The following is a 57671-nucleotide window of genomic DNA, read 5'->3' as shown; positions in this document are numbered from 1 at the left end:
CGAGGTCGCGGAAGTCCTCCATCGTGCCGAACTCGGGGAGGATCGCCTTGAAGTCGGAGACGTCGTAGCCGCCGTCGCGCAGAGGCGACATGTAGAACGGCGGGAGCCAGAGGGCGTCGATCCCGAGCCACTGCAGGTAGTCGAGCTTGGAGGCGAGCCCGTTGATGTCGCCGGCGCCGTCGCCGTTGGAGTCGTAGTACGACCGGATCATCACCTCGTAGAACACCGCCCGGCGGTACCACTGGGGGTCGAGGGCGAGTCCGGGGAGTTGGATCGGCGACGTGAAGCTCACGGTGCTCCTTCTGCTGCTGCCTGAGCGGATGACCGTCTCGCGAGACGGGTGGGCGGTGCGCCGTGTTGCGAGCGCGTGATCATGCTCCCGGCTCGGATCGAGGCCACGCAAGGCGTTGCGGCCAGATCTTCGACGGGCTTTCCCTACGATAAGGAACGCGATGACCACTCCCTCCCCCTACGCCTCCGATCTCGGCCGTGTCCCCGTCCGCGAGGCCGCGGTGGACGTCGCCGGATCCCGCACCGCCTACTGGACCTACGGCGCTCCGGACGCCTCGACCGTCCTCGTGCTGGTGCACGGGTTCCGCGGCGAGCACCACGGCCTCGAGCCCGTCATCGCCCGTCTGCTCGCCGGGGGAGCGGACGTGCGGGTCGTCGCTCCCGACCTGCCCGGCTTCGGCGCCTCGACCCCGATGACGCGCCTTCCGCACGACGTGGACGGCTACGCCTCCTGGCTCGGCTCCTTCCTCGACACGCTGGGGCTCCGCGGCGAGGCGGCCGTCCTCGGCCACTCCTTCGGCTCGATCGTCGCGGCCGCGGCCGTCGCCGACGGGCTGCCCGCTCCGCTCCTGGTGCTGGTCAACCCGATCGGCGCGCCCGCCCTGCAGGGTCCCCGCGGAGTCCTGACCAGGCTCGCCGTCCTCTACTACAGGCTCGGCGCGCTCCTGCCGGGGCCCCTCGGACGCCGCCTGCTCAGCGACCCGCTGATCGTGCGGGTGATGAGCCTGGCGATGGTGAAGACGAAGGAGCCGGCGCTGCGACGCTTCGTGCACGACCAGCACGACCGCTACTTCAGCGCCTTCGCCTCCCGCGACACGGTCCTCGAGGCGTTCCGCGCCTCCGTCTCGCACGACGTAGGCGAGTACGCCTCCCGGATCGGCGTGCCGACGCAGCTGATCGCCGCGGCGCAGGACGACATCACTCCGCTCCCGGCGCAGTACCGCCTGCTCGAGAGGCTGCCGCACGCCCGCCTGCACGTCATCGACGGAGTCGGCCACCTGATCCACTACGAGACGCCGGACGAGGCCGCCGCCGTGCTGCGGACGGCCCTCGAGGAGGGGATCGACCGATGAGGATCGTCGTCGACTGCCGGTACACCCGGCTCGAGCGGCACGACGGGATCAGCCGCTACACCGCGGAGCTCGTCCGCGAGCTCGCGAAGCTGCACGACGTGACCATGCTGATCAGCGACCGCCGCCAGCTCGCGATGCTCCCGTCGCTCCCGTGGGAGCGCGTGACCGGGCCGACCAGCCCGTTCGAGCCGTTCGTCGCGCTGCTGGTGAACCGGCTGCGGCCCGACGTGGTCTTCTCGCCGATGCAGACCATGGGCTCGCTCGGCCGCCGCTACCGGCTCGTCCTGACCGTGCACGACCTCATCTACTACCGCCACCGCACTCCGCCGCGCGACCTGGCCGCTCCCGTGCGCGCGCTCTGGCGGCTCTACCACCTCGCATGGTGGCCGCAGCGGAGGCTCCTTCAGCGCGCCGACGCGGTCGTCACCGTCTCGGAGACCACCCGCGACCTGATCCGCTCCCACCGCCTCACCACCCGGCCGGTGGTCGTCGTCCCGAACGCGGCGACCGAGCCCGACGAGGCGAGCGCCGCTCTGGCGGGATCGCTGCCCGACCGGTCGGCCGGGCGCTCGCTCGTCTACATGGGCTCGTTCATGCCCTACAAGAACGTCGAGACGCTCGCGCGCGCGATGCGGCTGCTGCCCGACTACGAGCTGCACCTGATGAGCCGGGCGAGCGACGAGACCGTCGAGACGCTCCGGGCCCTGGCGCCGACCGCGAAGCTGGTGTTCCACCAGGGGGCGCCGGACGCGGAGTACCGCGCGGTGCTCGCGCGGGCGACCGCTCTCGTGACGGCGAGCAGGGACGAGGGCTTCGGGATCCCGCTGGTCGAGGCGATGGCGCTCGGGACGCCGGTCGTGGTGAGCGACATCCCGATCTTCCGCGAGATCGCCCAGGACGCCGCCGTGTACGTCGAACCGTCGAGCGCGAAGGGCATCGCGGACGGCGTGCGGTCGCTCGAGGACGGCGCCGTGTGGCGGACGCACTCGGCCCGGGCGAGGGAGCGGGCCGCGGCCTTCTCCTGGCGCGACTCCGCCCGGGTGCTCTTCGGGCTCCTGCAGGACCTCGGCCGGCGCTGACGCGGTCCGGCGATCGGACCGCCTCCGGGAGGCGGGCCGTCAGGCTCCCGGGGCCGGGCTGAGCACGTCGTCGAGGTCGACGTCCGCCACGACCACGTCGCCGGAGTCGTCGACGCCGACGATGCGCAGTGCCCCGTCGACGATCGCGAAGTCGTGCCGGGAGCCGTTGCCGACCGAGACGCCGTGCACGGGGAGGTCCTCGCTGCTGAGCGCGCGGATCAGGCTGCCGATGACCGCACCGTGCGTGGCGACGACGACGGACGCGTCGGGGAAGCGCTCGGCCACCTCGAGCAGCGCGGCGGTCGCCCGCTCGACGACCTCGGCGCGGGTCTCGCAGCCGGGGATCGGCGCGCGCTCGATGCCTCCGGGGAAGCGCTCGGCGAGCTCGGGACCGGTCATCCCCTCCGCCTCGCCGTAGGCGCGCTCGGCCAGGCCCGGCACCGCCAGCGGCTCGTCGAGTCCGAGACCGCGCGCGATGATCGCTCCGGTGTCGAAGGCGCGCTGCAGCGGACTGGCGACCACCGCGTCGAAGCGCCGGTCGGCGAGCAGCCGCGCCGCCGCCCGCGCCTGGGCGCGCCCGGTCGCATTGAGCGGGATGTCGCTCCTGCCCTGGATGCGCCGGGCGGCGTTCCAGTCGGTCTGGCCGTGGCGGACGAGGGTGAGCTGGGTCACAGGGGCCTCTCGGGAGGTCGGGTGCGGAGCGGGCGGGAGCTCAGAGGGCGGCGGTGCGGCGCGCGGGCAGGCGCTCGGCGAGCTCGCGGAGCACCTCGCTGGTGCCGCCGTCGATCTTGATGCTCGCGCGCGAGTCGCCCTTGGTGGTGCCGCGGTTGACGATCACGATCGGCATCCGGGCGCGACGGGCGATCTCGAGGAAGCGGATGCCGGAGTTGACCACGAGCGACGAGCCGGCCACGAGCAGCGCGTCGGCGCCCGCGACGATGGCGCGCGCCTCCTCGAACCGCTCGGTCGGGATGAACTCGCCGAAGAAGACGATGTCCGGCTTCAGGATCCCGCCGCAGACCGTGCACTCGGGGACGGTCATCGCCGAGACGTCGTGGACCTCGGCGTCGCCGTCGGGGTTGAGGGAGGAGACGTCGGGGTCGTCGAGCCAGGGGTTGAGCGCCTCGATCCGCTCGGCCACCGCGTCGCGCGCGAAGTACTGGCCGCAGGTCATGCAGCGCACACGGTCCGCCGAGCCGTGCAGATCCACCACGCGGCGCGAGCCGGCCCGGACGTGCAGGCCGTCGACGTTCTGGGTGACGACGCCCGTGAGCAGGCCGCGCTCCTCCAGCCGGGCCAGGGCCCGGTGGCCGTCGTTGGGGAGCGTGCTGGTGAAGCGGCGCCAGCCGAGCTGGCTGCCGGCCCAGTACCGGCGGCGGTAGTCGGGGTCGGCGACGAACTGGGAGTAGGTCATCGGGCTGCGCACCGGTGCCCCGGCTCCGCGGTAGTCGGGGATGCCCGAGTCGGTGCTCATGCCCGCGCCGGTGACGGCGGCGATGCGGCGCCCGCTGAGGAGTTCGACGGCCTGCTCGACCGCGAGCGCCTCGGGGCCCTCGGCGACCGGTGTCGGACTCGACTCCATCCGCGCCTCCTTCGAGGGCCGTTCGAGCGGCCCCTGGACGAGTTTAGTCCGCGCCGTGCCCTAGATTGCCGGGATGCCGATCGTGCACATCACCGACCTCGACCACCCGCTCCTCGCCGACTACCACCGCCTCACCGACGTGGCGCTGCGGCGGGTGCTGGAGCCGGAGGGCGGTCTGTACATCGCCGAGTCGGCCAAGGTGATCGAGCGGGCGCTCGACGCCGGGCACCGTCCCCGCTCGGTCCTGGTGCAGGAGAAGCGGCTGCCGGACGCGGCCGGGGTGCTCGAGCGTCATCCCGAGGTGCCGGTCTTCGTGGCGCCGGATCCGCTGATCGAGGAGCTGACCGGGTTCCACCTCCACCGCGGAGCGCTCGCCTCGATGCACCGTCCGCCGCTGCGGCCGATGGCCGAGCTGCTGGAGGGCGCGCGCCTCGTCGTGATCCTGGAGGACCTGGTCGACCACACCAACGTCGGCGCCGTCTTCCGCGCCGCGGCCGGCATGGGCGCGGACGCGGTGCTCGTGACGCCGCGGTGCGCGGACCCCCTGTACCGGCGCAGCGTCCGGGTGAGCATGGGCACGGTCCTGCAGGTGCCGTGGACGCGCACCCCCGAGTGGGCACCGGCTCGCCGCGCTCTGGAGGAGGCCGGGTTCTCGGTCGCCGCGCTGGCGCTCGCTCCGGACGCGGTGCCGCTCGACGAGTACGCGGCGGCTCGCCCCGAGCGCGTCGCGATCGTCCTGGGCGCCGAGGGGGACGGGCTCAGCCGCGCGGCGCTGGACGCCTCGGACACCGTCGTCACCATCCCGATGCTGCACGGCGTCGACTCGCTCAACGTGGCCTCGGCGAGCGCCGTCGCACTGTGGGCGCTGACCCGCGGGCGCTGACCGCCCGGCTCCGGCGCTCGGCGGCCCCGCGGTGACCTGCTGCTGACGCTCCCGCCGCTGGATCGGGGTCGGTGCCGCGCGTCACCCGCCGCGCCCGACGACGGGGCGGCGTCCGGGACGGGTGAGAGGCCCGCCCGTACGATGACGGGGTGACCTCCCCGACCCGATCCGACGACGCCCTCGACCTGTTCGGGGAGCCCGCCGCGCCGGAGCCGCGACCGCGTCGACGGCGCGGGGCGGTCGTCGCCGGTCTCGTCGCTGCGACCGTGCTGGTCGGCGGAGGCGGTGCCTACGCGACCAACGCGGCGACCGCGGAGCTGCCGACGGCGAGCGCCGTCGCGGTGGACCCCGTCCCGAGCACCGTCGACGCGCCCGCTCCGGCCTGGCCGGCCTACGGCTCCGGCGCCGTGGCGGCCGTGGGCATCGACGGGACGGAGGAGGACGGGCTGCTCGCCCGCTACGGCTCCACCGGAACCGTGCCGACGGGGAGCATCGCCAAGGTCGTCACCGCTCTCGTCGTCCTCGCGGCGAAGCCGATCGCAGAGGGGACGGACGGGGAGACCATCACCTTCACGAGCGCGGACGTGCAGTACTACAACGACACCCTGGCCGAGAACGGCTCGAACGCTCCGGTCACCGCGGGTCTGCAGCTGACCGAGCGGGAGGCGCTGACCGCCATGATGCTCCCGTCCGCGAACAACTACGCGAAGTCCCTCGCGATCTGGGCGTACGGCTCGGAGGACGCCTTCCTCGCCGCGGCGCGCGGCTGGCTCGACGGGCAGGGGCTCGAGCGGACCTCCCTCGCCGACACCAGCGGGCTCTCGCCGGCGACGGTCAGCACGACGGCCGAGATGGTGCGCCTGGGCGAGCTGCTGATCGCCGACCCGGTGCTCGCTCCGATCGTCGCGACGCCGACCGCGGTCATCCCGGGGGTCGGCGAGGTCGACAACACCAACTCGCTCCTCGGCCGCTCGGGAGTGGACGGTATCAAGACGGGGACGACCGACGAGGCGGGCTCGTGCCTGCTGTTCTCGCTCGACGCGACCGTCGAGGGCCGGCCGGTCACCCTCGTCGGCGTGGTGGTGGGCGCGCGCACGCACCCGCAGCTCGCCGCGGACGTGCTGACCCTCGTCCCGACCGTCGAGGCGGGCTTCCGGACCGTCCCGCTGACCGTCGAGGGCCAGGACTACGGCACCCTCACGAGCGCCTGGGGGGAGACGGCGACGGCCGAGACCGCGGAGGCGCGGTCCGTGCTGGTGTGGGGTGCGGTCTCGACGACGACCACGGTCGCCCTCGATCCGCTCGAGACCGTCGCCGACGGCGAGCGCGTGGGGACCGCGACCGTCGACGTCAACGGCACCCCGTACGAGCTTCCCCTCGTCGCCGACGGGTCGATCGAGGACCCGGGCTTCGCCTGGCGCCTCGGCCACCCGGCCGAGCTGTTCGGCTGAGCGCGGGGCGAGCCGCCGCCTCCCGGGAGCGGATCAGGCCAGGGGATCCGCGGCCCGGTCGTCGATGATCCGCACGCCCGCGGTCGCGATGTCCTCGGCGACCTCCTCCGGCGTCGCGTTGCCCGGCACGACCGAGCCCGGCTCCGAGGCCGCGGGATCGGTGCTCCAGCGCTCGGCGGAGGGCCGCTTGGCGGTGATGAAGTCGCCGGAGGACTGGTGGCGGACGCGGCGCAGCACCCACGGCACGAGGTACTCCCGCGCCCACTGGATGTCCTCCGTGCGGGCGGCACGCCAGGTGCGGGCGTGCAGCGGCTCCGGGGCCAGGGGGCGCAGGTCGTTCTCGACGTTCAGCGACTCGAGGACCATGCGCGCGACCTCGTGGTGGCCGTGCGGGTTGAGGTGCAGGCGGTCCGGCGCCCACATCCGCACGTCCTGGATCTCCTGGAGGGACCACTGGTCGGCGACGATGCAGTCGTACCGCTTGGCCAGCGCCCGCAGGTTCTCGTTGTAGATCGCGACCTTCCCGCGGATCCGCCCGAACACGGGGGAGAAGCCCACATCCACTCCGGTGAAGAGGACGACGGTCGCCCCGTCGGAGCGGAGCCGGGCGAGGCCCGACTCGAAGCGGGACGCGATGTCGTCGGGATCGGTCCCCGGGCGGATGACGTCGTTCCCGCCCGCGGAGATGGTGATGAGGTCGGGGCGCAGCTCCAGGGCGGGCTCGACCTGCTCGTCGACGATCTGCTGCAGGAGGCGGCCGCGGACCGCCAGGTTGGCGTAGGCGAAGTCCTCGTTCTGGCTGCCCAGGACCTCCGCCACGCGGTCCGCCCAGCCGCGGTGCCCGCCGGGGCTGCCGGGCTCGGGATCGCCGATCCCCTCGGTGAAGGAGTCGCCCAGGGCGACGTAGCGGGACCACGGATGACGCTGCTCGACCATCCCTCCATCATGCTCCGCACCCGGCCGCCGGTGGCACGGCGCGACACGCCGTGCGCCTCCCGGCGGGCCGCGGAGACCGAGCCGCTGTCGGAGGCGTCGGCTAGATTCGGTCCACGTGAACAGTCCCTCGAGCTTCGGTCATCAGGTCGGCACCTCCGCCGCTGAGCACCTGTCCCCGTCGTTCCCGGGCAGGGCGCCGTGGGGTACCGCGAACAAGCTCCGCGCCTGGCAGGCGGAGGCGCTCGAGGCCTACTTCCAGCACGAGCCGCGCGACTTCCTGGCCGCCGCGACCCCGGGCGCGGGCAAGACCACCTTCGCGCTGCGGCTGGCCGCCGAGCTGCTGCACAACCGCACGGTCGACCGGATCACCGTGGTCGCGCCGACGGAGCACCTCAAGCGCCAGTGGGCCGAGGCCGCGCACCGCGTCGGCATCCGCCTCGACCCGACCTTCACCAACCGCATGGGCCGCCACGCCCGCCACTACCACGGCGTCGCCGTCACCTACGCGCAGGTCGCCGTCCGCGCCGAGCTCCACCGCGAGCTCACACTGTCCGGGCGCACCCTCGTCATCCTCGACGAGGTGCACCACGCCGGCGACGCGCTCAGCTGGGGCGACGCGGTGCGCGAGGCCTTCGAGCCCGCCGTCCGCCGGCTCTCGCTGACCGGGACGCCGTTCCGCTCGGACACGGCAGCGATCCCGTTCGTCAGCTACCTGCCGGACGAGGAGGGCATCCGCACCTCGCTCACCGACTACGCCTACGGCTACGGCCGCGCGCTCGCGGACGGCGTCGTCCGGCCGGTGCTGTTCATGGTCTACGCCGGGCAGATGCGCTGGAAGTCGAAGGCCGGCGACGAGATGGAGGCGCGGCTCGGCGAGGGCAACACCAAGGACATCACCTCGCAGGCCTGGCGGACCGCGCTGGACCCGAAGGGCGACTGGATCCCCTCGGTCCTCCGCGCCGCCAACACCCGCCTCACCGAGGTGCGGCGCGCCGTGCCCGACGCCGGCGGCCTGGTCATCGCGACCGACCACTACACCGCGCGCGCCTACGCCGCGATGCTCCGCGAGATCAGCGGCGAGACCGTCACCGTCGTGCTCTCCGACGAGAAGGAGGCGAGCGACCGGATCGAGGAGTTCGCGAAGGACACCAGTCGCTGGATGGTCGCGGTCCGCATGGTCTCCGAGGGCGTCGACGTGCCGAGGCTCGCCGTCGGCGTCTACGCGACATCGGCGTCGACTCCGCTGTTCTTCGCCCAGGCGATCGGCCGCTTCGTGCGCGCGCGGCGCCGCGGCGAGACCGCCTCGGTGTTCCTCCCGAACGTGCCCGGCCTGCTCGCGCTGGCGGGCTCGATGGAGCTGCAGCGCGATCACGCCCTCGACCGCAGGACCTCCGACGACGAGGAGTACCCCGAGGCCGATCTGATGGCCGACGCCGAGCGCAGCGAGAAGGCGTCCTCGGATCTCCTGGAGGAGGGCCGCTTCGAGTCGATCGGCTCGGCCGCCACCTTCGACCGCGTCGTCTACGAGGGCGCCGAGTTCGGGATGGAGGTCGAGGTCGAGAGCGAGGAGGAGCTCGACTTCATCGGACTGCCGGGGCTCCTCGAGCCCGACCAGGTGCGGGAGCTGCTCCAGCACCGGCAGCAGCGGCAGGCCAAGCGCGCCGGCAGCCGCGCGGGGGCGGCGGCCCCGGCCGAGCCGGCGAGCGAGATCCCGGCACCGCTCTACCGCACGCTCAAGGAGCAGCGCAGCCTGCTCAACTCCCTGGTCGGCCTGTGGGCACGGGGGACGGGCGAGTCGCACGGCCAGGTGCACACCGAGCTGCGCCGGCTCTGCGGCGGACCCGCGGTGGCGCAGGCGAGCGTGACCCAGCTGCAGGCGCGGATCGATCTCCTGCGGCGCAGGCTCGGCTCGCACTGATCGCGGTGCGGCGCCCCGGTCCGTGGCGACGTGGCCCTGACGACGGGGCCGATCGCTGCTCCCGCCCAGCCCGGCCGGCCCCTCCGCGTGGGCCGGACAGCCCCTCCGGCGCGTTCTAGCCGATGCACCCGGCGCGGCGCCAGCCCTCCCCAGCGGACCGGGCGCGACCGTACTGTTCGAGCGTGACCCACCGGAACGACCTGCCCGCTCACGCGCCCGCAGGACGAACCGGACGGCGGTTCCGGCCGAGGGTCGTGACCACCGGAGGAGGACCGCGCGATGAGCGCTGACCGTCAGGGGAATGCTCGAGACACGCTCGCTAAGCTGAGCAGTCGGTCCGTCGCGGAAGTGACGGACCATCACCCCCGACGTCGGGCATCCGCAGACCGCACATCGGCGTCTCCCGGACTGCCCGAGAACAATCCCCTGAGGAGTCTCGTGGAGACCTGGCCCGGAACCGCCTACCCGTTGGGCGCGACGTTCGACGGAAGCGGCACGAACTTCGCCCTGTTCAGCGAGATCGCCGATCGCGTCGAACTGTGCCTCTTCGCGGAGGACGGCACCGAGACGCGCGTCGAGATCCAGGAGTCGGACGCCTACGTCTGGCACTGCTACCTCCCGCAGGTCCAGCCGGGCCAGCGCTACGGCTTCCGCATCCACGGACCGTACGACCCCGATGCCGGCCACCGCTGCAACCCGAACAAGCTGCTGCTGGACCCCTACGCGAAGGCGATCTCGGGGGAGATCGACTGGGACCAGTCCCTCTTCTCGTACACCTTCGGCGACCCGGACTCGACGAACGACGAGGACTCGGCGCCGCACATGATGATGGGCGTCGTCATCAACCCCTTCTTCGACTGGGCCGGTGACCGCCGCCCGCGCACCTCCTACGACAGCACCGTGATCTACGAGGCGCACGTGAAGGGGCTCACCAAGACGCACCCCGACGTGCCGGAGGAGCTCCGCGGCACCTACGCCGGAGTCGCCCACCCCGCGGTGATCGACCACCTCAAGCACCTGGGCGTCTCGGCGATCGAGCTCATGCCCGTGCACCAGTTCGTGAACGACTCCACGCTGATGGACAAGGGCCTCTCGAACTACTGGGGCTACAACACGATCGGCTTCTTCGCACCGCAGAACACCTACTCCTCCACGGGCGACCAGGGCCAGCAGGTCCAGGAGTTCAAGAGCATGGTGAAGGCGCTCCACGCGGCGGGCATCGAGGTCATCCTCGACGTGGTCTACAACCACACGGCGGAGGGCAACCACCTCGGCCCCACCCTGTCGTTCCGCGGCATCGACAACGAGGCCTACTACCGCCTCGTCGACGACGACAAGCGCTACTACATGGACTACACCGGCACCGGGAACACCCTGAACGTGCGCCACCCGCACTCGCTCCAACTCATCATGGACTCGCTGCGCTACTGGGTGACGGAGATGCGCGTCGACGGCTTCCGCTTCGACCTCGCCTCGGCGCTGGCACGCGAGTTCTACGACGTCGACCGGCTCTCCACCTTCTTCGAGCTCGTCCAGCAGGACCCGGTGGTCTCGCAGGTGAAGCTGATCGCCGAGCCGTGGGACGTCGGGCCCGGCGGCTACCAGGTGGGAAACTTCCCGCCCCAGTGGACGGAGTGGAACGGCAAGTACCGCGACACGGTCCGCGACTTCTGGCGCGGCGAGCCGTCGACGCTGGGGGAGTTCGCCTCGCGCCTCACCGGCTCGGCCGACCTCTACGCGCACTCGGGCCGCTACCCGGTCGCCTCGATCAACTTCGTCACGGCGCACGACGGCTTCACCCTCCGGGACCTGGTCTCGTACAACGAGAAGCACAACGACGCCAACGGCGAGGACGGCAACGACGGCGAGTCGCACAACCGCTCCTGGAACCACGGCGTGGAGGGGCCCACGGACGACCCGCGGGTGCTCGCGCTCCGGGCGCGCCAGCAGCGGAACTTCCTCGCGACGATGCTGATCTCCCAGGGCGTTCCGATGATCCTCCACGGCGACGAGCTGGGCCGGACCCAGAACGGCAACAACAACACCTACGCCCAGGACAGCGAGCTGACCTGGATCGACTGGGCGCACGCCGACCGGCCGCTGCTCGAGTTCACCGCGGCGCTCATCCGCCTGCGCGCCGAGCACCCGACCTTCCGCCGCATGCGCTTCTTCGACGGCCGCCCCGTCCTGCGCGGCGACGGCGAGCCCCTGCCCGACATCGTCTGGTTCACCGCCGCCGGCACCGAGATGTCCCCGTCCGACTGGGACTCCGGTCTCGGCCGATCGGTGGGCATCTACCTCAACGGCAACGGGATCCGCGAGCGCGACCAGCGCGGGCGCCCCGTCACCGACGACAGCTTCCTCCTGTACTTCAACGCCGACGACGTCGACGTCGAGTTCGCGATCCCGAGCGACGAGTACGCGCTCGAGTGGAGCGTCCTCGTCGACACCGCCGGCGCCGAGGCGGACTCGATCCCGCGTCCGGCGGGGGCGATGCTCACCGTCCAGGCGAAGTCTCTCGTCATCCTCCAGGAGCACAGCACCCCCGAGCCCGAGGTCGACCACTCGGTCGCCGCCTCGCTCGCGTCCCTGGCCGCCACCTCGGCCATCCCGATCGTCTCCTCGACGGGACCCACCAGCCCCCACGCCGAGTCGACCGACTCCGCGACCGCACCCTCGACAGGAGCCTGACGTGCGTCTGCCCGCCTCCACCTACCGCCTCCAGATCCGGTCGGCGTTCGACCTCGACGACGCCGCCCGCGTCGCCGACTACGTGCGCGCGCTCGGAGCGGACTGGCTGTACTTCTCGCCGCTGCTGAAGGCCGAGCCCGGCTCGGACCACGGCTACGACGTGGTGGACCACACCGAGGTCGATCCCGACCGCGGTGGCGCGGCCGGCCTGGCGAACGCCTCGGCCGCGGCGCGGGCGGAGGGCCTCGGCGTCCTCATCGACATCGTCCCCAACCACATGGGCGTCGCGACCCCGAGCGAGAACTCGTGGTGGTGGGACCTGCTGAGGAACGGGAAGTCCTCCCGCTACGCCACCGCCTTCGACATCGACTGGGAGGCGGGGGGCGGGAAGCTGCGCGTGCCGATCCTCGGCGACGGTGCGAGCGAGGGCGACAGCGACAGCGAGCTCGACGCGCTCGAGGTCGTCGGCGACGAGCTGCACTACTACGAGAACCGCCTGCCGATCGCGCCCGGCACCGCCGAGCGCGGCGACTCCGGCCGCACGGTGCACGAGCGCCAGAGCTACGAGCTCGTGAACTGGCGCCGCGCCGACGCCGAGCTGAACTACCGCCGCTTCTTCGCGGTGAACACCCTCGCCGCCATCACGGTCGAGCGGCCCGAGGTGTTCGACGCCTCGCACGCCGAGATCGTCCGCTGGTTCACCGAGGGGCTCGCTGACGGCCTGCGCGTCGACCACCCGGACGGCCTGGCCGACCCGGGCGGATACCTCGACGACCTGGCCCACGCGATCGGCGGCGCGCCGGTCTGGGTCGAGAAGATCCTCGAGGGCGACGAGGAGCTCCCGCCGCACTGGGCGACCGTCGGCACCACGGGCTACGACGCCCTGGCCGACGTCGACCGCATCCTGGTCGACCCCGACGCCCGCCCCGTGCTGGAGGGCCTCGACGCCGAGCTCACGGGGAAGGGCGCCCCGCTGCAGTGGGCCGACCTCATCCACGACACCAAGCGCGGCATCGCCGACGGCATCCTCCGCTCCGAGGTCCTGCGGCTGGCCCGCCTGATCCCCGGCATCGAGGGAGCGGACGACGCGCTGGCGGAGCTCCTGGCGACCTACCCGGTCTACCGCAGCTACCTCCCCTACGGAGCGGAGCACCTCGAGCACGCCCGCGTCGACGCCGTGCGCCGCCGCCCAGAGATCCGCGCGACCATCGACGAGGTCGCCGCGGCGCTCGGCGAGACCGGCACGCCGGTGTCCGTGCGCTTCCAGCAGACCTCCGGCATGGTGATGGCGAAGGGCGTCGAGGACACGGCGTTCTACCGCTTCAGCCGCCTCACCTCGCTGAACGAGGTCGGAGCGGACCCGGACGAGTTCGCGATCGACCTGGTCGAGTTCCACCGCCGCCAGGCCGTGCGCCAGGCCTCGTTCCCCGCCTCGCTCACGACGCTCTCGACCCACGACACGAAGCGCGGCGAGGACACCCGTGCCCGCATCACCGCACTGGCCGAGGACCCGGAGGCGTGGGCGGCGACGCTCCGCGAGCTCCACGCCCTCGTCGGCTTCGGCGACGGCCCGATCGAGCACCTGCTCTGGGAGGCCGTCGTGGGGACCTGGCCCGCGAGCCGCGAGCGCCTGCACGCCTACGCCGAGAAGGCGTCGCGCGAGGCCGACGACTCGACGCACTGGACCGCTCCTGACGAGCAGTTCGAGAAGCGGATGCACGCGGCGATCGACGCGGCGTTCGACGAGCCCGCCGTCCGCCGGCTGGTCGAGCAGACCGTCGAGCGGGTGTCGGCCGCCGGCTGGTCGAACGGCCTCGCCGCGAAGCTCGTGCAGATCACCGCCCCGGGCATCCCGGACGTCTACCAGGGCAGCGAGCTCTGGGAGACCTCCCTCGTCGACCCGGACAACCGCCGCGAGGTCGACTTCGGGCAGCGTCGAGCGCTGCTGGAGCGGATCGACGGCGGCTGGAAGCCCGCGATCGACGCCGAGGGAGCCGCGAAGCTCCTCGTCACCTCACGCGCCCTCCGGCTCCGCCGCGACCGCCCCGAGCTGTTCACCCGCTACGCCGCCGTCCCCGCGATCGGGCCCGCCGCCGAGCACGCGATCGCCTTCGACCGCGGCGGCGCGCTGACCGTCGCGACCCGGCTCCCCGAGGGCCTCGCCGCTTCGGGCGGGTGGAACGGCACGGTCGTGGTCCTGCCCGGGCACCCGATGGAGGACGTCCTCACCGGCCGCACCTTCGCGGGAGGAGTGACTCCGGTCGCCGAGATCCTCGCCGACTACCCCGTGGCACTGATCGCCCCGGTCTCCTGACCGGTTCCGCCACCGCACCGCAGACCGATCCGACCCCTCCTGGAGACAGCAGTGATCAGCACGACTCCCTACCGCTACGCACTCCCGACGACCGGGCCCGAGCGGTTCGACGTCTGGGCCCCCGAGGCCTCGACGGTCGAGCTCCTTCTCGGCGACGACTCGTCGCTGACGATGACCCGCCACGGAGACGACGGATGGTGGCGGGCGCCCGCGTCGGCCCCGGCCACCGGCGAGGTCGACTACGGGTACCGGGTGGACGGCAGTGGTCCGCTGCCGGACCCCCGCTCGCGCCGCCAGCCGAAGGGCGTGCACGAGCTCTCGCGCACGTTCGACCCCTCGGCGCACGAGTGGGGCGACTCCGCCTGGACCGGGCGCGAGCTCGCCGGCGCCGTCATCTACGAGCTGCACCTCGGCACGTTCACACCCGAGGGCACCCTGGACGCGGCGGCGGAGCGATTCGAGCACCTGCGCTCGATCGGCGTGGACTTCATCGAGCTGCTGCCGGTCAACGCGGTGAACGGAACGCACAACTGGGGCTACGACGGCGTCCTCTGGTACGCCGTGCACGAGCCGTACGGCGGACCCGAGGCGTACCAGCGCTTCGTGGACGCCGCCCACCGTGCCGGCCTCGGCGTGGTCCAGGACGTCGTCTACAACCACCTCGGCCCGAGCGGCAACTACCTGCCGGAGTTCGGCCCGTACCTCAAGAACGAGAAGGCCAACACCTGGGGCAGCTCGATCAACCTCGACGGCGAGGGTTCGGACACCGTCCGCGGGTACATCATCGACAACGCTCTGATGTGGCTGCGCGACTACCACGTCGACGCCCTGCGCCTGGACGCGGTGCACGCCCTCTCGGACGAGCGGGCCGTGCACGTGCTCGAGGAGATGGCGAGCGAGGTGGCCGTGCTGTCGGCCCACGTCGGGCGCCCTCTGACGCTGATCGCCGAGTCCGACCTCAACGACCCGACGCTGATCACTCCGCGGGAGGCGCACGGCTACGGGCTCGACGCGCAGTGGAGCGACGACTTCCACCACGCGGTCCACGTCGCGCTGACCGGGGAGACCACGGGCTACTACGAGGACTTCGCGCCGCTCGGCGCCCTCGCGAAGGTGCTGACCCGGGGCTTCTTCCACGACGGCACCCTCTCGACGTTCCGCGGCCGTCACCACGGCCGTCCGGTGGACACCGAGCACATGCCGACCTGGCGCCTGGTGGTCTGCAGCCAGAACCACGACCAGATCGGCAACCGGGCTGTCGGCGACCGTCTGACGGCGTCCCTCGACGAGGGCCGTCTCGCGATCGCCGCTGCTCTGACGCTGCTGGGCCCTTTCACTCCCATGCTGTTCATGGGCGAGGAGTGGGCGGCGTCGACCCCGTGGCAGTTCTTCACCTCGCACCCGGAGAAGGATCTGGGCGAGGCGACGGCGAAGGGCCGCATCGAGGAGTTCGCGAAGATGGGCTGGGATCCGGAGGTCGTGCCCGACCCGCAGGACCCGGAGACGTTCCTGCGCTCGCGGCTCGACTGGTCCGAGGTCGGGGAGGGGCGTCACGCCCGCACCCTCGAGGTGTACCGCGAGCTGGCGGCGATCCGCCGCCGCTACCCCGAGCTGACGGACCCGCGCTTCGGGTCGCTCCGCGTGGAGTTCGACGAGGATGCCCGCTGGCTGACTCTCGGCCGCGGTCGGGTGACCGTGGCGATCAACGTCGGCGAGTCCGCCGCCCGCATCGCCCTGCCGGAGGTGGCGGAGACGCTGCTCGGCGTCGGGGAGTACGCGGTGCAGCCCGGGGACACCGAGGTGGATCTCGGCGCCTCCTCGCTGCTGGTGACGCTGAGCGCCTGAGCGCCTGAGCTCCGTGGCGGCCGGCTGATCAGGTGGCCGGCCGCCGCTGTCCTGAACGGTCGCCTCGGGCCCGAGCGCTCAGAGCGTGACCGCGGCGTACTCCGTCGCGGTCACGACCCGCACTCCCTCGTCGTGAACGAGCAGGAGCGCGCGGAGGGGGATGGCCCGCTTGTGGCACGCCGCCGCCAGGTGACGGGCGAGGACCCGATCGGTCTCGCCGAGGAAGGCGCGCCCGGGACGTTCGAGGGCGAAGGCGAGCGAGCCCACGTCCTGGTGCGCCACGGCCTTGGCGAGGGTGGCGACGATCCGCTCGGTCTTCTCCTCGTCGGGGTGCACGGGGAGCCCGTCCACCGGGTAGAGGATCGGCAGCTGCACGCCGTCGCGGTCGAGGAAGATCGGCCACAGCGCCCGGCGGTAGGCCGGTCCGATCAGCGAGGAGACGCGCTCGCGCAGCTCGCGGTCGTTCAGGAGCGGCGCATCGAGGTGCGGAGCGGGAGCGGCGTGGTCGAGAGTGGTCATGGTGTCGCTTTCTCGTGGGCGAGCGGGCGGTGCCGCTGAGGGGTCATCGGAAGTTGCGGGAGGTGGTGCGAGCGCCGACCGTGAGGGTCTCGAACCTGTCGGCGAGGAGGTTCGTCACCCCCTCGTCGGAGCGCTCGAGTATCCCCCTGACCAGCAGGGCGGGTGCCTCGCGGGCCACGCGGCGGTACCGGTTCCATACTCCGACGGAGCAGATCACGTTGAGGATCCCGTGCTCGTCCTCGAGGTTGAGGAAGGTCACTCCACCGGCTGTGGAGGGACGTTGGCGGTGGATCACGACCCCGCCGACCTCGATCCGGGTCCCCGAGGGGATGCCGGGGAGATCGGCCGAGGAGCGGGCGCCGCGGCGAGCGAGTCCCTCGCGGAGGTGGCGCAGCGGATGGTCGTCGGGTGAGATGCCGGTGGCCCAGAAGTCGAAGACCACGCGCTCCTGAGGGGAGAGCATCGGCAGGAGCGGGGGCTGCACGACGACCGTGGAACCGGCGAGGAACTCCTCGCGGTCGCCTGCGGCAGTGCCGGCCTCCCAGAGCGCCTGCCGACGCTGCAGACCGAGCGAGTCGAAGGCGCCCGCGGCGCCGAGGGCCTCCAGCTGAGCGGCGGTCGTGCCGACCCGACGCGAGAGGTCGGCCATGCTCGCGTAGGGTCCGCCGCGTTCGCGCTCGGCGACGATGTGCTCGGCGAGCGCGGTGCCGATGCCCTTCACCCCGGCCAGCCCGAGCCGGATCAGGAAGCCGCTGTCGCGCCTGTGGTCGTCCGTGTGGAAGTGCTCGGTGCGGTCGAACAGTCCCGTGGGCGGCTGATCGGCGCGGAGGCAGTCGTCGCTCCCGTAGGCGGCGCCGCCCCTCCGGCGTGCGGGGGCGTCCTCCTTCGCCTCGAGCCCGGGAGGCGCCAGGGAGCGGTTGACGTCGGGCGAGACGACCTCCACTCCGTGACGCCGGGCATCGGCGACCAGGGTGTGCGGGGCGTAGAAGCCCATGGGCTGCGCCCTCAGCAGCGCGGCGGTGAACGCGGCGGGGTAGTGCAGGCGGAGCCAGGCGCTCGCGTAGACCAGCAGGGCGAAGCTGATCGCATGGCTCTCGGCGAAGCCGAAGTTCGCGAAGGCCTGGATCCGGAGGTAGATGTCGTCCGCGACCTCGCCCGTGATGCCGTTGCGGGCCATCCCCTGGTAGAGCCGCTCGCGGAGGGTCTCGATCTTCTCGGTCCCGCGCTTGGACCCCATCGCCCGGCGCAGCAGGTCGGCGTCCTCCGCGTTGCAGTCGCCGACGGCCACGGCCACCTGCATGAGCTGCTCCTGGAAGAGCGGCACGCCGAGGGTGCGCTTGAGCGGCGTCACGAGGAGGGGGTGCTGGTAAGTCACCGGCTCCTCGCCGAGCTTGCGGCGGATGTAGGGGTGGACCGCACCGCCCTGGATGGGGCCGGGGCGGATGAGCGCGACCTCGATCACCAGATCGTAGAAGCGGCGCGGCTGCAGCCGGGGGAGGGTGCCCATCTGCGCCCGGCTCTCGACCTGGAACACCCCGATCGAATCGGCGCGGCAGAGCTGGTCGTAGACGCCCTTCTCCTCCCGGGGAAGGGTGGAGAGGTCCCACTGCTCGCCGACGTGCTCGGCGACGAGGTCGAACGTGTACTGCAGGGCGGCGAGCATCCCGAGCCCGAGGAGGTCGAACTTGACCAGGCCCATCCAGGCGCAGTCGTCCTTGTCCCACTGCAGGACGGTGCGGTCCTCCATCCGGGCGGGCTCGATCGGGCAGACCTCGCCCACGGGCCGGTCGGTCAGCACCATGCCGCCGGAGTGGATGCCCAGGTGCCGGGGCGTGCCCAGCACCCGGGTGGTCAGGGCGACCACGTCCTCGGGGATGTCGTGGTCGGTGCTCTCGGTGACGGACCCCCACCGCTCGACCTGCTTCGACCAGCCGTCCTGCTGCCCGGCGCTGTATCCGAGGGCCTTGGCCATGTCGCGCACGGCGAACTTGGGCCGGTAGGTGATGACGTTGGCGACCTGGGCCGCGTTCAGACGTCCGTACTTCCGGTAGACGTACTGGATCACCTCCTCGCGTCGCTCCGAGTCGAAGTCGACGTCGATGTCGGGCTCCTCGTCGCGGATGCTGGAGAGGAACCGCTCGAACGGCAGGTCGTAGAAGATCGAGTCGACCGCCGTGATGCCCAGGACGTAGCAGACCGCCGAGTTGGCGGCCGAGCCGCGTCCCTGGCAGAGGATGCCGTTCCGCTTGGCGTAGTGGACGATGTCGTGGACGATCAGGAAGTAGCCCGGGAAGTCCTTCTGCTCGATCACCGCGAGCTCCTTCTCGAGGCGCGCGAGGACGTCGGCGTCGGCGCGGGGGTACTTGGCCGGCACGGCCTCGCGCACGAGCTCGCGCAGCCAGCTCATCGAGGTGTGCCCCTCGGGGACCTCCTGGCGCGGCAGCCGGGGCCGGACTCGGCCGAGCTCGAAGGCGATCTCGTCGGCGACTCGCACCGTGTTCTCCACGGAGCCGGGGTAGCGGCCGAAGCGCTCGGCCATCTCGGCGCCGGAGCGCAGGTGGGCGCCGCCTGCGGCGGGGAGCCAGCCGTCCATCTCGTCGAGGCTCCGGCGTGCTCTGACCGCGGCGAGGGCCGTCTGGAGGGGGCGCTCCTCCGGCCGGGCGTAGTGCACGTTCCCGGTGGCGACCGTCTGCAGCCGGAGCTTCTCGGCGATCGCCGCCAGCTGGTCGTTGGCGCGCGAGGCGAGGGGATCCCCGTGGTCGTACAGCTCCACGAGGACGTTGGCGGGACCGAAGAGCCGGACGAGCTCGCGGACCTCCCGCTCGGCCGCGGCCACTCCTGCGGCGGCGAGCGCTTGACGGACCGCTCCCTTGCGGCAGCCCGTCAGCACGATCCAGTGGCCGTCGGCGGCGCGCGCGAGCTCCTCGAGGTCGTAGCTCGGCTTGCCCTTCTCGGCTCCGGCGAGCTGGGCGGTGGTGATCGCACGGGCGAGGCGGTGGTAGCCCTCCTCGCGGCGCGCGAGGACGAGCAGGTGGGTCCCCTCCGGATCGGCGACCCCGTTCTGAGGCGAGGTGAGCCCGATCGAGAGCTCGGCTCCGAAGGCCGTGCGGACGGCGTGCCCCTGCGCGGCCTCGGCCATCCTCACGATGCCGTAGAGGCCGTCGTGGTCGGTGAGCGCGAGAGTGTCGATGCCGAGCCGGACCGCCTCCTCGACCAGCTGCTCCGGCTTGCTCGCCCCGTCGAGGAAGCTGAAGTGGGAGTGGGCGTGCAGCTCGGCGTAGGGCACCGGATGAGCCGGCGGCCGGACGTCGTCCCCTGCCACGTAGGCGGGGCGCTTGTGCGACCAGGCCGGACTGTCGCCGCCGTCGCCCTGGACGACCGTGCCGTCGGCGCGCTTGCCGCTGGAGAGGCGGCGCTCGAACTCCGACCAGGGGATCGGCGGGTTGTTCCAGCCCATCGGGGCTCCTTCGGTGCTCGTTCGCGGTGGTGGAGGGATGCTCCGGTTCAGTCGTAGCGGGCCTCTGCGGCCCAGACCCCGTCGAGGCAGAGCAGCAGCCAGGCGACACCGGCGGCGTCGACCACCTGGAAGCGGTCGTAGCGGACGGCGGTGCTCGGATCCCACCAGCGCTCGTCGATCGGCCAGGGACCCGCCCATCCGGCGAGGGGCTCCAGGCGTGCCTGAGAGGTCCCGGGGGTGAAGTAGGCGGGCACGGAGCTGAGGGCGCCGCGCTCGTCGACGGCGACGGGTTCGCCCCTCGGTCCGCGGACCAGCACGGCCGCGGGCTCCGCGAAGACCGTCGGCGGGAGGGGCGGCGGCAGGGAGCCGGGCCAGGGCAGGGTCCTCGGCCGTGCGTCGCCCGGCTCCCGGTCGCCCCAGGGGATCAGGTGCTGGCGGTCGCGGAGGGATCGACCCCCTCCGATCGACGCGGTCATCACGGCCTCGTGCCCGAGCATGCTCTGCACGCGGCTCAGCCCGTGGTGGACGCGCTCCTCCGGAGCGGTGCCCCAGAGACCCTGCTCGTGGTTGCCGATCGCGTCGACCGCCTCGGGCTCGACGCACAGCCGCGAGATCGGCGCTCCGAGACCGGTGTCGATCTCCCCGCTGCCCTGCAGCTGCCAGCGGACCCGGTCGAGCACGTCGCCCGGGGTGAACCATCTCGGGTGCAGCCAGCTCCTGGAGGAGACCTCACCGCGCTCGCTGACGACCTCGATGCGGATAGCGGTCGCGACCAGCTGTGCGCGGGTGAGCCCGGCGACGAACTCCTCCGCGGGGACGCGGAAGGCGAAGGCGGCCTGGTCGATGCGGTCCAGAGGGGGCTCGAACTCCATCGCCCGGTCGAGGCGCTCCGGCGGGAGCCGGGGCACCACCGTCTCCGACTCCGCACCGGCGGCGAGGAGGTGCGCGTGGGCGCCCTCCGGTCCGAACCGGGCGGCGACGTCCTCGCGAGGGAGGGCGGCGAAGGCGCCGAGGGTGCGGACGCCGAGTCTGCGCAGGAGCGCCACCAGGTCGTCCCCCCGGCGGGGAGCACGGGCAGGGGCTGCGACGGACTCGGTCTCGAGGGCGTCGAGCGGGAGCGGGGCGAGGAAGTCTGCCGCTGCTCCTGGGGGCACGACGGCGACGGGGCGGCCGGAGTGCTTCGCGGCGAGCTCGGAGGCGAAGAGCCCGTCGGCGATCCCGATGCGGGCGTCGGGAAGACCCAGCTCGGCCAGCCGCTGCAGGATCGCCTCGGCCGCGCTCTGCTCGCTCCCGTAGTAGCGGCGCGGACCGCGGGCACGGATCGCGCACAGACCGGGCCGGATCAGCTGGACGCCCGGGGTGATCTCCTCGAGCGCCTGGATGAGCGGCTCGAACGCCCGGTGGTCGAGCACCGGGTCGTACGGGAGGACGGCGAGACCCGTGCAACGGGACTGCGCCTCGCGCACGCGCATGCCCCGCCGGACCCCCTCCGCCCGGGCAGCGGGGGAGGAGGCGAAGACCAGGCTCTTCTCCGTGAGGGCCAGGGGGTGCTCGTCGCCGAGGCCGGCGTCGGCGGCGGCCGCGAGGAGGGGCCAGTCGGGGCACCAGACGAGGATCGTCCGCCGCAGCTCGGGTGCGCTCGCCATCTCAGACCGCCCGCTCGTGCAGGCGGCCGTGCTCGACCCGGGAGCCGAAGGCGCTCTCGACGCCGGGCATGCTCATCCGCACCGTGCGCACCCGGGTGCCGGCCCGGCCGACCACATCGACCATCGCCTCCCGGGAGCGCAGGTAGCCGTGGCCGTCGCCGAGCCCCTCCCAGCGGCTGCTGCGGATGCTGAGCCGCGCCTCGGCCTGGGGCCACTCGCCGAGGACCACGAGCGCGGCACCCCGCTGGCGCAGTCGTGCTCCCAGACGCGAGACGTCGGCCGAGGAGACGGAGTCGGGCGGACGGGTGAGCACGACGGTCAGCACATCGACCAGAGCGGCGGTGACGGTGACCCAGTGCTCGGCAGGTGCGGGCACGAGCACCAGGCGCTCGAGGTCGATCCCTATGCCTGCCGCGGCCTCGGCCCCGAACTCCGGGACGCCCACCACGCCGCACCACGAGCCCTCGGCGGACGGGCCGGCGAGCAGCCCCATCGCCAGACTCATCGAGCCCTCCACGGAGTAGGCGGCACCCTGCTTGAGCGTGCCGCCCGGGAGCACGGAGGAGAAGGCCGGCAGGGTGGCGAGGCTCCTGGTCTCGAGGGTGGTCGCCTGCATGTCCCGGATGCGGGACTGCAGCTCCTTCACCGACGCGAGCTGCCGCAGAAGGGGCTCTGCGGCCTCGGCCGTCTCCGCGGAGACGAGGGATGAAGGGGGACTCATCTGCCCATGTTCGAACATGTGTTCGAGTATGTCAATCGCCACCGACATCCACCGGCGAGCCGCTCGGACCCTTCCGCGACCGCCCGGCAAGGCGCACTGAGGAGGAGGTAACAGACGTCCCGGGCAGTCTCGCATCCGCCCCCGACATTCCCGTCCGGGGGCGTTCTCCACCGGGTCTCGGCGAGGAAGGGCCTCCTGCCGCGCCTCTACCATGGGAGCCATGTCCGACGCCCTGCCCGACCCCGCCGACTCCGACGCCACCGCCCCGGCCGCGCCGCGCAGAAGGACCCTCGTGGTCAAGATGGGGTCCAGCTCGGTCACCAAGCAGTCGGGTCCGGATCCCGTTCTCCTGGCCAGCGCGCTCGAGAGCGCCTTCGCCGCCCGCGCGCTGGGCTGGGACGTCGTGCTGGTCTCCTCCGGCGCCGTCTCCTCGGGCCGGGCGCTCTTCGCCCGCTCGCAGGAGGAGCCGATCAGCGCCCGCCTGGCGGCAGCGGTGGGCCAGACCGTCCTGATGGGCTTCTACCGCTCGGTGGCCGAGCTCTCGGGCGCCCTGGTCGCGCAGATCCTCATCGGCGAGTCCGACCTCGCCTCTCCCCGGCAGATGGCACACGTCGCCGAGGCGATCCGCCACGCCCTCGACGCCGGAGTCGTGCCCGTGGTCAACGGCAACGACACGATCGACTCCGCCGGCTCGGACAACGACGGCGTCGCCGGCGGATTGGCGATGCTCCTCGGCGCGGACCTGCTGCTGCTGCTCACCGACGTCCCCGGCGTCTTCGCCGGCAGCATCGCCGAGGGCGTGCACCTCGAGGAGCTGGGCATCTCGGAGCTGCGCCGCATCGGCGTGCAGAAGGGCGGCACCGGCCGAGGGGGCATCCGCTCCAAGCTGCGGGCCGCCGAGCTCGCCGCGCACAACGGCGTCTCGACCAGGATCGCCGGGGCGCGCACCCCCGAGGTCATCCTGGGCGCCCTGGGAGGGCCGGGCCCGGGCACCCTCGTCCGCGCCGTGCACGCGCATCCGCCCGTGGAGCAGCGCTGGATCTCCGGAGTGGCCACCGGCCGCGGCCGCGTCGAGATCAACCTCGAGGCCGAGCGGAGCATCGGAGCCGGCTCGAGCCTGTTCGCCTCGGGCATCAAGCGCGTCTCCGGCGAGTTCGGCGGCGGCGACGTGATCGAGGTGCGCGCCCTCAGCGGAGAGCTCCTCGCGCGCGGCGTCTCCCGCGTCTCCTCGCGTCTGCTGACCCTGGTCCGCGCACTCCGGGTCGACGAGATCGCCCGCGTCTTCGTGGCGGTCCTCGGCCATGCCGCCACGACGGCGCCGTCGGCGAGTCCGGAGGGGGAGGAGAGGCCGCAGCTGACCCGCGCTCTGGAGTACGCGCGCACTCTCTCCTCCGAGCACGCTCGGGCCGTCGCGATGGAGATCGTCTCCCTCTTCCCCGCCGAGAGCATCTCGGCCCTGCTGGGGCAGGGCGCGGGGGAGGGCGAGCTCGTCGAGCGCTACACCCGCCTCGTCCGCACCCTCGCCATCGTGGAGAACGAGAACCTGGCCGTCTTCCGCTCCTGACCGCCGGTGGCGCGCCACGTCTCAGTGCATTTCGCGCCTTCGCGTCATGATCGCCGTTCTCCGGTGTCTTCCTGGTGATGGCGCCGCTCCTGGGCGCCCCCGACGGAACGGATCATCGATGAGCGTCCCCACTTCCACAGCCGGCCACTTCCGCGAGTCCGACATCACGCCCGAGAGCTTCGAGACCGAGAGGCTCGAGCGGCGGCTCGCCCTGCTCGAGGCCTCGATCGCCCAGGGGGAGCGGGCACTGCTGAGCCGGGTCGACCCGAGCAGCGGAGCTCCCCTCCCAGGCGCCTGCGGGGGGCACCGAGCCCAGCTGGTCAGCAACCTGACGACGGAACGGGCCCTCGCCGACCGCATCCGGGAGATGCTCGCCGCTCGGAGCTGACGGGGTGCGTACGGCACGATGGGGCCATGGTCACCATCACCGTCGCCGGTCTCGCCCAGCACTTCCACCCCGCCGAGCGGGGCACCGTCCGCCTCGAGATCCGGCGCGAGTCGCGATCCCGGCCCCAGGCGCTCGCCGAGGTCACTGCCCTGCACGCGCGGGTCCGTGAGGAGGCGGCCGCCGAGCAGGCGTCCGGCGCCGCCACCTGGTGGTCCTCCGATCAGATCTCGGTCTCCTCGATCCGCCGGTACATCAAGGACTCGGACGTCACGCAGCTGTTCCATGTCGCGGCCGCCGGGGTCCGGGTGAAGTACCGGGACTTCGCGGCTCTCGGGCGCTGGGTCGGCTCGATCTCGGAGGTGCCGGGGATCCAGATCTCGGGGGTCGACTGGGACGTGACGGCGGCACGACGTGCGGGCATCGAGCGCGAGGTCCGCACCGCTGCCGTCCGCGACGCGCGCGAGCGGGCCGAGGCCTATGCGGCGGCCCTCGGCCTGACCGAGGTGCGGGTGCTGACCCTCTTCGAGCCGGGACTGCGGCCGCACACGCGCATCGAGGGCGGCTCGGCGATGATGAGCCGCGCCAAGGCGTTCTCCTCTCCTGAGGAGCCGTTGGCCCTCAAGCCGGAGGACATCGAGGTCACCGCCTCGGTCTCCGCCGACTTCGAGGCGCACTGACGCGAAGACGCGACTGGGCGACCGGTTCCGCTGCGGACGGAGAGCGCCTGCCTGCACCTGCGACCCGCTGATCGTCTGCATGGCGACCCCGAGAGTCGCCCCGAGGCGACCGACCATCGGCTCCACGACGACCCCTCTCCGCCCCGATCAGCGGGCACGCGACCACCATACGTGTATTGAGGACTCCTCGGGAGCGGTGTCGCGGTTCGGCGTCCGCCGTGCACACCCTCCGGGAATAGCGGGGGACCCCCGGGCGCTGAGGCAGGCATGGTCTCGCGCATCGGCTTCCTCTCCTTCGGCCACTACCAGTCCGTCCCCGGGTCTCAGACCCGCTCGGCTCGCGACGTCCTCCTCCAGATGATCGAGCTCGCGGAGGCGGCGGAGGAGATCGGCATCGACGGCGCCTACGTCCGCGTGCACCACTTCGCGCCGCAGCTCGCCTCGCCGTTCCCGCTGCTGGCGGCGATCGCCGCGCGCACCCGCCGCATCGAGATCGGCACCGGGGTCATCGACATGCGCTACGAGAACCCGCTCTACATGGCGGAGGAGGCGGCCGCCACCGACCTGATCTCCGACGGCCGGCTCGAGCTCGGGGTCAGCCGGGGATCGCCCGAGACCGCCCTGCGCGGGTCCGAGGCGTTCGGCTTCGTCCCCCCGGAGGGGATGACCGACGCCGACCTCGCCCGGCAGAAGGTGCGCATCCTCCGGGAGGCGCTCGCCGGAGCGCCGGTCGCGCAGTCGGATCCGGCGATGACGCGCCAATCGCTCCCGCTCTCGATCGAGCCGCGCTCGCCCGGCCTCGAGGACCGGATCTGGTGGGGTGCCGGCAGCTTCGCGACCGCGCGCTGGGCAGCCGAGCAGGGCATGAACCTGCAGTCGTCGACCCTGCTCCTGGAGGAGGAGGGCGTGCCCTTCGACGAGCTGCAGGCCCGCCAGATCCGCGAGTACCGCGACGCGTGGAGCGAGGCGGGCTGGGAGCGCACCCCGCGCGTCTCCGTGTCGCGCAGCGTCCTTCCGATCACGACCGATCTCGACCGGCTGTACTTCGGCGGCCGCGGCGAGCAGGACCAGGTCGCCACCCTCGAGGGCGTCCGCGCCCGATTCGGCCGCAGCTACACGGGCGAGCCGGACGCCGTCTCCGCCGAGCTCGCTGCGGACGCCGCCGTGCAGGAGGCGGACACGCTGCTGCTCACCCTTCCCAACCAGCTCGGGGTCGAGTACAACGCGCGGCTCCTGCGCACTGTCGTGGAATCGATCGCTCCGGCTCTCGGCTGGTCGCCGGCGACAGCAGGCGTCTGACGCCGAGGCACGGTCTGTGCAGGAGGGCCCTGCGGTGCAGGAGCGCCCCTGCGGTGCAGGAGCGCCCGTTTACTGCAGGAGCGCCCGTTTACTGCAGGAGACGCCCCGCCTCTTCGGGAAAGAGCGGGGCGTCTGCTCTCTCCGACCACAGCATCTTTCCCGCCGGCGCGAGGAGCGGACGGTGCCGGGAACGACGGAACCCCCCGCCTCTCCGAGGAGAGACGAGGGGTTCCGATCAGTGTGTCCGAGGGGGGACTTGAACCCCCACGCCCTATACGGGCACTAGCACCTCAAGCTAGCGCGTCTGCCATTTCCGCCACCCGGACGAGTGTTTCCTTCGACCTGCGTTTCCGCGGCCGAAGAAGACATTAGCACGGTTCCGGGGCCTCTCACGCCACCTCCCGGCCCACCGTCCTCCGCGCGCCGTCGAGCCCGCGCCGGTACCGTTGCCCGCATGTCCGACAGCATCGACAGCGCGCCCGTGACCGACAGCACCCTCGACGAGACGGCGCTCATCGCGCGCGATCTCATCCGCTTCGACACCAGCAACTACGGCGACGGGAAGGCGGAGCCGGAGCGCCCGGCCGCGGAGTACGTCGCGGCGAAGCTGCGCGACCTCGGCCTCGAGCCCGAGCTGATCGACTCCGACCCGGGACGCACGAGCGTCGTGGCGCGGGTCGCCGGGGAGGACCGCGAGCGCGGCGCCCTCGTCGTCCACGGGCACCTCGACGTGGTGCCCGCCATCGCCGACAACTGGAGCGTCGACCCGTTCGGCGGCGAGATCAAGGACGGCATGCTCTGGGGCCGCGGCGCGGTCGACATGAAGAACATGGACGCGATGATCCTCGCCTCGCTCGGCGACATCCTCCGTGAGGGGAGGCGCCCCTCCCGCGACCTCGTCATCGCCTTCTTCGCCGACGAGGAGGCGGGCGGTGTGCGGGGATCGGGATTCCTGGCCCGTGAGCGGCCCGAGCTGTTCGCCGGAGCGACCGAGGCGATCAGCGAGGTCGGCGGCTACTCGATCGAGCTGGCCGGCAAGCGGGCCTATCTCGTGCAGACGGGCGAGAAGGCGCTGATGTGGCTGACCCTCCGCGCGCACGGCACGGCGGGGCACGGCTCGCAGATCAACTCCGAGAACGCCGTCACCCGGCTGGCGCAGGCGATCGCCCGCATCGGAAGCGAGGAGTGGCCCACCCGCCTCACCGACACCACGCGCGAGCTGCTCGACGAGGTCGCCCGCCTGCTCGGCCACGACCCTCAGCGCAGCACTCCGGAGGAGCTGGCACTCGCCACCGGCACCGCCTCGCGCTTCATCGCCGCGACGCTGCGCACCACCGCCAATCCGTCGATGCTGTCGGCCGGCTACAAGGCCAACGTCATCCCGGACACCGCGGACGCCACCATCGACGTGCGCGTCCTCCCCGGCGAGGAGGACGCGGTGCTCGAGCGCCTGAAGGTCCTCGCGGGCGAGCACGTCGAGATCCTCGTCCAGCACCGCGACATCGGACTCGAGGTGCCCTTCGCCGGCCCCCTCGTCGAGAGCATGGCCGCCTCGATCCGCCGGTTCGATCCGGGCGCCGAGGTCCTCCCGTACCTGCTCTCCGGAGGCACCGACAACAAGGCGCTCTCGACGCTCGGCATCACCGGATACGGGTTCGCGCCGCTCCAGCTGCCGTCGTCCCTGGACTTCCCGGCGCTGTTCCACGGGGTCGACGAGCGCGTTCCACTGGACGCACTAGTGTTTGGCAGGAAGGTCCTGACCGATCTCCTGCTGAGCTCCTGACGGCGCCGCGGACCGGGTCAGCACCGACCGATCCCGACCGACTGCTGGCCGACGACGCCCCAGCCCTCCTCGAAAGTGACGCATGGGCCTGCTCGACGCGCTGATCCTGGGACTCGTCCAGGGTCTGACCGAATTCCTCCCCATCTCCTCCAGCGCCCACCTCCGGATCGTCAGCGAGCTGCTGCCCGGTCTCGGCGGCCGCGACACCGGAGCCGCTTTCACCGCGATCACGCAGCTGGGCACCGAGACCGCCGTCATCATCTACTTCTGGCGCGACATCGTGCGGATCGTGTCGCACTGGGCGCGCTCCCTCGTCGGCCGGATCCCGCGCTCGGACCCGGACGCCCGCATGGGCTGGCTCATCATCCTGGGCAGCCTTCCGATCATCGTCCTCGGCCTCGTCTTCCAGGACGCGATCGAGACGACCCTCCGCTCTCTGTGGGTGGTGGCCACCACCCTCATCCTCTTCGGCATCCTGCTCGGCATCGCCGACGCGGTCGGCGCGAAGAAGCGCCGCCTGCGCGACCTGGGCGTCCGCGACGGCCTGATCTTCGGAGGCGCGCAGGCACTCGCCCTGATCCCCGGCGTCTCGCGCTCGGGAGGCACCATCACCGCGGGCCTCTTCCTCGGCTACGAGCGCAAGGCGGCGGCGCGCTACTCCTTCCTCCTCGCGATCCCCGCGGTGTTCGGCAGCGGTCTCTACCAGCTGTACAAGAGCATCAGCGACCCGGTCGTGCTCCCGAACCAGGTCCAGGTCGGCGGCCTCGAGACCCTCGTGGCGACCATCGTCGCGTTCGTGGTCGGCTTCGTCGTGATCGCGTTCTTCATGAGCTACATCTCCCGCCGCAGCTTCCTCCCGTTCGTCGTGTACCGCATCGTCCTCGGCGTCGTCCTCATGGTCGCGCTCGCCACCGGCCTGATCGCCGCCTAGATGCGCGCCTGGACCGCCGCCGCCGTCCCCGCCCTGCCCGGCCGGGGGAGCGCACCGCGCCTGCACGACACCGCGACCGCCGGCCCCGTCGAGCTCGACGCGCCCAGCGGAGTCGCGAGCCTCTACGTCTGCGGCATCACGCCCTACGACGCCACCCACCTCGGGCACGCGTCGACCTACCTCGCCTTCGACACGGTCCAGCGCGTCTGGCTCGACGCGGGCTACACGGTCGAGTACGCCCAGAACGTGACCGACGTCGACGACCCGCTGCTCGAGCGTGCGACGGCCACCGGCGTCGACTGGCGCGACCTCGCCGAGGAGCAGGTCGAGCTGTTCCGCCGCGACATGGCCGCCCTGCGCGTCCTGCCTCCGCAGCACTACGTCGGAGTCGCCGAGACCGTGGATCCCATCGCGGAGGCGGTCGCCCGCCTGGAGCGCGACGGCGTCGCCTACCGCGTCGCTGCTCCGGACGCGGCGGAGGAGGGTGCGAGCGACCTCTACTACGACATCGCCGCGGCCGAGAGCGCCGTCTGGCACCTGGGCAGCGAGAGCCGGCTCGACGCGGAGTCGATGGCCCGCTTCTCGGCGCTGCGCGGGGGCGACCCGGAGCGCGCCGGCAAGCGCGACCCCCTCGATCCGCTGCTCTGGCGGGCCGAGCGCGCCGGCGAGCCCGCCTGGGACGCCGAGGTCGGCCGCGGCCGTCCGGGCTGGCACATCGAGTGCTCGGTGATCGCCCTCGACCGGCTCGGACCCGAGTTCACCCTGCAGGGCGGCGGGAGCGACCTGGTCTTCCCGCACCACGAGTTCAGCGCCGGCCACGCCGCTTCGCTGTCCGGCCTTCCTCTGGCCCGCGCCTACGCTCACGCCGGGATGGTCGCCTACCAGGGCGAGAAGATGAGCAAGTCGCTCGGGAACCTGGTGCTGGTCTCACGTCTGCGGAGCGAGGGCGCGGACCCGCGGGCGATCCGCCTCGCGCTCCTCGCGCACCACTACCGCTCCGACTGGGAGTGGCTGCCCGAGGACCTGCCGTCGGCCGAGGCGCGCCTGGCGCGCTGGGAGGCGGCCCTCGCCGCCGTGGGACCGCGCTCGGCGCTCGAGGTGCTGGCGCAGCTGCGCGAGGCGCTGGCCGACGACCTCGGCACTCCGGCCGCCCTCGCCGTCGTCGACGCCGCACTGACCGAGGGCGTGGACGACCCGTCGCTCCTGCGCGACGCGGTCGACGCCCTGCTCGGGGTGCGCCCGGCCTGAACCCCGTCAGGCTCGAGTCCCGTAAGCCTCGAGTGCCGGACGGCGCGAGTCCTGTCAGGGGCGGGTCCCGTCAGGGCGGCCGGGAGGGGCATCGGCCGGCAGCGGTCCCGTGATCGACGACCGTCTCGGACGAGCGGGCGCCGGCGGAGGCTACGGCCGCCAGGGCTCCTCGCCGGAGCGGCCGTCGCCGCGGCGGCGCAGGTAGCGCTCGAACTCCTGGGCGATCGCCTCGCCGCTCGCCTCGGGCGAGTCGACGGTGTCGCGCGCCTGCTCGAGCTGGGCGATGTACGACGCCATCTCCTCGTCCTCGGCGGCGAGGGCGTCGATGCCGCGCTCCCACTCCTCCGCCTCCTCGACGAGGTCGCCGCGGGGGATCGCCAGGCCGACGACCTCCTCGAGCTTCTCGAGCAGCGCCAGCATCGCCTTGGGCGAGGGCGCGTTGTGCACGTAGTGCGGGACGGAGGCCCAGATCGAGACGGCGGGGATGCCGACCTTCTGCGCGGCCTCGCCGATCACGCTGAGGATGCCGACCGGCCCCTCGTAGCTGGAGCGCTCGAGCTCGAAGGAGCTCCGCAGCTCCGCGTTCTCGCTCGAGGCGAAGATCGAGATCGGCCGGGTGTGCGGGACGTCGGCGAGCATCGCGCCGAGGAAGACGACGGCGGAGATGTCGATCGCGAGCATGGCGTCGACGACCTCGGCCGCGAAGCTCTTCCAGCTGCGCGAGGGCTCGGTGCCGATCATGAGGTACAGCGCGCTCTCGGCGTCGACCGAGGTGTCGGCCGGGCCGAAGATCTGGGTGCCGGGCCAGGCGAGGCTGCGGCGGCCGTCCTCGCCGATCGAGAGCATGGGGCGGGTGTACTGGAAGTCGTAGTACTGCTCGGCGTCGACGGCGAAGAGGGGCACGTACTCCCCGGCGTCCTTGACCAGCCGCAGCGCGCCGCTGGCGGCGTCCCCGGCGTCGTTCCAGCCCTCGAAGGCCACGACCAGGACGTTCCCCGTGATCACGTTCATAGGCAGGATCTCCGCGTTCGGCTCGATGTGCGGGGAGCGCACACCGCGCCTGTCCCTCCGTCCAGGATAGGACCGCCCCCGGCCCCGCCCGTCCCGTCCGGCGGGATCGGCCGCGCTGTTCGCTCTCGGCCCGCGGCCGGGGAGGGGCGCGGCCCTGCCGGTACCATGGTCGCTCGTGACTCCCGAGACCTCCGCCCGGCCGCTGTCCTCCGAGCCGCTCGGAGGAGCGTCCGCCCCCGCCGCCGTCCTCTGGGACATGGACGGGACGCTCGTCGACACCGAGCCGTACTGGATGGCGTCGGAGCACGCGCTCGTCTCCTCCTTCGGCGGAGTGTGGACCCACGAGGACGCGATGGGACTCGTCGGCTCGGGCCTGCCCGCCGCCGCCCGCATCCTGCAGGGCAAGGGCGTCGACCTCTCCGTCGACGCGATCATCGACCGGATGACCGACGAGGTCGTCGACCAGCTGGCCGTGAGCATCCCGTGGCGACCGGGCGCGCTCGAGCTGCTGCGCGCGGTGTCCGAGGCGGGTGTGCCGCAGGCGCTGGTCACGATGTCGATCTCGCGGATGGCCGCGGCCGTCGTGGACCGGATCCCGTTCCCCGCCTTCGCCGCCGTCGTCAGCGGCGACATGGTCGAGCGCAGCAAGCCCCACCCCGAGGCGTACCTCCTCGCCGCGAGCACCCTCGGTGTCGACATCACCGCATGCGTCGCGATCGAGGACTCCCTCACGGGCCTCGGCGCGGCCGTCGCCTCCGGAGCCGCGGCGATCGGCGTCCCGCACCAGCTGGAGCTGGATCCCGCCGCCCCCTACGCCCTCTGGCCCACTCTCGCGGGCCGCACCGTCGCGGACCTCGCGACGTTGTCCTCCGAGCACCGCGGCTCCGGCCCGGCCACGACCGAGACGGAGGCCCGCCGATGACCGGTGAGGCACTGCAGCATTCCGGACCCTTCCGCGCGGGGGACCGCGTCCAGCTGACGGGACCCAAGGGGCGGATGAACACCATCACGCTCGTTCCCGGCAAGGTGTTCCACACGCACCGGGGCGGCATCGAGCACGACACGGTGATCGGGCTGCCCGACGGCTCGGTGGTGACCAACACCGTCGGCGTCGAGCACCTCGCGCTGCGCCCTCTCCTCGCCGACTTCGTGATGTCGATGCCCCGCGGCGCGGCGATCGTGTACCCGAAGGACGCGGCCCAGATCCTCGCCCTCGCCGACGTCTTCCCCGGCGCCCGCGTGGTCGAGGCCGGTGTCGGCTCCGGCGCGCTCTCGCTCTGGCTGCTGCGGGCGGTCGGTCCGACCGGCCGGCTGTCGTCGTTCGAGCGGCGCGAGGAGTTCGCGGATGTCGCACGGGCGAACATCGAGACCTTCCTCGGCTACACGCCCGACAACTGGAGCGTCACCGTCGGCGACCTCGTCGAGGCGCTGCCCGGCACGGTCCCGTCCGGCGAGGCCGACCGCGTCGTGCTCGACATGCTCGCGCCCTGGGAGTGCCTCGACGTCGCCGCCGACGCTCTCACGCCCGGCGGAGTACTCCTCTGCTACGTGGCCACCGTCACGCAGCTCTCGCGGACGGCGGAGGCGATCCGCGCCTCGGGCCTGTTCACGAACCCGTCGTCGAACGAGACCATGGTCCGCGGCTGGCACGTCGAGGGCCTCGCGGTCCGGCCGGACCACCGGATGATCGGCCACACCGGCTTCCTCATCACCGCTCGCCGGCTCGCTCCGGACACCGTGCTCCCCGAGCTCAAGCGTCGCCCGTCGAAGACGGACTTCAGCGACGAGGACGTGGAGGCCTGGACCCCCGGCGCGCTCGGCGAGCGCGCCGTGAGCCCCAAGAGCCTGCGCAAGCGGGTCCGCGAGTCCGCCACCAGCGCCGAGCTCTCCCGGGCCCGCGGGTTCGGCGAGGAGACCGCGGAGCCCGACGACGAGGGCATCCTCTAAGCTGTTCCCGGCCTCCGGGCCGTCTCCACCTCGGGCGTCACCGCTCCCCTTCTCTCGAATCGAGGACCCGTGCGCAGGACCACCGCGCTCATCGCCGGCATCGGCATCGTCGCCGCTCTCACCGGATGCACCGCGTCCTCCTCGCAGGCGGACTGCGACGCTCCGTTCTCCTCCGGCGACTCCTCGGCGGCGGTCAGCGCCACGGGCGACTTCGGAGCGAAGCCGGACGTCAGCGTCCCGACGCCGCTGAAGGCGGACGGCACGCAGGTCAGCACCCTCATCGAGGGCTCGGGCGCACCGCTCGAGAAGGGCCAGCTCGTCACCATCGACTACACCCTGGTCAACGGCGCGGACGGCACGGTCCTCGAGACCTCGCCCTACGACGGGTCGAGCACCGCCCGCTTCGGCGTCGGCGGAGCCGGGCTCGTCGGCCTGAACGAGGGCCTCCTCTGCACGCAGGTCGGCTCGCGCGTCGCCATCGCGATCGCCCCCGAGGACGGCTTCGGCCAGTCCTCGTCGCAGCTCGGCATCTCGGAGGACGACACGCTCGTGCTCGTCGCGGACGTCCGCGAGGCCTCGCTGGCCCGCGCGAACGGCGCCGCCCAGCCCGGGCCCGACGGCTTCCCGACGGTGACGCTCGGCGACGACGGACGCCCGGGGCTCGCGAAGCCCTCGGGCGACGCACCGTCCGACCTCCGCATCGCCCAGCTCAAGAAGGGCGACGGCGACGTCGTCGCCGAGGGCGACCAGGTCGTCGTGGCCTACACCGGCTGGCAGTGGAGCGACGGGAAGGTGTTCGACTCCAGCTGGGAGAAGGGCGCTCCCGCCGTGTTCACTGCCGCCGACGGCTCGACCACCCAGGGCGGAGTCATCGCCGGATTCGCCGAAGCCCTCATCGGCCAGCCCGTCGGATCCCAGGTCATCGCGGTCATCCCGCCGGACCTGGGCTACGGCGACCAGGGCTCCCCTCAGGGCGGGATCCCCGGCGGCGCGACGCTGATCTTCGTCGCCGACATCCTCGGAAAGGTCTGACCGGGCCCGGCCCTAGACTGGAGGGCGTGCCTTCCGACGCCCCGTCCTCGAGCCGCGTCCCGGCCGAGGAGCGTCTGTTCAACCTCGTGCTCGCGCTCGTCGCGGCCGAGAACGGACTGACGAAGGCCGACGTCCTCTCCACAGTGCAGGGCTACCGGCAGCGGGTGGGCCGGGGCGACCGGACCTCGCTCGAGCGCCAGTTCGAGCGCGACAAGGACGACCTGCGCGAGCTGGGCATCCCGATCGAGACGGTCGATGCCCCGGGCGATCCGGGCAACACCCAGACCGTCCGGTACCGCATCGCGAAGCGCAGCTACGACCTCCCGGCCGACCTGACCTTCGATCCGGAGGAGCTCGCGCTGCTCCGCCTGGCCGGGGCGGTCTGGCGCGAGGGGACGCTCTCGGCGGAGTCGCGGCGCGCGCTGATCAAGCTGCGCTCGATCGGGGTCGAGTCCGTCGACCCCGTCATCGGCATCAGCCCCTCGATCCGGGTCCGCGAGGCCTCGTTCGAGCCGCTCAACGCCGCGCTCGACCGCGGCCAGGTCGTCCGCTTCCCCTACCTGAAGCCCGGCGGCGAGGAGCCGCGCATGCGCACCGTGCAGCCCCGCGCCCTGGTGAACCACCAGGGGCGCTGGCACCTCCACGGCTGGGACGAGGGCGCCGAGGGCACGCGGACCTTCCTCCTGTCGCGGATCGTCGGGCCGGTCGCGTCCACCGGCCGCACCGCGCCTCCCGCGGAGGGGGACCACGCGGCGACCGCTCTCGCCCAGCTCGACGAGATCCTGCAGCGCAACAGCGCGCTCCTGCGCGTCGCCCCCGACTCCGACGCCGCCCTCCGTCTCGGCGGGCGTGCCGAGGCCGAGGGCGAGGGCCAGGGCCTGCTGCGCCTGCACTACACCGACCCGGACGTGCTCGCGGACGAGCTCGCCGGTCACGGTCCCGAGGTGCGGGTGCTCGAGCCGGAGGAGCTCCGCCGCCGCGTCCTCGACCGCCTCCGCCGCACCCTGGACGACCATGGAGGGGATCCCCGTGGCTAGACCCCGCTCCCTGCAGGCGCGCGACCGCCTGGCCGTCCTCCTCTCCCTCGTTCCCTACCTGCTCGACCGGGGCCGCGTCTCCGTCGCCGAGGTCGCCGCGCACTTCGAGATCCCGGAGGAGGAGGTGCGCCGCGCGGTGCGCCTCATCGCCGTCTCGGGCATCCCCGGCGAGACCGCGCAGTACCAGGCGAACGACCTCTTCGACATCGGCTGGGACGACTTCGAGGAGAACGACCACGTCGTCCTCACCCACCAGGTCGCGATCGACGACTCGCCGAGGTTCTCGGCGCGGGAGGCCGCCGCCCTCATCGCCGGCATGCAGTACCTCGCAGCGCTGCCCGAGAACCAGGGCAACGACCGGATCGCCTCGCTGATGGGGAAGCTCGCACGCGGCGCCTCCTCGGCCCCGAGCGCGGTCGCGGTCTCGCGCGGCACGGGCGCGGACAGCGCTGTGGCGCTCCTGCGGACAGCGATGGGCTCGGCGACGCAGGTCGCTTTCGACTACCGCAGCGCCCGCGGCGAGACCGAGTCCCGGCTCGTCGACCCCTTCGTGCTCGAATCGGTCGATCGGGACTGGTACCTGCGCGGATGGGACCACCTCCGCGAGGGCGTCAGGACGTTCCGGGTCGACAGGATGCGCTCCCTCCGCGACACGGGGACGCCGATCGTCCGGCGCCGCAACGAGGTGACCCTCTCGGAACGGCTCTTCGAGGCCTCCGCCTCCGATCTCGTCGTGGACCTGCGCGTCGCCCCCAGCGCCGTCGTGCTGCTGGGCGACTACGCGGCCGACGCCGAGTTCCCCGATCCCGTGCCGGGGGAGGAGGACCACGGTGTCCTCGTCCGTCTCCGCGTCGCCCATCTGGAGGGATTGACGCGCCTGGTGGCGTCGTTGGCGGGTCTCGTCACCGTGGTGGCACCCCCCGAGGCGCGCACCGCGGTCGCGCTCTGGGCGGCCTCCGCGCTCGCCGCGAACGAGGGGGAGCCGTCGTGACCTGGTGGTCGTGGATCCTGATCTGGCTCGGCCTCGCGCTGGGCGCTCTGGCGATGCTGGTCCTCTTCGCCCTCTCCTACTGGCGCAAGGGGAAGGTGCTCCTCGGACAGCTGTCCGAGGTCACCGCGAAACTCGAGACACTGAGTCCTGGAATGACGGACGACCTGCCGCCCCGGCCGTCCTCGTCGCTGTTCGCCGATCGCGACGACGTGAGGCGTGCGCACGAGGGCCGGCGTGACGCACGTCGCGACAGGATCGATCTCCGCCGGTCAGAACGGGTCGAACAGGGTAAGCTCCTCGTACACCGCAACCGACAAGTGAAGTGAGTCTGCAATGTTCGCTGGCCTCCAGGGGTGGCACCTCCTCATCATCCTCGCCGTGATCCTCCTCCTGTTCGGTGCGCCCAAGCTCCCGCAGCTGGCCCGCAGTGTCGGGCAGTCGATGCGGATCTTCAAGAGCGAGGTCAAGACCATGAAGGACGAGGACGGCACCGAGCGCCGTGAGTCGACCGAGGGGACCACCGGCACCGTCGCCGGATCCACCGGCACGACCACCGGCACCGGCACCACCACGCCGCCCGAGTCCCCGCTCAAGTAATGACGTCCGTGGCACCGAAGAAGCCACGGACGAAGCGGACGAAGAACCCCGACGGGCGCATGTCGCTCGGGGCGCACCTCGTCGAGCTTCGCAACAGGCTCTTCAAGTCGGCGATCGCGATCGTCATCGCGTGCGTCGCGGGGTGGTTCGTCTCGGAGTGGGTCTTCGAGGCCCTCAAGGCTCCGATCTCCGAGGTGGCCTCCACCCAGGGCAAGGAGGCGATCCTCAACTTCCCGACGATCGCCGGTGCCTTCGACCTGCGGCTGCAGATCGCCATCACGGTGGGCATCGTCCTGGCAAGCCCGGTCTGGCTGTACCAGATCTGGGCGTTCCTCGTCCCGGGCCTGACCCGCAAGGAGATGCGGTACGGCCTCGGCTTCATCCTCACCGCCATCCCGCTGTTCTTCGCGGGCTGCGCGGCCGGCTGGTTCGTGTTCCCGCACATCGTGGAGCTCCTGACGAGCTTCACCGGCAGCAACGCGGCGAGCTTCCTCGACGCCAAGATCTACTACGAGTTCGTTCTCAAGCTCGTGCTGGTCGTCGGCATCGCCTTCGTGCTGCCCGTCTTCCTGGTGCTCCTCAACTTCCTCGGCATCCTCCCCGGCATGCTGATCCTCAAGTCGTGGCGCATCGCGATCATGGCGATCGTGCTCTTCACGGCGATCGCGACCCCCGCGGCCGACCCGATCTCGATGTTCCTCCTGGCCATCCCGATCATCTTCCTGTTCTTCCTCGCCTGCGGGATCGCGATCCTGCACGACCGGCGCGCCGCCAAGCGCCAGCTGGTGTTTGACGGCAGCCCCTCCGATCTGCCCGCGTGACCGGACCGTCTCCCGCCGAGCGGTTCGCCGCGTTCCGGACGCGCCAGGGCCACGCGAGGGTCGAGGCGTTCCGCTCGACCCTCGCGTTCGACCTCGACCCCTTCCAGTACGAGGCCTGCAGCGCGCTCGACGACGGCCACAGCGTCCTCGTCGCCGCGCCCACCGGCGCCGGCAAGACCGCGGTGGCCGAGTTCGCGATCCACCTGGCCATGCAGGACCCGACGGCCAAGGTCTTCTACACGACGCCGATGAAGGCGCTGAGCAACCAGAAGTTCCAGGAGTTCGTCGAGGACTACGGAGCCTCCGAGGTCGGCCTGCTGACCGGCGACTCGAACGTCAACGCGCGCGCCCGCATCGTCGTGATGACGACCGAGGTGCTGCGCAACATGCTGTACGCCGACTCGGACCTCCTGCGCGACCTCGCCTACGTCGTGATGGACGAGGTGCACTACCTCGCCGACCGCTTCCGCGGCGCCGTCTGGGAGGAGGTCATCATCCACCTCCCGCAGCGCGTGCGGCTGGTCTCGCTCAGCGCGACCGTGTCGAACGCCGAGGAGTTCGGCGACTGGCTCCAGACCGTCCGGGGCGAGACCGAGGTCATCGTCTCCGAGGAGCGGCCCGTCCCGCTCGACCAGCACGTCCTGGTGGGCGGCAAGCTGGTCGACCTCTTCGACTCCTCCGGTCGGGCGGCGACGAACCGGGTGAACCCCGAGCTCGCCCGCATGGCCCAGGGCGGCTCCCGGGTCGAGCGCGGCGGCAGGGGCGGCCGCAACGGCCGAGGCGGTCGCGGCCGCTACCCGGAGCAGCGCAGCGAGGAGCTCGTGCTGCGCTCGGAGGTCGTCGAGATCCTCCGCGGCAAGAACCTCCTCCCCGCGATCTTCTTCGTCTTCAGCCGTGCGGGCTGCGACCAGGCCGTGCGCCAGGTGCTGCGGTCGGGCGTGCGCCTCACCGAGCGCCACGAGCGCGACGAGATCCGCGCGATCGTCGAGGAGCGGTGCCGGACGATCCGCGACGAGGACCTCGCGGTGCTCGGCTACTGGGAGTGGCTCGACGGACTCCAGCGGGGCGTCGCCGCGCACCACGCCGGGATGCTCCCCGCCTTTAAGGAGGTCGTCGAGGAGCTGTTCCTGCGCCGGCTCGTGCGCGTGGTCTTCGCGACCGAGACGCTCGCGCTCGGCATCAACATGCCGGCCCGCACGGTCGTCCTCGAGAAGCTCGAGAAGTTCAACGGCGAGGCGCGCGTCCCGATCACACCGGGGGAGTACACCCAGCTCACCGGCCGGGCGGGCCGACGCGGCATCGACGTCGAGGGCCACTCGGTGATCCAGTGGCGCGGCGGGATGGACCCTCAGGCGGTCGCGTCCCTCGCCTCCCGGCGGACCTACCCGCTCAACTCCAGCTTCCGCCCCAGCTACAACATGGCCGCGAACCTGATCGAGCAGTTCGGGCGGGTGCGCACGCGCGAGATCCTCGAGTCGTCGTTCGCGCAGTTCCAGGCCGACCGGTCCGTCGTCGATCTCGCCCGCCGGGTCCGCCAGCAGGAGGAGTCGATGGCGGGCTACGTCACGGCGATGCAGTGCCACCTGGGCGACTTCGAGCAGTACGCGGCGATCCGCCGTGAGATCGGCGACCTCGAGCGCCGGGGCGCGGTGCGCGGCGAGTCGGCCTCCCACGCCGAGCGCGAGAAGCGCCAGGGACAGCTCACGAGCCTGCGGCGTCGGATGAAGGCGCACCCGTGCCACGCCTGCTCCGACCGCGAGCAGCACGCGCGCTGGGCCGAGCGCTGGTGGAAGCTGCGCCGCGAGACCGACGAGATCGAGCGCCAGATCCGCTCGCGCACCGGCGCCGTCGCCCGCATCTTCGACCACATCACGGACGTGCTGCTCGAGCTCGGCTACTTCCGCCGGGACGAGGTCGGCGAGCTCTCGCTGACGCCCAACGGTCGCACGCTCCGCCGGATCTACGGGGAGCGGGACCTGCTCGTCGCCGAGTGCCTCCGGAAGCAGGCGTGGACGGAGCTCGATCCGGCCGGCCTCGCGGCGATGGCGTGCTGCCTGGTCTTCGAGCCGCGACGCGAGGAGGGGACGCTCGGCGAGCAGTTCCTGCCCCGCGGCGCGTTCCCCGAGGCGCTGGAGAGGACCCAGCTTCTGTGGGCCCGGCTCGACGACGTCGAGCGGGAGCACCGCCTGCCGGGCAGCAACCCGATCTCGACGAGCCTGGCGCTGTCGATGAACATGTGGGCCAAGGGCATGCCGCTCGACATGGTGCTCCGCGAGTCCGACATGGCCGCCGGCGACTTCGTGCGCTGGGCGAAGCAGACCATCGACCTCCTCGACCAGCTCTCCGTCGTCGCCGAGGGCAAGGTCGGCCGCGCGGCCCGGACCGCCCTCGACCTGGTCCGCCGCGGCATCGTCGCGTACTCGACGGTCGCATGACGCCGATCGCTCCTCCGCCCGACGGGCGGACCGTTCCGCTGTGGGTGGCGCTGCCCCTCGCCGCCCTCGGCGGCGCCGTGCTCGACCGCGGCTTCCCCGACTCCGACGTCTGGCCGCTGGCGATCGTGGGCGCCGCGGCGATCCTGTTCGCGCTGGGGGGGCGCGGCTTCTGGAGCGGAAGCCTCGTCGGCCTCGTCGGCGGAGCGGTCTTCTGGGGCGTCCACATCGAGTGGCTGACCCTCTACCTCGGCCCGGTCCCGTGGGCGGCCCTCGCCGGCCTGCAGGCGATCTTCTTCGCGCTCTCCGCGGGGCTGATGGCGGTCGTCTCCACGCGCGGCCACCGCGTCTGGACGGGACCGCTCGGCCGGATGGTCGGCCTCCCCGCCCTCCTTGCGGCGCTCTGGATCGGGCGCGAGTCGATCACCAGCGTCTGGCCCTACGGCGGCTTCGCCTGGGGCCGCCTCGCGATCTCGCAGTCCCTCGGCCCGCTCGCCGGTCTCGCGGCGTGGATCGGCTTCGCCGGCCTCGGCTTCGTGGTGGCGTTCCTCGCGGCCGTGCTCGCGCAGGCCGTCCGCGAGATGTCCGTCCCGGCCTCCTCTCGCGTCAGCGCCCTCGCGGGCTTCGCGATCGTGGCGCTGGTGTTCCCCGCCTGGCCGGCACCGACGGAGGGCACGACCCGGATCGCCGCCGTCCAGGGCGACTCCGATGCGGGCCTGTTCTCGCAGAGCTACCGCGGGCAGATCCTCGAGGACCACACCTCGGCGACGCTGCCGATCCTCGATCAGGACGTCGACATGGTGGTGTGGCCCGAGAACGGCGTCGACATCGATCCGACCCGGAACGCCCGGTCGGCCGCCGTCCTCGACTACCTCAGCCGGACGATGGACGCGCCGTTCGTCGTGGGCACGATCACGAACCCCTCGGACGACGTCTTCTACAACAGCTCGCTGCTCTGGAAGGCGGGGGAGGGGGCGACGCAGGTCTACGACAAGGTGCATCCCGTCCCGTTCGCCGAGTACATGCCGGACCGCGCGTTCTGGCGGATGTTCGCTCCGGACCTGGTCGACCTGGTGAGCCGGGACTACTCGATCGGCACCCGTCCCAACGTCTTCGACGTGAACGGCGTCCTCGCAGGCATCGCGATCTGCTTCGACATCTCGGACGACGCGCTGACGAACGCGATGGTCGACGGGGGAGCCCAGGTCATCCTCGGGCAGACCAACAACGCCGACTTCGGCCGGACGGACGAGAGCGTCCAGCAGCTCGCCATCGCTCGCCTGCGGGCCATCGAGACCGGGCGCAGCGTGGTCAACATCTCGACCGTCGGGACGAGTGCGATCATCGGGCCGGACGGCGCGACGATCGACTCCCTGACATGGTTCGAGCCGGGTGCCATGGTGGACGAGGTCCCCCTCAGCTCCACCACGACCCCGGCTCTGGTGTGGGCGCGAGACCTCGGCTGGTACTTCCTGGCCGCCGGTCTCATCGGCATGGTCTCGTTCGTCCTCAGGACGCGCGAGCCGCGACGCCGTTCCCGCTGACCGGCGCTACGCGCCGATCTTGTGCTCGCCGCGCCTGGCGCGCAGATAGGCGAGCCGCTCCTCGAGCAGCTCCTCCAGCTCCGCGCGGGTCCGGCGCTCGAGCAGCATGTCCCAGTGGGTGCGCGGAGCCTTCTGCTCGCCCTTGTCCACGACGACCGGCTTCGAGTCCACCATCAGAGTGGCCTCGTGACCGCAGGAGCGGCACTCCCAGGTCTCCGGTGCTTCCGCGTCGGCCGAGAACACCATGTCGGTGTCGTGGCCGCAGTTCGCGCAGTGGTACTCGTACGTCGATCGCGGGGAGAAGACGACGCCTTCTTCGCTCTGCAGGCTCTGGGATCCGAGCCGCATTCCTCGCAAGCTTCGATCTGCCATTGTGTGGTCTCCTCTCGCTGTGCTTCCCCAGTGTCAACGTCGTACCTGGAGGTGGTCTTCCCGTCCCTGCCATTGCCAGAGAATCCTCAGGTCGGAGGCGTATTCCGCGGTTCCTGAGGGCGTGGCTGACGGGCGCTGAGGAAGGCGTCGACGGCCGCTCGGGCGAGGTCGGTGCGGTCGGTCACGAGTCCGTCGATCCCGAGCGCGAGGAGCTGCTCCATCCGCTCCGGATCGTCGATGGTCCAGAGGTGGATCTCGCAGCCGGTCACCCGCAGCCGGGCGAGGATCCGCGGCTCGGCGACGCGGAGGCCGAGCGCGCGCTCGGGCACCTGGAGCGCGTCGATGCCGCGGAGAGCGAGACGCACGGGGAGGGCGGCGCCGAGGTGGGCGGCGACCAGGGCGACGACGAAGCGGACCGCCGACGCCGAGGTCGCGGCGCCGGGAAGACGGCGGAGGGCCGCTGCTCGACGGATCTCGGAGAACGAGGTGATCAGGACGCGCTCCGCGTCGGCGGCGCCGGACACCGCCGCGACGACCGGGTCGATCGCGTCCCGCGACTTCACGTCGGTGTTGAAGCGCGCGCGGGGGAGTGCGGCGAGGGCCTGCTCGAGAGAGGCGAGCCGGGCGCCGCCGGCCAGTCGGAGGTCGGCGAGCTCCTCCCACCGGGTGGCGGCGACGACGTGGCGGCGGCCGGAGCGGTCGATCACCTCGGCGTCGTGGACGAGCACGGCGACCCCGTCGAGGGAGGCGCGCGCGTCCGTCTCGAGGAGGTCCGCACCTGCGGCGAGGGCGCGCTCGAAGGCGGCGAGCGCGTTGCCCTCGGCCTGCGGGCCGAACCCGCGATGCGCGATCACCCGAGGGGTCGGCCCGCTCAGGGCGAGGGGTCGCTCAGGGATGCGCATCGCGGACCGGGTCCGTGGCTAGACGGCCGGCGGCGGGGGAGTGGGCGCCGAGCCGAGGGCTCCGTCGGTCATCGCGGGCGCCACGGGGGCGGACGTGTCGGATCCGGGCTCGACAGGAGTGGAGCCGACGGACCCGGATGCGGCAGGCGCGGACGCCGCAGGCGCCGACGGGGGTGCCGCATCCTGCGGGCGGACCGCCGGGGCGGACTGGCCGCGCTGGCCGAGCGCGCCTCCGATGCCCTTCAGCGCCTCGGTGAGCTCGCTCGGGATGACCCAGAGCTTGTTCGCGCTGCCCTCGGCGATCTTGGGGAGTGTCTGGAGGTACTGGTACGCGAGGAGCTCGCTGTCGGGGCGGCCCTCGTGGATGGCGTGGAAGACGGTGGTGATCGCCTTGGCCTCACCCTCGGCCCGCAGGACCGCCGCCTTCGCCTGGCCCTCCGCAGCGAGGATCGCGGCCTGGCGCTGACCCTCGGCGTTCAGGATCTGGGACTGCTTGGTGCCCTCGGCGGTGAGGATCACGGCTCGACGGTCGCGCTCGGCGCGCATCTGCTTCTCCATCGAGTCCTGGATGGAGAGGGGCGGGTCGATGGCCTTGAGCTCCACGCGTCCGACGCGGATGCCCCACTTGCCGGTGGCCTCGTCGAGGACGATGCGCAGCTGCCCGTTGATGTTGTCGCGGGAGGTCAGCGCCTCCTCGAGGTTCAGGCCGCCGACGACGTTGCGCAGCGTGGTGGTGGTCAGCTGCTCGACCGCACCGAGGTAGTTGGCGATCTCGTAGGTCGCCGCCCGGGCGTCCGTCACCTGGAAGTAGACGACCGTGTCGATCGAGACGACGAGGTTGTCCTCCGTGATCACGGGCTGGGGCGGGAACGAGACGACCTGCTCGCGCAGATCGATCAGCGGGCGGACCCGGTCGATGAACGGCACGACGAGATTGAGGCCCGGCAGCAGGGTCTTGTGGTACTTGCCGAGGCGCTCCACGACCCCGGCGGTGGCCTGGGGGATGATGCGGACCGCTCGGAAGAGGACGACCAGGGCGAAGAGGACGACGGCGGCGACGACGACGATCGTCACGACGGAGGACGGTGTCACGGTGTGCTCCTTTCGGCGGGGACGACGACCGCGGTCGCGCCCTCGATGGCGGTGACGACGACTCTCTCGCCGACTCCGAGTGTGCGGTCCTCGACGAGCGGGGACAGGCGGACGGTCCAGGTCTCACCGTTGGCGAGCTTGACCTGGCCGGCTCCGGGGCCGGCGAGGACGACGCTGCCGGAGAGCCCGAGGAGAGCGTCCGCTCCGCTGGGGGTGGGATCGCCGCCCCGTTTCAGCAGCCGCAGCAGCGGCGGCCGGACGGTGAACAGCAGGAGGGCGGCGAGGACGGCCGCGACGGGGACCTGGACCCAGAAGGGAGCCCCGACCAGCCCGGTCAGCAGTCCGCCTATGCTGCCGACGGCGAGCATCAGGAACGTGAACTCGAGAGTGATCATCTCGACGATCACGAAGATGAGGATCAGCGCGAGCCAGAGGATCCACGCGTACTGAGTGACAGCGTCCATGCTGTGTGCTCCTTCCCCTCGACGAGCATTCCCAGGCTATCAACGCCCCCCGGACGAGGGCTGGAAGAGGGGGTGCGACGACGATCTCGAGGCCCTTGGTAGACTCCTCCGTCGGGCTGTGGCCCGTCATCGTGCCCGATCCGGTCTCCGAGCCGGCGTTCTGGAGGAATACCCGTGTCCAATCCCCTCGCCCCCGGCTCCTTCGACGGCAAGCGCGCTCTCGTCACCGGGTCGTCCCGCGGCATCGGCGCCGACACGGTCCGCTACCTGGCCGAGGCCGGAGCCCGCGTCGTCGTCAACTACCGCTCGAAGGCGCCGCGCGCCGACAAGCTCGTCGCGCAGATCGTCGAGGCCGGCGGCACCGCCATCGCCGTCGGCGCCGATCTCACCGACGCCGACTCGCGCGCCGAGCTCTTCTCCCGCATCGAGAAGGAGTACGGAGGACTGGACGTGCTCGTCCTGAACGCCTCCGGCGGCATGGAGAGCAACATGGGGGAGGACTACGCGATGGTCCTGAACCGCGACTCGCAGGTCGCCGTGCTCGACGCGGCGCTGCCGCTGCTCTCCGAGGGCTCCCGTGTCGTGTTCGTCACGAGCCACCAGGCGCACTTCATCCGGACCACGCCCACGATGCCCGAGTACGAGCCCGTCGCGCTCTCCAAGCGCGCCGGCGAGGACGCCCTGCGCGAGCGGATCGGTGAGCTCGCCGAGCGCGGGATCGAGTTCGTCGTCGTCTCGGGCGACATGATCGAGGGCACCATCACCGCGACCCTGCTGGAGCGCGCGAACCCGGGCGCGATCAGCTCGCGTCGCGAGTCGGCCGGCAAGCTCTACAACGTGCAGGAGTTCGCGGCCGAGGTCGCTCTGGCGGCCGTCGAGCCGATCCCCGCGGACAACACCCGCCTCGTCGGCGACATCTCCGACTTCGCCTGATCGCCTTCGCGGAATGACCCCGGCGCGCGGGTCTGCGATCCTCGACGGATGACTCCGATGGACGGCAGCGGACCGGCATCGGGGGAGTCCGATGCCGTCGTGGGCGAAGTCCGTTCGTCGGCGGACACCGGGCGGCGTGAGCATCCTTCTCGATGCAGCCGCGGTGATGGTGAACCTGCGGGAGCGCTCGCAGTACCTCTGACGCTCGTTCCGGCGGGCGCCCGAGAGGACCAGGCCGACGACGGCGTCCGCGGCACGATGACCGTCGATCCGCAGCTGCGGCTGGTCACGCGCTTCGACACTCCGACCGAGACGTGCTGGTACGAGGACGTCGAGGCGTGGGTGTAGCCTTCGCCGATCCGCTGATGACGTTCCGGACCGTCGGGCGGCCTCAGTCCCGGTCCGTGCGGCCCTTCCGCCGTTATCCGATAATGCACATTATGTCAGTTCGACCGAAGTCCCGTTCTGCAGGGATGGCGATCGGCTCCCCTCAACGCTCCTGCGACAGGACGTCATCGATCGCCGCCGCGCTCCGATGGCAGACCGGGCGCTTCGACGGTGAGGCCTCGGATCACCGCGGCGACGACCATGCGCTGCGTGAGTTCGGCGCTGGTGTCCACGGGCCACTGGCTCACCGACCCGACGTGCGCCGCGACGACCGCCTTCGCCAGGACGGCGGACTCGACGGCGGGGACGCGGCCGTGCACGGCCGCGAGGGTGGCGAAGCGCTCGCCCAGCTCGCGCGAGACGCGGTCGTCGTCGATCATCATCCGCTCGGCGAACTCCGGGTCCGCGGCAGCGCGTGCCAGGAGCACCGACCGCAGGGAGAACCACTCGCGGCTGGACGGGAGCGCGTCGAGGAGGGAGCGGACGGCGCCGTCGAGGGTCGCCGCGCGGTGCTCCTCCTGCAGCTGGACGTCGAGGGCCTCCTGCAGGCTCCCCCACACTCTCGCGGCCTGCTCTTCGTGGAGTGCGAGGAAGAGCTGGTCGACACCGGCGAAGTTCGAGTAGAACGCGCCGCGGGTGAAGCCCGCCTGCGCGCAGATGTCCTCGACGCGCTGGCCGATGGTGCCCGTGCTCTCGAAGAGCTCGGCGGCCGCGGCGAGGAGACGTCGTCGCGTCTCGCTCCTCCGCCGGACCGGAGCCTGCTCGCCTGTGACCACACCCCCAGCCTATTCGGATCCTTGCGCTGAATGGGCCTTTTCAGTACGTTTCGTTTTCAATGCATACCGTATCGAAAACTGAAACGCCCGAACCTCGACGGCGACGGTCCCCGTGGCTGCCGACCGCAACCGTCGTGCTCATCGGGGCGGTCCTCGCCTGGCTGAACCGGGTGGAGTGGTGGGGGTGGCTCGTCGTCGCGGCGGCCGCGGTCCTGATCGCGGCCGTCTCGAGGAGCTGGCGGCACCGGCACTGGATGCTGCGTACGGCGGCCTGGGTCGCGTCCGCAGGGCTCGTCGGAGCCGTCGCGCTCGCCGCGGGTCCTCTCCCGGCGACGCGGACGCTCGCCGGTCCGCACACCGCCCCGGTCACGACCCGGCAGGGCGACGTCGTCGGTGTGCATGACGCCGCGGCCGGGGTCGACGCCTTCGCGGGGATCCCCTACGCCGCTCCCCCGGTCGGCCCGCTGCGTTGGGAGGCGCCCCGCCCGGCCCCGCAGCGGTCGGCGACCCTCGTGGCCGACGACTTCGGCCCCTCCGCCGTTCAGCCGGAGCCGACGTTCCTCTCCCGAGCGGCGACCCGCGTGCTCGACCTGCCGCTGGAGGAGACGCTCCTCGGCGGGTACGCGACGGACGAGGACAGCCTCCGCCTGAACATCTGGACGCCGGCCGGCGGGGCGGGCGACTCCAGCCCGGTCCTCGTCTACCTCCACGGCGGCGCGTTCGTCTCGGGGTCCGGCGCCCTCCCCGCCTACGACGGCGCGGCGCTCGCCTCCCGGGGCGCGGTGGTCGTCACCGTCGCCTACCGTCTGGGCGTCCTCGGTTTCCTCGCCGGTGATGTGCTCGGCGGCGGCACCCCGGGGAATCAGGGACTGCTCGACCAGGTCGCCGCTCTGCAGTGGGTGCAGGACAACATCGCCGCTTTCGGCGGGGACCCGGGGCGGGTGACGGTCGCCGGCCAGTCCGCCGGCTCCGGCAGCGCCTGCATCCTCGGGGCCTCGCCCCTCGCGGCCGGCCTCCTCCACGGGATCATCGGGGAGAGCGGAGGATGCCTGGGGTCGGCGGGAGATCGCGAGGCCGGCGACCTCTACGACGACGCCGCCACCGCACGGGAGGCGGCTGCGCGCCTGAGCGAGGCCCTCGGCGGGGCGAGCCTCGCCGAGATGAGAGCCCTGCCGGCCGAGCGCATCGTCGCGGCCGCCGCGGGCCTCTCGCAGCACTGGTGGCCCTCGATCGACGGCGTCGTCCTCCCCGACACGCCGCTCGCCGTCTACAAGGCCGGTCGGCAGAACGACGTCCCCCTCCTGCTTGGCAGCAACTCCGACGAGACCTCGCTCGATCTGCTGGGAGGCGTCGACTCGGATCCGGACGCCTACGAGCAGGAGGTGCGCCGGGAGCACGGAGACGACGCAGACCGATTCCTCGCGCTGTACCCGGGTGCCGTCGAGGATCAGGTCGTCGACTCCCGGCTGCGCGCCGGCAGTGACCGGACGATGACCGCCCCGATGCGGCTCTGGGCGCTGACGGCCGCCCGGACCGGGCGGGCGGGCGTCCACGCCTACATCTTCACGCGCACTCCCCCGGAGAGCGGACTCGAGCGGTTCGGCGCGTACCACGGCGCCGAGGTGATGTACGCGTACGGGAACCTCGGGGCGGACGGCGACGCCGACTACACGGACGTCGACCGCCGGCTCGAGCAGGAGATGACCGCGCGCTGGCTCGCGTTCGTCTCCCACGGCGATCCGGACGCCGCCGGCCGCGAGCGGTGGCCGGCCGTCCAGGAGGATCCGGACAGCGTGCTCGAGTTCGGCGACGTCGTCCGGGTCGCCGGGCGCCCGTCCCCCGGCGCGGTCGACTTCTGGCTCGCGGGGACGGGCTGACGCGGGGCGCTCCTCCCGGCGGAACCCTCCGGTCAGCGGGGAGCCTCCGCTCAGAGCTGCCCGACGAGGTGCGCCTGCCGGCCGTCGCGCGCGAAGACCGGGATGACGGCCAGCGGCGCGTCGGCGGCGATCCACTGCCCGCCCTCGTGCTCGGCGCCCGTCGAGAGCTCCGTCCAGCGCGCCCCGGCGGGCAGGTAGACCCGTCGGGAGACGTCTCCGGCGTGCGTGACCGGAGCCACCAGCAGGTCCGAGCCGAAGAGGTACTGGTCGGCCAGATCCCAGGCCTCCGGGTCCCCCGGGAACTCGTGGAACACCGCGCGCAGCACGGGCTGGCCCAGCTCGTGCGCCTCCCGCATCGCCTCGCGCGTGTACGGGCGCAGGGTCTCGCGCAGATGCAGCAGGCGGGTGAGGATCGGCGTGGCCTCCTCGCCGAAGCTCCACACCTCGTTCGCGGCTCCGGTCGCGGCGCGGCGGCTCCCGTCGGCGGCCGTGACCGGGGCCGACGGCGCGCGGTCGCCGTGGAGGCGCATCACCGGGCTGAACGCGCCGAACTGGAACCAGCGCACGAGGAGCTCACGGAACTCCGGATCCGACGGGTCTCCCCCGGCGAATCCTCCGATGTCGGTCGTGAACCACGGGATCCCCGCGACGCCCATGTGGATGCCGGCCGTGATCTGGTGGCGCAGGTCCGCGAAGGTCGAGTGGATGTCGCCCGACCACACGAGCGCGCCGTAGCGCTGGCTGCCCGCCCACGCGGTGCGGACGAGGTTGACGATCGCGGTCTCCCCGCCCTCGCTCTGCCCCTCGAAGAAGCCGCGGGAGAACGCCTGCGGGTAGAGGTTGCCGACCTGGACGGCGGGGCCGGCGGCGTAGCGGTAGTTGTCGAAGTCGTAGACGCCGTACTCGGGCTCGGCCTCGTCGAGCCAGAAGAGCCGGATCCCGTGCTCGCCGTAGTTGCGCCGGCACGCCTCCCAGACGAACCTCCGGGCGGCGGGGCTCGTCGCGTCGTAGAACGCGCTCGGACCCTCGAACTGCATGTGCAGGTCCAGGCCCCGCTCGGCCTTGACGAGGAGGTTCCCCTTCTTCATCGCGATGTAGTTCTCGGACTCGACCGACACCTGCGGCCAGACCGAGACCATCAGCTCGATCCCGAGCTCGCGCAGCTCGGCGACCATGGCGGACGGATCCGGCCAGAACTCCTCCTCGAAGCGGAAGTCGCCCATGTGCGGCCAGTGGAAGAAGTCGGCCACGATCACGTCCATCGGCAGGCCGCGGCGCCGGTGCTCGCGGGCGACCTCGAGCAGCTGCTCCTGGTTCCAGTAGCGCAGCTTGCACTGCCAGAAGCCGAGGCCGTGCTCGGGCATCATCGGGACGTGCCCGGTCGCGTCGGCGTAGGCCCGGGTGATGTCGGCCGGGGTCTCCCCCGCGGTCACCCAGTAGTCGAGCTGCTGGGAGGACTCGGCGGACCACTCCGTGCGGTTGGCTGCGAAAGTCGCGCGGCCGATCGCGGGGTTGTGCCAGAGGAACCCGTAGCCGCGGCTCGACAGCACGAACGGGACGCTCGACTGGGAGTTGCGGTGCGCGAGCTCGAGCGTGCAGCCCTTCAGATCGAGGATGTCCTGCTGGTACTGCCCCATCCCGTACAGCTTCTCGTCGGGGGACGTCTCGAACAGCGCGGTCAGCCGGAAGTCGCCGCCCAGGTGCGGACGCTGCTCGCGGGCGCGCAGCTTGAGCGCTCCCCCGCTCCCGAGCTCTCGGAAGAGCAGCTCCCCCCGACGGTCGTAGAAGGAGAGGGAGCAGGAGAGCTCGTGGTAGCCGGTCTGGTACCCGTAGCCCTCCTGCTGCTCGAGGACGACGGTGATGCCGCCGGCGCGCAGCGTCGCCCGCGGTCCCTCGATCGAGACCTCCGGCGCGTGGCGCTCGGGGGCGATCAGCGCCCAGTCGGTGTCGAGGACCTCCCCGGACCGGCGGGCGCGGACCCGGACGCTGTCCCTCCCCCACGGCTCGACGACGACGGTCTCGCCGTCGCCGCGCCAGACGAGGCGGTCCCCCTCGAGCGCGAACGCGTCGGTGTCCATGTGCTCCTGCTTCCTCGAGTCGGGCACGGCGCTCAGTCCTTGACCGCGCCGGCGGTGACCCCGGCGGCGACGTAGCGCTGGGCCACGATCAGCAGCACGGCGGCCGGGATGGAGGCGATCACGGCGGTCGCCATGATCCCGTTCCAGTTGGTGGTGGTCGATCCGATGTAGCGGTAGAGGCCGAGGGTGAACGGCACGATGCTGTTGCCCGAGGTGAGCGAGTTCGCGTTGAGGAAGTCGGCCCAGGCGAACAGGAACGAGAACAGGCCCGCGGTCACGATCGAGTTCCGGCTCAGCGGGATGACGATCGAGACGAAGGAGCGCCAGTTGCTCGCACCGTCGATCCGCGCGGCCTCGATCAGCTCGTCGGGGATGCCGAGCATGAAGGCCCGGAGGATGATCACCGCGAACGGCACGGAGGCGGTCGCGTCGGCGAGGATCAGGCCCGGATAGGTGTTGAGCAGCCCCAGCGCGTTGTAGATCGCGAACAGCGCGGTGACCAGGACGATCCCGGGGATCATCTGGGCGAGGAGGAACACGAACATCACGACGCCGGTCCCCCGCACCCGGAACTTCGCCATCGCGAAGGCGGCGGGCAGGGCGATCGCCAGCGTCAGGATCACGCAGCCGATCGAGATCACGAGGCTCGTGATGAGGTTCGGCAGCTGCGTCGAGAACGCCTGCACGTACCCGTCGAGGGTCGGGTCGCCGGGGAACAGGCTCGGCGGGGTCTGGATCAGGTTCTGCGGCTTGGTCAGCGAGACGTTGACCATCCAGTAGAGCGGGAAGAGGAGGAAGCCGCAGAGCACGATCGCGATGACCACGTCGATCCCGCGGCGCAGCCCTGTGGTGTGCCGGTTCATCCGAGGTCCTCCTTGCGCTGGGCGCGGATGTAGATCACGCCGAAGACGAGGGCGACGATCACGAGGATCTGGCCGGCCGCCGCTCCGACTCCGAACTGCAGGTCGGTGAAGGACTGCTCGTAGGCCCACGTCGCCAGGGTGTGCGAGCTGTTGGCCGGGCCTCCCTTGGTGAGGATCCAGATGACGTCGAACACCTTGATCGTGTAGACGAGGCCGAGGAGGAGCGTGACGGAGGTCACCGGTCGCAGCAGCGGCCAGGTGATGCTCCAGAAGGACCGCCAGCGCGAGGCGCCGTCCAGTGCCGCGGCCTCGTAGAGGCTCTCGGGGATGCCCTGCAGGCCTCCGTGCAGCAGAACCATGTTGAACGGGATGCCCAGCCAGATGTTGGCGATGATGACCGCCCACAGCGAGACGGACGGATCGGTCAGCCAGCCGACCGGCGTGCCGATCGCGGCGTTCAGGATGCCGAACTGCTGGTCGAAGATCCAGCGCCAGGCCGTCGCCGAGACGATCAGCGGCAGGAGCCACGGCAGCAGGATGAGGGAGCGGAACGTCGCCGAGAGCGGGAACCGGCGGCTGAAGAACAGCGCCAGGGCCATGCCGATCGTGAACTGGCCCACCAGCGAGACCACGGTGAAGACCACGGTGTGCCAGGCGATGCTCGCGAAGATCGGATCGGTGACGACCGTGACGTAGTTGTCGAAGCCGACGAAGGGGGCGATCCCGGTCACGAAGGACGACGGTCCGAAGTCCTGGAGGCTGAGGACGACGCCGCGGATGATCGGGTAGACGAAGAAGACGGCGAGGAAGATCACCACGGGCGCCATGAAGGCGGCGGCGGCGAGGCGGAGGTGGGAGCGGGGTCGGCGGCGGGCGGGCGGCCTGGTGGCCGCCCCGCCCGCGACCGGCGCCGTGAGCACGGCGGGGTCGGTCATGCGGCCGCTACTTCAGGCTCGCCGCGGCGTCGTCGAGGGCCGCCTGCGGCGTCTTCGAGCCGGTCAGCGACTCCTGGATCGCGGTCCAGAGCGCCTTCGAGGTGTCCGGGTAGGCGACGCCGAGGTCGCTGGTGCGTCCCTGCGCGACCGAGATGGCCTCGACCCACGGCTGGAGCGCGGGGTCCTCGGTCGCCTGCTCGGCGGCCGCGTCGGCGTACGGCATGATGTACGACTGGCCGGCCGCCCAGGCCTTCAGGCTGTCGGGCTGGATGACGCACTGCGCGAACTCCGTGGCGAGGGTCTGCTTCGCGGCGTCGGAGGCGACCACCTCGACGAACTCGCCGCCGAGCGGGCTCGGTGCCGCTCCCCCGTCCTTCGCCGGGATCGGCACGACGCCGTAGTCGATGCCCGCCTCGTCGAGGGCGGAGAGCTGCCAGGTGCCGTTGACCATCATCCCGAGCTTGCCCGCGAGGAACTGGTCGCGGACGTCCTGCTGGTTGGCGTTGACGTTCGCCTGCGAGGCCGAGCCGCTCTTCACCAGGTCGGTCCAGAGCGCGAGCGCCGAGACGGCGTCGTCGGAGGAGATGTCCTCGAGGGTCGCACCGGAGCCCCAGAAGAAGGGCAGGAACTGGAAGGTGCCCTCCTCGGTGCCGATCGCGGAGAAGCCGAGCCCGGTGACGTCGCCCGCGGTGAGGGCCTTCGCGGCGGTGGTCAGCTCGTCCCAGGTCGTCGGCGGAGTGACGCCGGCGGCCTCGAAGAGCGCCTTGTTGTAGAAGAGCGCGAGGGTGTTCGAGCCGATCGACGAGCCGTAGGTCTTCCCGTCCAGCTGGCCGGCGGCGAGCACGTTCGGGAGGACGTCGCTGGTGTCGAGCCCGGAGGCGGCGTTGTCGACGAGCAGGCCGGTGTCGGCGAACTTCGCGACGTTGGGGTTGTCGAGGACGACCAGGTTCGGCGTCGTCTTCGACGCGGCCGACTGCAGGAGCTTGGTGGTGAGGTCGGGGTCGGAGGTGCGCTCGAGGGTGATCCCGGTCGAGGCCTCGCAGCCGGCCAGGAGCTGGCCGTAGGGGGAGGACGCGTCGTACTGGGTGAAGCTGTCCCAGAGGGTGAGCGACTTCGACGAGTCGTCGCCCGCTCCCTGTGCGCTGCACGCGCTGAGGGCGACTCCGGCGATGAGGACGAGGGAGGCGGCGCCTGCGGCCCGTCGGATGCTGTTCTTCACGGTATTCCTCTCTGAATACGGTCGGAACGAGCGGAGCGCTCGCGCCGGGAAGACCCTCCGGGGGCGCCCGCTGGGGCGGTCCGTCCGGAAGTCGTGGCGAGCCTAACCGAGTCGGAGAACCGGTTCAATAGATTTCGGAGAACCGGTTCACCGATCGCCCGGGGAACGCTCCGGACGACCCGGCGACGTCAGCCGCGCGCCCGCCGCCACGAGGGGACGACGCCCCGGCTGGTGCCCGGCGAGAAGGGCGCGGTGGTGCCGAGATCAACGACGACCGCGGGCAGCAGCTCCGTCACTCCCGGAGTCGCGGTGCCGGCGAGCTCGTCGAGCACCAGGTCGACCGCCCGCGAGACCATCTCGTCGCCGGGCAGGTCCACCACGGTGACCGGCTGGTCGGCGTGCCGCATCACCGCCTCCGGGGCGATGGTCATGATCGAGCAGTCCTCCGGGACGCGCAGGCCCAGGCCGCTGAGGCGCTGCAGGAACGGCTCGAGCACGCCCGGCCCGTGCGTGACCACGGCGCTCAGGCCGGGGAGCTGCTCCTGCGCCTGCTCGAACCAGTCGTCGACGTCGTCGGTGCTGGGGATGACGGCGCCCCGCACGCCGCGCAGGCGGCACTGGTCGAGGAAGCCCTCGCGGAACCGCAGGGCGAAGGCGTAGCCGCTCTCGTAGGCGTCGGGGCCCATCCCGAGGACCGCGATCTCGACGTGCCCGAGGTCGGCGAGGTGGTCGACGGCGACCCGCGCCGCGCCGTCGAAGTCGAGGTCGATCGCGCTGAACGGGCTGCCCTCGCCCGGGTAGCCGACCAGCGCGGTCGGCAGGCCGATGCTCGCGAGGACCGGCAGCCGGGGGTCGTCCCGGCGGATGTCCATCACGACGAGCGCATCGGCGAGGACGTCGCGCGCGAGCTCCCCCTCGCCCGTGCCCATCATCAGCAGGTCGAAGCCGCGGGCGCGGGCCGCGTACATCGCCGCCCGCACGAAGCGCATGAAGACGTCGACATCGGTCTGCCGCGACTCCGGATCGACGGAGGCGAAGAAGCCGAGGATGTTCGTGCGCCGCAGCGCCAGGGCCCGCGCCATCGGGTCGGGCCGGTAGCCGAGCCGCTCCACGCTCGCGAGCACGCGCAGGCGGGTCGCCTCCGGGAGCTTCTTGTTGCCGGAGAGCACGTAGGACACCGTGCTGCGGGCCACCCCCGCATCGGCCGCGACGTCGCGAATGGTCACCATGGGCTCAGCGTAGTGAGGGCCCGGCGACGGGAGGGCCCGCCGGCGACCCCCTCGACCGGCGGGCAGCAGCGTGCACACCCGGGCGGTCCGGCCGTCCCGCCGTGGGTGGATAGCCGTCCGCCGCGAGCCGCGCGACGGCGCCGACGGACGCAGGCCGCGGACGAGCAGTCGGTCACGGTTGCGCGTGTATCGACGGGCACGTACGGTCGTCGGGTACCTCGTCGCGAGCCGCGACGTCGGTGCGGCCGCCACACCGGCCGATCCAGCGGCTCGCGGTCACGGGGGCTCCCCGCACGGAAGACGGACTCCTGCGCTCCAGCACCGGTACTGCGTCCACGACGCAGCAGCTGCGCTCGCACTGACGTCCCCCGTGCCCGCCCCTCAGGGGCGAGCCCCTGCTCCCTCGGAGCCCGGTGGTCGTCGTGCGCCGACACCGACCACTGGAGCACCGTGCCCTCCTCGTCCCGCACCACCCCGCCCGCCGTCGTCCTCCACGACTGCACGTTCGCCTGGCCCGACGGCTCCGTCGTCCTCGACCGCGTCACCGCTGCGTTCGGACGCGGGCGCACCGGTCTCGTCGGCGCGAACGGCGCCGGCAAGTCGACCCTCGTCCGCCTCGTCACCGGCGGCCTCTCCCCCACCGCCGGGAGCGTCTCGACGACGGGACCCGTCGACCTGCTGCCCCAGCGCCTCCGGCGAGGGCCCGACGACACCGTCGCCGATCTCCTCGGGATCCGGCATCGCCTGGACGCTCTGCACGCGATACTCCGCGGCGACGCGGATCCGCGGCACTTCGAGGTGCTCGCGGACGACTGGGACCTCGAGGCCCGAGCGCTCGCCGCACTCGGCGACGCCGGTCTCGACCTGGAGGAGGCGGACCTGCTGCGGCCGGTCGCGACCCTCTCCGGAGGGCAGGCCGTCCTCACGGCCGTGACCGGCGTCCGGCTGCGCGGCCGGCCGATCGCCGTGCTCGACGAGCCGACGAACGACCTCGACCGGCGCTCCCGAGGGCTTCTGCTCGACCTGGTCGACCGGTGGCGCGGGACGCTCGTGCTCGTCAGCCACGACCGGGAGCTGCTCGAGCACGTCGACGAGATCGCGGAGCTGCGCGACGGGGCGGTCCGCACCTCCGGCGGGACGTTCTCGGCGTTCGAGGAGCGGCTCGCCCTCGAGCAGGCGGCCGCGGAGCGCGATCTGCGCGACGCCGACCGGCTTCTCCGCGCCGAGCGGCGGCAGCGCATCGAGGCCGAGACGACCATCGCCCGCCGCGCGCGGGCGGGGGCGCGATCGGCGGAGTCGATGCCCGCGATCCTCGCGAACGCGCGGAGAGGACGAGCCGAGGCGACCGCGGGACGGCTGCGCTCCGGGCACGGGGCCGCGGAGGCGCGGGCGCGCGAGCAGGTCGACGCAGCGTCGCGAGCAGTCCGGGACGACGACCGGGTCCGCCTCGACCTGCCGGACCCCGGGGTCGCGGCCGGGCGCCGGCTGGCGGAGGTGACGGTGCGCGGCCGGACGACGGTGCTCCAGGGGCCGGAGCGGATCGCCGTGGTCGGCGCGAACGGGACGGGGAAGACGACCCTGCTCGAGCACCTCGTCGGGGCGCCGGGTGCGCGGGAGCATCCGCTCGCCGGCACCACGGCCCGAGCGCTGACGGAGCGGGTCGGCTGGCTCCCCCAGCGCCGCGAGGGACTCCTCGACGAGGAGGCCACCGTGCGGGAGCACGTCTCCCGGGCCGCGCCGGATCGTCCTGCGGTCGAGCTGCGGAACGCCCTCGCGCGGCTCCTGGTGCGCGGCGACGTGGTCGATCGGAGGATCGCGTCGCTCTCGGGCGGCGAGCGGTTCCGCGTCGCGCTCGCCGGGCTCGTGCTGGCGCAGCCGGCTCCGCAGCTGCTCGTGCTCGACGAGCCGACGAACGACCTCGATCTCGCCACGACCGACCACCTCGTCGACGTTCTCGCCGCCTGGCGGGGCGGCCTGGTCGTCGTCAGCCACGACGAGGCGTTCCTCGACCGGCTCGGACTCCACTCCCGAGTGGTGCTCGACGCGGAGTGACGGCTGGTCCCCCGGCCCCCGGCGGTTCCGGCCTCGACCGGGCCCCTGCCGCCGGGGAGACTGTCCGGGCCCCTCCCGCCCCCAGCGAACGGACCGACGTGCTCACCGGACTCAGCGCCTTCCCCCTCACACCGCTCCGCGACGACAGCATCGACGAGCGGTCGTTCGCCGCTCTCGTCGAGCGGCTCGCGCGGGCGGGAGTCGACTCGATCGGCGCCCTGGGCTCGACCGGCTCGGCTCCGTACCTGGACCGCGGCGAGCGCCGGCGCGCCGCCGAGATCGCCGTCCGCGGCGCCGGCCCGGTGCCGGTCGTGGTCGGGATCGGGGCGCTGCGCACCTCGCAGGTGCTGGCGCTCGCCGAGGACGCGCAGAGCGCCGGAGCGAGCGCGGTGCTCCTGGCGCCGCTCGGCTACCAGCCGCTGACGGACGAGGACGTGCTGGGGCTCTACGAAGACGTGACGGCTCAGCTCTCGGTGCCGCTCGTCGTGTACGACAACCCCGGGACGACGCGCTTCTCCTTCTCCGACGACCTCTACGGGGCCGTCGCCCGGCTGCCGCAGGTCGCCTCCCTCAAGATCCCCGGCGTGCCGGAGGGACCGGGCGCCGCGGCGGCGCGCGTCAGCGAGATCCGGGCGCGGGTGCCGGAGGGGGTCACCGTCGGGGTCTCGGGGGACGCCGCGGGTGCGCGCGGGCTGCTCGGCGGCTGCGACGCCTGGTACTCGGTGATCGGCGGCATCTTCCCGCGGACGGCGCTGTCGATCGCCCGGGCGGCGCAGTCGGGCGA

At 72.3% G+C, this 57671-nt stretch carries 48 protein-coding genes and 1 tRNA gene (2 of these 49 cut by a window edge); 29 read left to right on the top strand and 20 right to left on the bottom strand.

What is annotated here, in order from left to right; all coding sequences use genetic code 11:
* Positions 1-292 carry the start of a maltose alpha-D-glucosyltransferase gene (gene treS / locus C5C35_RS08395; RefSeq protein WP_104221970.1) on the bottom strand. 1424 nt of this gene lie to the left of the window's left edge, so 292 of the gene's 1716 nt are visible here — the first part of the coding sequence; it begins with the start codon at positions 290-292; its stop codon lies beyond the left edge, outside the window.
* A 160-nt stretch (positions 293-452) separates the two neighbouring features.
* Between treS and C5C35_RS08390 the strand changes: the two genes are divergently transcribed.
* Positions 453-1364: an alpha/beta fold hydrolase gene (locus C5C35_RS08390; RefSeq protein ID WP_104246810.1), complete on the top strand. Its 912-nt coding sequence runs from the start codon at positions 453-455 to the stop codon at positions 1362-1364.
* On the top strand, positions 1361-2443 hold the full coding sequence (locus C5C35_RS08385; protein WP_104262938.1) for a glycosyltransferase family 1 protein: 1083 nt from the start codon (positions 1361-1363) through the stop codon (positions 2441-2443). The genes C5C35_RS08390 and C5C35_RS08385 overlap by 4 nt, the downstream gene beginning before the upstream one ends.
* Before the next feature lie 39 nt (positions 2444-2482).
* Here the strand turns inward: C5C35_RS08385 and C5C35_RS08380 are convergent, their stop codons facing one another.
* Together C5C35_RS08380 and C5C35_RS08375 are read right to left on the bottom strand one after the other, a co-directional pair.
* On the bottom strand, positions 2483-3115 hold the full coding sequence (locus tag C5C35_RS08380; RefSeq protein WP_104232621.1) for a histidine phosphatase family protein: 633 nt from the start codon (positions 3113-3115) through the stop codon (positions 2483-2485).
* Between the two features lie 40 nt (positions 3116-3155).
* On the bottom strand, positions 3156-4025 hold the full coding sequence (locus C5C35_RS08375; RefSeq protein ID WP_104250355.1) for a Sir2 family NAD-dependent protein deacetylase: 870 nt from the start codon (positions 4023-4025) through the stop codon (positions 3156-3158).
* A gap of 73 nt (positions 4026-4098) precedes the next feature.
* On the opposite strand from C5C35_RS08375, the gene C5C35_RS08370 reads away from it, so the two are divergent.
* Together C5C35_RS08370 and C5C35_RS08365 are read left to right on the top strand one after the other, a co-directional pair.
* The gene (locus tag C5C35_RS08370; protein ID WP_104232619.1) at positions 4099-4908 is read left to right on the top strand and encodes an RNA methyltransferase; all 810 of its coding nucleotides are present in this window, start codon (positions 4099-4101) and stop codon (positions 4906-4908) included.
* 149 nt (positions 4909-5057) lie between these two features.
* Positions 5058-6359 carry a D-alanyl-D-alanine carboxypeptidase family protein gene (locus tag C5C35_RS08365; RefSeq protein ID WP_104262937.1) on the top strand — a complete coding sequence of 434 codons (1302 nt, stop codon included), beginning with the start codon at positions 5058-5060 and terminating at the stop codon, positions 6357-6359.
* Between the two features lie 33 nt (positions 6360-6392).
* Here C5C35_RS08365 and C5C35_RS08360 read toward each other — a convergent pair whose 3' ends face one another.
* Complete coding sequence (locus C5C35_RS08360; RefSeq protein WP_104262936.1) at positions 6393-7295, bottom strand: SGNH/GDSL hydrolase family protein; 903 nt, start codon at positions 7293-7295, stop codon at positions 6393-6395.
* Between the two features lie 115 nt (positions 7296-7410).
* Here C5C35_RS08360 and C5C35_RS08355 point away from each other — a divergent pair, with 115 nt between their 5' ends.
* The 4 genes from C5C35_RS08355 to treZ all read left to right on the top strand — a co-directional run bounded on the left by C5C35_RS08355 (position 7411) and on the right by treZ (position 16063).
* Positions 7411-9213, top strand: a complete 1803-nt coding sequence (locus tag C5C35_RS08355; protein WP_104254993.1) for a DEAD/DEAH box helicase — start codon at positions 7411-7413, stop codon at positions 9211-9213.
* Positions 9214-9651: 438 nt separating this feature from the next.
* On the top strand, positions 9652-11904 hold the full coding sequence (gene glgX, locus C5C35_RS08350; protein WP_104262935.1) for a glycogen debranching protein GlgX: 2253 nt from the start codon (positions 9652-9654) through the stop codon (positions 11902-11904).
* A gap of 1 nt (position 11905) precedes the next feature.
* Positions 11906-14218: a malto-oligosyltrehalose synthase gene (gene treY, locus C5C35_RS08345; RefSeq protein WP_104262934.1), complete on the top strand. Its 2313-nt coding sequence runs from the start codon at positions 11906-11908 to the stop codon at positions 14216-14218.
* A 51-nt stretch (positions 14219-14269) separates the two neighbouring features.
* The gene (treZ, locus tag C5C35_RS08340; protein ID WP_258066371.1) at positions 14270-16063 is read left to right on the top strand and encodes a malto-oligosyltrehalose trehalohydrolase; all 1794 of its coding nucleotides are present in this window, start codon (positions 14270-14272) and stop codon (positions 16061-16063) included.
* A gap of 78 nt (positions 16064-16141) precedes the next feature.
* Here treZ and C5C35_RS08335 read toward each other — a convergent pair whose 3' ends face one another.
* Genes C5C35_RS08335 through C5C35_RS08320 form a run of 4 tightly spaced genes read right to left on the bottom strand, consistent with a single transcriptional unit; the run spans position 16142 to position 22406 of the window.
* Entirely contained in the window at positions 16142-16582 is a 441-nt protein-coding gene (locus C5C35_RS08335; protein WP_104221992.1) for a hypothetical protein, read from the bottom strand.
* 43 nt (positions 16583-16625) lie between these two features.
* A complete protein-coding gene (locus C5C35_RS08330) occupies positions 16626-20039 on the bottom strand; it encodes an error-prone DNA polymerase (protein ID WP_104262933.1) in 3414 nt (1137 codons plus the stop codon).
* Positions 20040-20086: 47 nt separating this feature from the next.
* Positions 20087-21685: a DNA polymerase Y family protein gene (locus C5C35_RS08325; RefSeq protein WP_104262932.1), complete on the bottom strand. Its 1599-nt coding sequence runs from the start codon at positions 21683-21685 to the stop codon at positions 20087-20089.
* A 1-nt stretch (position 21686) separates the two neighbouring features.
* Positions 21687-22406, bottom strand: coding sequence for a hypothetical protein (locus C5C35_RS08320; protein WP_104262931.1), 720 nt, complete (start codon positions 22404-22406; stop codon positions 21687-21689).
* Between the two features lie 220 nt (positions 22407-22626).
* Here C5C35_RS08320 and proB point away from each other — a divergent pair, with 220 nt between their 5' ends.
* The 4 genes from proB (at position 22627) to C5C35_RS08300 (ending at position 26334) form a co-directional block, all read left to right on the top strand.
* Positions 22627-23970, top strand: a complete 1344-nt coding sequence (gene proB / locus C5C35_RS08315; protein WP_160034332.1) for a glutamate 5-kinase — start codon at positions 22627-22629, stop codon at positions 23968-23970.
* A gap of 118 nt (positions 23971-24088) precedes the next feature.
* Positions 24089-24358, top strand: coding sequence for a hypothetical protein (locus C5C35_RS08310; RefSeq protein WP_104250347.1), 270 nt, complete (start codon positions 24089-24091; stop codon positions 24356-24358).
* A gap of 26 nt (positions 24359-24384) precedes the next feature.
* The gene (locus C5C35_RS08305) at positions 24385-25035 is read left to right on the top strand and encodes an SIMPL domain-containing protein (protein WP_104225267.1); all 651 of its coding nucleotides are present in this window, start codon (positions 24385-24387) and stop codon (positions 25033-25035) included.
* 267 nt (positions 25036-25302) lie between these two features.
* A complete protein-coding gene (locus C5C35_RS08300) occupies positions 25303-26334 on the top strand; it encodes an LLM class flavin-dependent oxidoreductase (RefSeq protein ID WP_104262929.1) in 1032 nt (343 codons plus the stop codon).
* Between the two features lie 241 nt (positions 26335-26575).
* On the opposite strand, the gene C5C35_RS08295 is transcribed toward C5C35_RS08300, so the two are convergent.
* A tRNA-Leu gene (locus tag C5C35_RS08295) sits at positions 26576-26660 on the bottom strand.
* A 128-nt stretch (positions 26661-26788) separates the two neighbouring features.
* On the opposite strand from C5C35_RS08295, the gene C5C35_RS08290 reads away from it, so the two are divergent.
* The 3 genes from C5C35_RS08290 (at position 26789) to mshC (ending at position 30296) form a co-directional block, all read left to right on the top strand.
* Positions 26789-28117, top strand: a complete 1329-nt coding sequence (locus C5C35_RS08290) for a M20/M25/M40 family metallo-hydrolase (protein WP_181068004.1) — start codon at positions 26789-26791, stop codon at positions 28115-28117.
* An 82-nt stretch (positions 28118-28199) separates the two neighbouring features.
* Positions 28200-29048, top strand: coding sequence for an undecaprenyl-diphosphate phosphatase (locus C5C35_RS08285; protein ID WP_104222008.1), 849 nt, complete (start codon positions 28200-28202; stop codon positions 29046-29048).
* Positions 29049-30296 carry a cysteine--1-D-myo-inosityl 2-amino-2-deoxy-alpha-D-glucopyranoside ligase gene (gene mshC, locus C5C35_RS08280; protein ID WP_104262928.1) on the top strand — a complete coding sequence of 416 codons (1248 nt, stop codon included), beginning with the start codon at positions 29049-29051 and terminating at the stop codon, positions 30294-30296.
* 150 nt (positions 30297-30446) lie between these two features.
* On the opposite strand, the gene C5C35_RS08275 is transcribed toward mshC, so the two are convergent.
* Entirely contained in the window at positions 30447-31307 is an 861-nt protein-coding gene (locus C5C35_RS08275; protein ID WP_104222142.1) for a proteasome assembly chaperone family protein, read from the bottom strand.
* Positions 31308-31482: 175 nt separating this feature from the next.
* Between C5C35_RS08275 and C5C35_RS08270 the strand changes: the two genes are divergently transcribed.
* The 10 genes from C5C35_RS08270 (at position 31483) to lnt (ending at position 41708) form a co-directional block, all read left to right on the top strand.
* A complete protein-coding gene (locus C5C35_RS08270) occupies positions 31483-32229 on the top strand; it encodes an HAD family phosphatase (protein ID WP_258063225.1) in 747 nt (248 codons plus the stop codon).
* The gene (locus C5C35_RS08265) at positions 32226-33254 is read left to right on the top strand and encodes a tRNA (adenine-N1)-methyltransferase (protein ID WP_104262927.1); all 1029 of its coding nucleotides are present in this window, start codon (positions 32226-32228) and stop codon (positions 33252-33254) included. Before C5C35_RS08270 ends, C5C35_RS08265 begins: the two co-directional genes overlap by 4 nt.
* Before the next feature lie 69 nt (positions 33255-33323).
* A complete protein-coding gene (locus C5C35_RS08260; RefSeq protein WP_104262926.1) occupies positions 33324-34286 on the top strand; it encodes an FKBP-type peptidyl-prolyl cis-trans isomerase in 963 nt (320 codons plus the stop codon).
* Between the two features lie 26 nt (positions 34287-34312).
* Entirely contained in the window at positions 34313-35323 is a 1011-nt protein-coding gene (locus C5C35_RS08255; protein WP_104262925.1) for a YafY family protein, read from the top strand.
* On the top strand, positions 35316-36314 hold the full coding sequence (locus tag C5C35_RS08250) for a YafY family protein (RefSeq protein WP_258059235.1): 999 nt from the start codon (positions 35316-35318) through the stop codon (positions 36312-36314). The genes C5C35_RS08255 and C5C35_RS08250 overlap by 8 nt, the downstream gene beginning before the upstream one ends.
* On the top strand, positions 36311-36640 hold the full coding sequence (locus tag C5C35_RS08245) for a hypothetical protein (RefSeq protein WP_104222020.1): 330 nt from the start codon (positions 36311-36313) through the stop codon (positions 36638-36640). Before C5C35_RS08250 ends, C5C35_RS08245 begins: the two co-directional genes overlap by 4 nt.
* A gap of 7 nt (positions 36641-36647) precedes the next feature.
* Complete coding sequence (gene tatA / locus C5C35_RS08240) at positions 36648-36911, top strand: Sec-independent protein translocase subunit TatA (RefSeq protein ID WP_104222022.1); 264 nt, start codon at positions 36648-36650, stop codon at positions 36909-36911.
* Complete coding sequence (tatC, locus tag C5C35_RS08235; RefSeq protein WP_374952911.1) at positions 36911-37732, top strand: twin-arginine translocase subunit TatC; 822 nt, start codon at positions 36911-36913, stop codon at positions 37730-37732. Before tatA ends, tatC begins: the two co-directional genes overlap by 1 nt.
* On the top strand, positions 37729-40167 hold the full coding sequence (locus C5C35_RS08230; RefSeq protein WP_104262924.1) for an RNA helicase: 2439 nt from the start codon (positions 37729-37731) through the stop codon (positions 40165-40167). Before tatC ends, C5C35_RS08230 begins: the two co-directional genes overlap by 4 nt.
* The gene (gene lnt / locus C5C35_RS08225; protein WP_104262923.1) at positions 40164-41708 is read left to right on the top strand and encodes an apolipoprotein N-acyltransferase; all 1545 of its coding nucleotides are present in this window, start codon (positions 40164-40166) and stop codon (positions 41706-41708) included. The genes C5C35_RS08230 and lnt overlap by 4 nt, the downstream gene beginning before the upstream one ends.
* 6 nt (positions 41709-41714) lie before the next feature.
* On the opposite strand, the gene C5C35_RS08220 is transcribed toward lnt, so the two are convergent.
* The 4 genes from C5C35_RS08220 to C5C35_RS08205 all read right to left on the bottom strand — a co-directional run bounded on the left by C5C35_RS08220 (position 41715) and on the right by C5C35_RS08205 (position 44538).
* Complete coding sequence (locus C5C35_RS08220; RefSeq protein ID WP_068207052.1) at positions 41715-42080, bottom strand: RNA polymerase-binding protein RbpA; 366 nt, start codon at positions 42078-42080, stop codon at positions 41715-41717.
* Positions 42081-42166: 86 nt separating this feature from the next.
* Positions 42167-42982: a glycerophosphodiester phosphodiesterase family protein gene (locus C5C35_RS08215; RefSeq protein ID WP_104262922.1), complete on the bottom strand. Its 816-nt coding sequence runs from the start codon at positions 42980-42982 to the stop codon at positions 42167-42169.
* Positions 42983-43000: 18 nt separating this feature from the next.
* Positions 43001-44056, bottom strand: a complete 1056-nt coding sequence (locus C5C35_RS08210; protein WP_374953115.1) for an SPFH domain-containing protein — start codon at positions 44054-44056, stop codon at positions 43001-43003.
* A 14-nt stretch (positions 44057-44070) separates the two neighbouring features.
* On the bottom strand, positions 44071-44538 hold the full coding sequence (locus C5C35_RS08205) for an NfeD family protein (RefSeq protein WP_104222034.1): 468 nt from the start codon (positions 44536-44538) through the stop codon (positions 44071-44073).
* A 174-nt stretch (positions 44539-44712) separates the two neighbouring features.
* Here C5C35_RS08205 and C5C35_RS08200 point away from each other — a divergent pair, with 174 nt between their 5' ends.
* A complete protein-coding gene (locus tag C5C35_RS08200; RefSeq protein ID WP_104222036.1) occupies positions 44713-45471 on the top strand; it encodes an SDR family oxidoreductase in 759 nt (252 codons plus the stop codon).
* A gap of 512 nt (positions 45472-45983) precedes the next feature.
* On the opposite strand, the gene C5C35_RS08195 is transcribed toward C5C35_RS08200, so the two are convergent.
* Complete coding sequence (locus C5C35_RS08195) at positions 45984-46634, bottom strand: TetR/AcrR family transcriptional regulator (protein ID WP_104246829.1); 651 nt, start codon at positions 46632-46634, stop codon at positions 45984-45986.
* 134 nt (positions 46635-46768) lie between these two features.
* Between C5C35_RS08195 and C5C35_RS08190 the strand changes: the two genes are divergently transcribed.
* The gene (locus tag C5C35_RS08190) at positions 46769-48511 is read left to right on the top strand and encodes a carboxylesterase/lipase family protein (protein WP_219814154.1); all 1743 of its coding nucleotides are present in this window, start codon (positions 46769-46771) and stop codon (positions 48509-48511) included.
* Between the two features lie 50 nt (positions 48512-48561).
* Here the strand turns inward: C5C35_RS08190 and C5C35_RS08185 are convergent, their stop codons facing one another.
* From C5C35_RS08185 to C5C35_RS08165, 5 genes are all read right to left on the bottom strand, one after another.
* Positions 48562-50589 carry a TIM-barrel domain-containing protein gene (locus C5C35_RS08185; protein WP_104262919.1) on the bottom strand — a complete coding sequence of 676 codons (2028 nt, stop codon included), beginning with the start codon at positions 50587-50589 and terminating at the stop codon, positions 48562-48564.
* A 32-nt stretch (positions 50590-50621) separates the two neighbouring features.
* Complete coding sequence (locus C5C35_RS08180) at positions 50622-51452, bottom strand: carbohydrate ABC transporter permease (protein WP_104222044.1); 831 nt, start codon at positions 51450-51452, stop codon at positions 50622-50624.
* On the bottom strand, positions 51449-52387 hold the full coding sequence (locus C5C35_RS08175; protein ID WP_104225253.1) for a carbohydrate ABC transporter permease: 939 nt from the start codon (positions 52385-52387) through the stop codon (positions 51449-51451). Before C5C35_RS08175 ends, C5C35_RS08180 begins: the two co-directional genes overlap by 4 nt.
* Positions 52388-52394: 7 nt before the next feature.
* Positions 52395-53606: an extracellular solute-binding protein gene (locus C5C35_RS08170; RefSeq protein ID WP_104222048.1), complete on the bottom strand. Its 1212-nt coding sequence runs from the start codon at positions 53604-53606 to the stop codon at positions 52395-52397.
* 188 nt (positions 53607-53794) lie between these two features.
* A complete protein-coding gene (locus C5C35_RS08165) occupies positions 53795-54835 on the bottom strand; it encodes a LacI family DNA-binding transcriptional regulator (protein ID WP_104222050.1) in 1041 nt (346 codons plus the stop codon).
* A 450-nt stretch (positions 54836-55285) separates the two neighbouring features.
* On the opposite strand from C5C35_RS08165, the gene C5C35_RS08160 reads away from it, so the two are divergent.
* Together C5C35_RS08160 and C5C35_RS08155 are read left to right on the top strand one after the other, a co-directional pair.
* On the top strand, positions 55286-56887 hold the full coding sequence (locus C5C35_RS08160; RefSeq protein ID WP_104246832.1) for an ABC-F family ATP-binding cassette domain-containing protein: 1602 nt from the start codon (positions 55286-55288) through the stop codon (positions 56885-56887).
* A 98-nt stretch (positions 56888-56985) separates the two neighbouring features.
* Positions 56986-57671, top strand: partial view of a dihydrodipicolinate synthase family protein gene (locus C5C35_RS08155; protein ID WP_104222054.1) — the 5' portion only. 214 nt of this gene lie beyond the right edge of the window; 686 of the gene's 900 nt are visible here — the first part of the coding sequence; its start codon is at positions 56986-56988; its stop codon lies off the right edge, out of view.

This window comes from Rathayibacter sp. AY1F8, assembly GCF_002932165.1.
Classification (GTDB): Bacteria; Actinomycetota; Actinomycetes; order Actinomycetales; family Microbacteriaceae; genus Rathayibacter.
The sequence above is the reverse complement of the archived record's forward strand: the minus strand, read 5'-3'. Positions and strand labels throughout refer to the sequence as shown.

Bases quoted from the DNA above. Each gene is read 5' to 3' on its own strand.
- C5C35_RS08285 (WP_104222008.1), top strand. From the start codon at position 28,200: ATGGGCCTGCTCGACGCGCTGATCCTGGGACTCGTCCAGGGTCTGACC.
- tatC (WP_374952911.1), top strand. From the start codon at position 36,911: ATGACGTCCGTGGCACCGAAGAAGCCACGGACGAAGCGGACGAAGAAC.
- C5C35_RS08310 (WP_104250347.1), top strand. From the start codon at position 24,089: ATGAGCGTCCCCACTTCCACAGCCGGCCACTTCCGCGAGTCCGACATC.
- proB (WP_160034332.1), top strand. From the start codon at position 22,627: ATGTCCGACGCCCTGCCCGACCCCGCCGACTCCGACGCCACCGCCCCG.
- C5C35_RS08275 (WP_104222142.1), bottom strand. From the start codon at position 31,307: ATGAACGTGATCACGGGGAACGTCCTGGTCGTGGCCTTCGAGGGCTGG.
- C5C35_RS08205 (WP_104222034.1), bottom strand. From the start codon at position 44,538: ATGGACGCTGTCACTCAGTACGCGTGGATCCTCTGGCTCGCGCTGATC.
- lnt (WP_104262923.1), top strand. From the start codon at position 40,164: ATGACGCCGATCGCTCCTCCGCCCGACGGGCGGACCGTTCCGCTGTGG.
- C5C35_RS08375 (WP_104250355.1), bottom strand. From the start codon at position 4,025: ATGGAGTCGAGTCCGACACCGGTCGCCGAGGGCCCCGAGGCGCTCGCG.
- C5C35_RS08330 (WP_104262933.1), bottom strand. From the start codon at position 20,039: ATGGGCTGGAACAACCCGCCGATCCCCTGGTCGGAGTTCGAGCGCCGC.
- C5C35_RS08335 (WP_104221992.1), bottom strand. From the start codon at position 16,582: ATGACCACTCTCGACCACGCCGCTCCCGCTCCGCACCTCGATGCGCCG.
- C5C35_RS08220 (WP_068207052.1), bottom strand. From the start codon at position 42,080: ATGGCAGATCGAAGCTTGCGAGGAATGCGGCTCGGATCCCAGAGCCTG.
- C5C35_RS08390 (WP_104246810.1), top strand. From the start codon at position 453: ATGACCACTCCCTCCCCCTACGCCTCCGATCTCGGCCGTGTCCCCGTC.
- C5C35_RS08385 (WP_104262938.1), top strand. From the start codon at position 1,361: ATGAGGATCGTCGTCGACTGCCGGTACACCCGGCTCGAGCGGCACGAC.
- C5C35_RS08265 (WP_104262927.1), top strand. From the start codon at position 32,226: ATGACCGGTGAGGCACTGCAGCATTCCGGACCCTTCCGCGCGGGGGAC.
- C5C35_RS08180 (WP_104222044.1), bottom strand. From the start codon at position 51,452: ATGAACCGGCACACCACAGGGCTGCGCCGCGGGATCGACGTGGTCATC.
- C5C35_RS08325 (WP_104262932.1), bottom strand. From the start codon at position 21,685: ATGGCGAGCGCACCCGAGCTGCGGCGGACGATCCTCGTCTGGTGCCCC.
- C5C35_RS08320 (WP_104262931.1), bottom strand. From the start codon at position 22,406: ATGAGTCCCCCTTCATCCCTCGTCTCCGCGGAGACGGCCGAGGCCGCA.
- C5C35_RS08175 (WP_104225253.1), bottom strand. From the start codon at position 52,387: ATGACCGACCCCGCCGTGCTCACGGCGCCGGTCGCGGGCGGGGCGGCC.
- C5C35_RS08305 (WP_104225267.1), top strand. From the start codon at position 24,385: ATGGTCACCATCACCGTCGCCGGTCTCGCCCAGCACTTCCACCCCGCC.
- C5C35_RS08165 (WP_104222050.1), bottom strand. From the start codon at position 54,835: ATGGTGACCATTCGCGACGTCGCGGCCGATGCGGGGGTGGCCCGCAGC.
- C5C35_RS08360 (WP_104262936.1), bottom strand. From the start codon at position 7,295: ATGGTCGAGCAGCGTCATCCGTGGTCCCGCTACGTCGCCCTGGGCGAC.
- C5C35_RS08215 (WP_104262922.1), bottom strand. From the start codon at position 42,982: ATGCGCATCCCTGAGCGACCCCTCGCCCTGAGCGGGCCGACCCCTCGG.
- C5C35_RS08370 (WP_104232619.1), top strand. From the start codon at position 4,099: ATGCCGATCGTGCACATCACCGACCTCGACCACCCGCTCCTCGCCGAC.
- C5C35_RS08300 (WP_104262929.1), top strand. From the start codon at position 25,303: ATGGTCTCGCGCATCGGCTTCCTCTCCTTCGGCCACTACCAGTCCGTC.
- mshC (WP_104262928.1), top strand. From the start codon at position 29,049: ATGCGCGCCTGGACCGCCGCCGCCGTCCCCGCCCTGCCCGGCCGGGGG.
- tatA (WP_104222022.1), top strand. From the start codon at position 36,648: ATGTTCGCTGGCCTCCAGGGGTGGCACCTCCTCATCATCCTCGCCGTG.
- C5C35_RS08185 (WP_104262919.1), bottom strand. From the start codon at position 50,589: ATGGACACCGACGCGTTCGCGCTCGAGGGGGACCGCCTCGTCTGGCGC.
- C5C35_RS08290 (WP_181068004.1), top strand. From the start codon at position 26,789: ATGTCCGACAGCATCGACAGCGCGCCCGTGACCGACAGCACCCTCGAC.